At 33.2% G+C, this 57,671-nt stretch carries 47 protein-coding genes (2 of these 47 cut by a window edge); 34 read left to right on the forward strand and 13 right to left on the reverse strand.

The features are described 5' to 3' along the window. The 6 genes from JOOMADRAFT_RS05415 to JOOMADRAFT_RS05440 form a co-directional block, all read left to right on the forward strand. On the forward strand, positions 1–1,264 hold the 3' portion of the coding sequence (locus JOOMADRAFT_RS05415) for a DUF4301 family protein (RefSeq protein ID WP_008611848.1). 299 nt of this gene lie to the left of the window's left edge; only the last 1,264 of its 1,563 coding nucleotides appear in the window; its start codon lies off the left edge, out of view; it ends in the stop codon at positions 1,262–1,264. Between the two features lie 26 nt (positions 1,265–1,290). Further along, positions 1,291–2,013: a hypothetical protein gene (locus tag JOOMADRAFT_RS05420; protein WP_008611849.1), complete on the forward strand. Its 723-nt coding sequence runs from the start codon at positions 1,291–1,293 to the stop codon at positions 2,011–2,013. 445 nt (positions 2,014–2,458) lie between these two features. Further along, entirely contained in the window at positions 2,459–2,761 is a 303-nt protein-coding gene (locus JOOMADRAFT_RS05425) for a hypothetical protein (protein ID WP_008611850.1), read from the forward strand. 382 nt (positions 2,762–3,143) lie between these two features. Further along, positions 3,144–3,437 carry a hypothetical protein gene (locus JOOMADRAFT_RS05430; protein ID WP_008611853.1) on the forward strand — a complete coding sequence of 98 codons (294 nt, stop codon included), beginning with the start codon at positions 3,144–3,146 and terminating at the stop codon, positions 3,435–3,437. Positions 3,438–3,764: 327 nt separating this feature from the next. Then, complete coding sequence (locus JOOMADRAFT_RS05435; protein ID WP_008611854.1) at positions 3,765–4,070, forward strand: hypothetical protein; 306 nt, start codon at positions 3,765–3,767, stop codon at positions 4,068–4,070. A gap of 254 nt (positions 4,071–4,324) precedes the next feature. Further along, positions 4,325–5,689, forward strand: coding sequence for a sigma-54-dependent transcriptional regulator (locus JOOMADRAFT_RS05440; protein ID WP_040879937.1), 1,365 nt, complete (start codon positions 4,325–4,327; stop codon positions 5,687–5,689). Positions 5,690–5,705: 16 nt separating this feature from the next. On the opposite strand, the gene JOOMADRAFT_RS05445 is transcribed toward JOOMADRAFT_RS05440, so the two are convergent. Beyond that, entirely contained in the window at positions 5,706–8,171 is a 2,466-nt protein-coding gene (locus tag JOOMADRAFT_RS05445) for a hybrid sensor histidine kinase/response regulator (protein WP_008611859.1), read from the reverse strand. A 364-nt stretch (positions 8,172–8,535) separates the two neighbouring features. Here JOOMADRAFT_RS05445 and JOOMADRAFT_RS05450 point away from each other — a divergent pair, with 364 nt between their 5' ends. The 4 genes from JOOMADRAFT_RS05450 to JOOMADRAFT_RS05465 all read left to right on the forward strand — a co-directional run bounded on the left by JOOMADRAFT_RS05450 (position 8,536) and on the right by JOOMADRAFT_RS05465 (position 13,239). Beyond that, positions 8,536–10,917, forward strand: a complete 2,382-nt coding sequence (locus JOOMADRAFT_RS05450) for a TonB-dependent receptor (RefSeq protein ID WP_008611861.1) — start codon at positions 8,536–8,538, stop codon at positions 10,915–10,917. A 239-nt stretch (positions 10,918–11,156) separates the two neighbouring features. Beyond that, the gene (locus JOOMADRAFT_RS05455) at positions 11,157–11,720 is read left to right on the forward strand and encodes a Crp/Fnr family transcriptional regulator (RefSeq protein WP_008611862.1); all 564 of its coding nucleotides are present in this window, start codon (positions 11,157–11,159) and stop codon (positions 11,718–11,720) included. A gap of 71 nt (positions 11,721–11,791) precedes the next feature. Beyond that, complete coding sequence (locus tag JOOMADRAFT_RS05460; RefSeq protein ID WP_008611863.1) at positions 11,792–12,226, forward strand: carboxymuconolactone decarboxylase family protein; 435 nt, start codon at positions 11,792–11,794, stop codon at positions 12,224–12,226. Positions 12,227–12,483: 257 nt separating this feature from the next. Next, positions 12,484–13,239, forward strand: a complete 756-nt coding sequence (locus JOOMADRAFT_RS05465) for a DJ-1/PfpI family protein (RefSeq protein WP_008611864.1) — start codon at positions 12,484–12,486, stop codon at positions 13,237–13,239. 132 nt (positions 13,240–13,371) lie between these two features. Here the strand turns inward: JOOMADRAFT_RS05465 and JOOMADRAFT_RS05470 are convergent, their stop codons facing one another. Both JOOMADRAFT_RS05470 and JOOMADRAFT_RS05475 read right to left on the reverse strand, forming a co-directional pair. Further along, the gene (locus tag JOOMADRAFT_RS05470) at positions 13,372–13,890 is read right to left on the reverse strand and encodes a 5' nucleotidase, NT5C type (RefSeq protein ID WP_008611865.1); all 519 of its coding nucleotides are present in this window, start codon (positions 13,888–13,890) and stop codon (positions 13,372–13,374) included. A 5-nt stretch (positions 13,891–13,895) separates the two neighbouring features. Then, entirely contained in the window at positions 13,896–14,336 is a 441-nt protein-coding gene (locus JOOMADRAFT_RS05475; RefSeq protein ID WP_008611866.1) for a Rieske (2Fe-2S) protein, read from the reverse strand. 198 nt (positions 14,337–14,534) lie between these two features. Between JOOMADRAFT_RS05475 and greA the strand changes: the two genes are divergently transcribed. The 4 genes from greA to JOOMADRAFT_RS05500 are packed head-to-tail and all read left to right on the forward strand — an operon-like array spanning position 14,535 to position 18,167. Next, positions 14,535–15,011 carry a transcription elongation factor GreA gene (greA, locus tag JOOMADRAFT_RS05485; protein WP_008611867.1) on the forward strand — a complete coding sequence of 159 codons (477 nt, stop codon included), beginning with the start codon at positions 14,535–14,537 and terminating at the stop codon, positions 15,009–15,011. A 60-nt stretch (positions 15,012–15,071) separates the two neighbouring features. Next, positions 15,072–15,998 carry a hydroxypyruvate isomerase family protein gene (locus JOOMADRAFT_RS05490; protein ID WP_008611868.1) on the forward strand — a complete coding sequence of 309 codons (927 nt, stop codon included), beginning with the start codon at positions 15,072–15,074 and terminating at the stop codon, positions 15,996–15,998. 6 nt (positions 15,999–16,004) lie between these two features. Beyond that, positions 16,005–16,871: a polysaccharide deacetylase family protein gene (locus JOOMADRAFT_RS05495; protein WP_008611869.1), complete on the forward strand. Its 867-nt coding sequence runs from the start codon at positions 16,005–16,007 to the stop codon at positions 16,869–16,871. 12 nt (positions 16,872–16,883) lie between these two features. Beyond that, positions 16,884–18,167, forward strand: coding sequence for an APC family permease (locus tag JOOMADRAFT_RS05500; RefSeq protein WP_008611871.1), 1,284 nt, complete (start codon positions 16,884–16,886; stop codon positions 18,165–18,167). Between the two features lie 46 nt (positions 18,168–18,213). On the opposite strand, the gene JOOMADRAFT_RS05505 is transcribed toward JOOMADRAFT_RS05500, so the two are convergent. Then, on the reverse strand, positions 18,214–18,681 hold the full coding sequence (locus JOOMADRAFT_RS05505) for a CYTH domain-containing protein (protein WP_008611873.1): 468 nt from the start codon (positions 18,679–18,681) through the stop codon (positions 18,214–18,216). After that, on the reverse strand, positions 18,668–19,345 hold the full coding sequence (locus JOOMADRAFT_RS05510) for an NAD(P)H-binding protein (protein WP_008611875.1): 678 nt from the start codon (positions 19,343–19,345) through the stop codon (positions 18,668–18,670). The genes JOOMADRAFT_RS05505 and JOOMADRAFT_RS05510 overlap by 14 nt, the downstream gene beginning before the upstream one ends. A 519-nt stretch (positions 19,346–19,864) precedes the next feature. Between JOOMADRAFT_RS05510 and dinB the strand changes: the two genes are divergently transcribed. The 7 genes from dinB to JOOMADRAFT_RS05545 all read left to right on the forward strand — a co-directional run bounded on the left by dinB (position 19,865) and on the right by JOOMADRAFT_RS05545 (position 33,272). Beyond that, positions 19,865–20,968, forward strand: a complete 1,104-nt coding sequence (gene dinB, locus JOOMADRAFT_RS05515) for a DNA polymerase IV (RefSeq protein WP_008611877.1) — start codon at positions 19,865–19,867, stop codon at positions 20,966–20,968. A gap of 133 nt (positions 20,969–21,101) precedes the next feature. Continuing rightward, positions 21,102–25,757, forward strand: coding sequence for an endonuclease/exonuclease/phosphatase family protein (locus JOOMADRAFT_RS19655; protein WP_008611878.1), 4,656 nt, complete (start codon positions 21,102–21,104; stop codon positions 25,755–25,757). A 138-nt stretch (positions 25,758–25,895) separates the two neighbouring features. After that, positions 25,896–27,281 carry an exonuclease domain-containing protein gene (locus JOOMADRAFT_RS05525; protein WP_008611879.1) on the forward strand — a complete coding sequence of 462 codons (1,386 nt, stop codon included), beginning with the start codon at positions 25,896–25,898 and terminating at the stop codon, positions 27,279–27,281. 207 nt (positions 27,282–27,488) lie between these two features. Then, on the forward strand, positions 27,489–27,902 hold the full coding sequence (locus JOOMADRAFT_RS05530; protein ID WP_008611880.1) for a hypothetical protein: 414 nt from the start codon (positions 27,489–27,491) through the stop codon (positions 27,900–27,902). Between the two features lie 171 nt (positions 27,903–28,073). Beyond that, positions 28,074–29,894 carry a family 43 glycosylhydrolase gene (locus JOOMADRAFT_RS05535; RefSeq protein ID WP_008611881.1) on the forward strand — a complete coding sequence of 607 codons (1,821 nt, stop codon included), beginning with the start codon at positions 28,074–28,076 and terminating at the stop codon, positions 29,892–29,894. Positions 29,895–30,567: 673 nt separating this feature from the next. After that, positions 30,568–31,080: a hypothetical protein gene (locus JOOMADRAFT_RS05540; protein WP_008611882.1), complete on the forward strand. Its 513-nt coding sequence runs from the start codon at positions 30,568–30,570 to the stop codon at positions 31,078–31,080. 116 nt (positions 31,081–31,196) lie between these two features. After that, the gene (locus JOOMADRAFT_RS05545) at positions 31,197–33,272 is read left to right on the forward strand and encodes a M13 family metallopeptidase (protein WP_008611883.1); all 2,076 of its coding nucleotides are present in this window, start codon (positions 31,197–31,199) and stop codon (positions 33,270–33,272) included. A gap of 210 nt (positions 33,273–33,482) precedes the next feature. On the opposite strand, the gene JOOMADRAFT_RS05550 is transcribed toward JOOMADRAFT_RS05545, so the two are convergent. Next, positions 33,483–35,234 (reverse strand): M61 family metallopeptidase, encoded by a 1,752-nt coding sequence (locus tag JOOMADRAFT_RS05550; protein ID WP_008611884.1) that lies wholly within the window; start codon positions 35,232–35,234, stop codon positions 33,483–33,485. A 333-nt stretch (positions 35,235–35,567) separates the two neighbouring features. On the opposite strand from JOOMADRAFT_RS05550, the gene JOOMADRAFT_RS05555 reads away from it, so the two are divergent. The 6 genes from JOOMADRAFT_RS05555 to JOOMADRAFT_RS05580 all read left to right on the forward strand — a co-directional run bounded on the left by JOOMADRAFT_RS05555 (position 35,568) and on the right by JOOMADRAFT_RS05580 (position 40,659). Continuing rightward, positions 35,568–36,746 carry an aminotransferase class I/II-fold pyridoxal phosphate-dependent enzyme gene (locus JOOMADRAFT_RS05555; RefSeq protein WP_008611885.1) on the forward strand — a complete coding sequence of 393 codons (1,179 nt, stop codon included), beginning with the start codon at positions 35,568–35,570 and terminating at the stop codon, positions 36,744–36,746. 42 nt (positions 36,747–36,788) lie between these two features. Beyond that, positions 36,789–37,409: a dethiobiotin synthase gene (gene bioD / locus JOOMADRAFT_RS05560; RefSeq protein WP_008611886.1), complete on the forward strand. Its 621-nt coding sequence runs from the start codon at positions 36,789–36,791 to the stop codon at positions 37,407–37,409. Between the two features lie 148 nt (positions 37,410–37,557). Continuing rightward, positions 37,558–37,950, forward strand: a complete 393-nt coding sequence (locus JOOMADRAFT_RS05565) for a DUF1398 domain-containing protein (protein WP_008611887.1) — start codon at positions 37,558–37,560, stop codon at positions 37,948–37,950. Between the two features lie 311 nt (positions 37,951–38,261). Then, positions 38,262–39,530 carry an adenosylmethionine--8-amino-7-oxononanoate transaminase gene (bioA, locus tag JOOMADRAFT_RS05570; RefSeq protein WP_008611889.1) on the forward strand — a complete coding sequence of 423 codons (1,269 nt, stop codon included), beginning with the start codon at positions 38,262–38,264 and terminating at the stop codon, positions 39,528–39,530. A gap of 39 nt (positions 39,531–39,569) precedes the next feature. Further along, entirely contained in the window at positions 39,570–40,157 is a 588-nt protein-coding gene (locus JOOMADRAFT_RS05575; protein WP_008611890.1) for an SET domain-containing protein, read from the forward strand. A gap of 256 nt (positions 40,158–40,413) precedes the next feature. Further along, positions 40,414–40,659: a VF530 family protein gene (locus tag JOOMADRAFT_RS05580; protein ID WP_008611891.1), complete on the forward strand. Its 246-nt coding sequence runs from the start codon at positions 40,414–40,416 to the stop codon at positions 40,657–40,659. A 316-nt stretch (positions 40,660–40,975) separates the two neighbouring features. Here the strand turns inward: JOOMADRAFT_RS05580 and JOOMADRAFT_RS05585 are convergent, their stop codons facing one another. From JOOMADRAFT_RS05585 to JOOMADRAFT_RS05595, 3 genes are read right to left on the reverse strand one after another with little or no spacing between them, the layout of a single operon-like run. After that, positions 40,976–44,365 carry a glycoside hydrolase family 2 TIM barrel-domain containing protein gene (locus tag JOOMADRAFT_RS05585; protein WP_008611892.1) on the reverse strand — a complete coding sequence of 1,130 codons (3,390 nt, stop codon included), beginning with the start codon at positions 44,363–44,365 and terminating at the stop codon, positions 40,976–40,978. Between the two features lie 41 nt (positions 44,366–44,406). Next, positions 44,407–45,846 carry an arylsulfatase gene (locus JOOMADRAFT_RS05590; protein WP_008611893.1) on the reverse strand — a complete coding sequence of 480 codons (1,440 nt, stop codon included), beginning with the start codon at positions 45,844–45,846 and terminating at the stop codon, positions 44,407–44,409. 48 nt (positions 45,847–45,894) lie between these two features. Then, entirely contained in the window at positions 45,895–46,152 is a 258-nt protein-coding gene (locus JOOMADRAFT_RS05595; RefSeq protein WP_008611894.1) for a carboxypeptidase-like regulatory domain-containing protein, read from the reverse strand. A 509-nt stretch (positions 46,153–46,661) separates the two neighbouring features. On the opposite strand from JOOMADRAFT_RS05595, the gene JOOMADRAFT_RS05600 reads away from it, so the two are divergent. From JOOMADRAFT_RS05600 to JOOMADRAFT_RS05615, 4 genes are all read left to right on the forward strand, one after another. Further along, positions 46,662–47,819 carry a beta-ketoacyl synthase N-terminal-like domain-containing protein gene (locus tag JOOMADRAFT_RS05600; protein ID WP_008611895.1) on the forward strand — a complete coding sequence of 386 codons (1,158 nt, stop codon included), beginning with the start codon at positions 46,662–46,664 and terminating at the stop codon, positions 47,817–47,819. A 217-nt stretch (positions 47,820–48,036) separates the two neighbouring features. Beyond that, positions 48,037–49,137: a biotin synthase BioB gene (gene bioB / locus JOOMADRAFT_RS05605; protein WP_008611896.1), complete on the forward strand. Its 1,101-nt coding sequence runs from the start codon at positions 48,037–48,039 to the stop codon at positions 49,135–49,137. Positions 49,138–49,264: 127 nt separating this feature from the next. Beyond that, positions 49,265–50,131: a cupin-like domain-containing protein gene (locus JOOMADRAFT_RS05610; protein WP_008611897.1), complete on the forward strand. Its 867-nt coding sequence runs from the start codon at positions 49,265–49,267 to the stop codon at positions 50,129–50,131. A 97-nt stretch (positions 50,132–50,228) separates the two neighbouring features. Continuing rightward, positions 50,229–50,516 carry a YciI-like protein gene (locus JOOMADRAFT_RS05615; RefSeq protein WP_008611898.1) on the forward strand — a complete coding sequence of 96 codons (288 nt, stop codon included), beginning with the start codon at positions 50,229–50,231 and terminating at the stop codon, positions 50,514–50,516. Positions 50,517–50,534: 18 nt separating this feature from the next. On the opposite strand, the gene JOOMADRAFT_RS05620 is transcribed toward JOOMADRAFT_RS05615, so the two are convergent. Then, complete coding sequence (locus tag JOOMADRAFT_RS05620; RefSeq protein WP_008611899.1) at positions 50,535–51,008, reverse strand: regulatory protein RecX; 474 nt, start codon at positions 51,006–51,008, stop codon at positions 50,535–50,537. A gap of 76 nt (positions 51,009–51,084) precedes the next feature. Between JOOMADRAFT_RS05620 and JOOMADRAFT_RS05625 the strand changes: the two genes are divergently transcribed. Together JOOMADRAFT_RS05625 and JOOMADRAFT_RS05630 are read left to right on the forward strand one after the other, a co-directional pair. Beyond that, the gene (locus tag JOOMADRAFT_RS05625; protein WP_008611900.1) at positions 51,085–51,378 is read left to right on the forward strand and encodes a hypothetical protein; all 294 of its coding nucleotides are present in this window, start codon (positions 51,085–51,087) and stop codon (positions 51,376–51,378) included. Positions 51,379–51,945: 567 nt separating this feature from the next. Continuing rightward, positions 51,946–53,046 carry an acyltransferase family protein gene (locus tag JOOMADRAFT_RS05630; protein ID WP_008611901.1) on the forward strand — a complete coding sequence of 367 codons (1,101 nt, stop codon included), beginning with the start codon at positions 51,946–51,948 and terminating at the stop codon, positions 53,044–53,046. 591 nt (positions 53,047–53,637) lie between these two features. Here JOOMADRAFT_RS05630 and creD read toward each other — a convergent pair. The 3 genes from creD to JOOMADRAFT_RS05645 are packed head-to-tail and all read right to left on the reverse strand — an operon-like array spanning position 53,638 to position 55,935. After that, positions 53,638–54,984 (reverse strand): cell envelope integrity protein CreD, encoded by a 1,347-nt coding sequence (gene creD, locus JOOMADRAFT_RS05635; protein WP_008611902.1) that lies wholly within the window; start codon positions 54,982–54,984, stop codon positions 53,638–53,640. Positions 54,985–55,036: 52 nt separating this feature from the next. Further along, the gene (locus tag JOOMADRAFT_RS05640; RefSeq protein ID WP_008611903.1) at positions 55,037–55,324 is read right to left on the reverse strand and encodes a winged helix-turn-helix domain-containing protein; all 288 of its coding nucleotides are present in this window, start codon (positions 55,322–55,324) and stop codon (positions 55,037–55,039) included. Then, a complete protein-coding gene (locus tag JOOMADRAFT_RS05645; protein WP_008611904.1) occupies positions 55,312–55,935 on the reverse strand; it encodes a hypothetical protein in 624 nt (207 codons plus the stop codon). Before JOOMADRAFT_RS05645 ends, JOOMADRAFT_RS05640 begins: the two co-directional genes overlap by 13 nt. A 497-nt stretch (positions 55,936–56,432) precedes the next feature. On the opposite strand from JOOMADRAFT_RS05645, the gene JOOMADRAFT_RS05650 reads away from it, so the two are divergent. Further along, a protein-coding gene (locus JOOMADRAFT_RS05650) for a gluconate:H+ symporter (RefSeq protein WP_008611905.1) crosses the window boundary here: on the forward strand, positions 56,433–57,671 show its 5' portion. 84 nt of this gene lie beyond the right edge of the window; only the first 1,239 of its 1,323 coding nucleotides appear in the window; it begins with the start codon at positions 56,433–56,435; the stop codon falls past the right edge of the window.

Consider the following 57,671-nt stretch of genomic DNA (forward strand, 5'->3'; position numbering starts at 1 on the left):
AGAAACTATTAATGCATATATAAACAGAGAAAAGGCAGAGATTATTAGAACCTTTTTTATTGGGATAGAAAAGTTTCCGTTTTATGAAGAGGTAATAAAAAGATTTGTTGAAAAGCATCCCGATTTTTTAAATCTTCCAGACCATTTTCAGAAGTATTATGTGGTTAAAATATTACTAGATAAAGATGAGTTTGATTATGGATCGAGTCCTAAAGGCTTACTTCCTTTTCATAAATATAAAACGCATCCTGCAACTGCTTTTGAAGAGCATATGTATGAAGCCGCTCTGTACGATGAGTCTAACGGGGTAGCCAAACTTCATTTTACAATATCAAAAGAACATAATAATGACTTTGATGAGGAAATGGATAAAATCGAGAGTCGTGTTACAGAAAAAACAGGGGTTTCTTTTGAGACTTCTTTTTCATATCAAAAGGAATCTACCGATACATTGGCAGTTTCTATGGAAAACGAGCCTTTTCGTTTAGAAACAGGAGAAATATTATTTAGACCTGGAGGGCACGGAGCTTTAATAGAAAATCTAAATGACCAAGATGCAGATATTATCTTTATTAAAAATATTGATAATGTAGTGGTATATAAATATAAACATGAGTTGGCTCAGTTTAAAAAAATACTTGCTGGAAAGTTAATTGAAGTTCAGAATAGGGCATATAAATATGCCAAACTGCTAGATGAAACTACTCCAAATGAGAAAATGATAAACGAAATAAAAGATTTTCTGAGAACAGAATTAAATGTTCATGTAAAATCTGATGTAGATAAGTATAAGGAGGTTTATCAAATTGAATTTTTGAAGGAAAAACTAAATGCACCAATCCGAATTTGTGGAATGGTAAAAAATGAGGGAGAACCTGGGGGAGGACCCTTTTGGATAAAAGATGAAGATGGGAATATTTCTCTGCAAATAGTAGAGTCGCCACAAATAGATTCTAAGAATAAATTTCAGGAAGATATTTTAAAAGCAGCTACCCATTTTAATCCTGTGGATATTGTTTGTAGCACTAAAAATTACAAAGGAGAAAAATATAATCTTTTGGATTATGTTAATAAACAACAAGCTTTTATAACCAATAAAACCAAAGAAGGAAAAGAATTAAAAGCATTAGAATTACCAGGGCTTTGGAATGGAGGAATGGCATTTTGGAATACCATATTTGTAGAAGTTCCGTTAACTACCTTTAATCCTGTAAAAACCGTTGTAGATTTATTAAAACCTGCACACCAAGTAAAGGATAAGTAGTAAATTGTATAGTTTGAAATAGATATATGATGAAATTTTTTAACATATTAATTTTTATTTCAATTGTCCATTTTAGTTGTGAACAGGAAAAAATACCGACAAACTTAGAATTTGAGCAAAAAGTATTCTATAACATATTCCCTAAGCTGGTAGATTTAACTTATTATGATTTAAGGTTAATTCCGCCACCCCCACCCCCTTCAGATTATCTTGAAGAAAAAGGGTATGATGTAAAAAAAGATTATAAGAAAGCGTATGATGATTGGAAAAAATCAGATGATTATCTGCAAAGGTATAAAGCGTGGGAAAGGGAAAGAGACTCAATTGTAAACGATAACGCATTAATATATATTGCTTTTTCGGACTCAATAGCTGGATTTGACAAAGAAGATATGTTTGAGCTTCTAAATCATTTCAAAAATGAAAAACTTATAATAGATTCAAAAAATTTAGATTTTAACACTGGGTTTAAAGTAGACTTTAATAAATTAAAATCTAATAATAAGAAATTAAGATTCAAGCCTGTTTCAAGCTTTCCTGAGGGTTCCGAAATATGGAATGATAAATATGATTTAGCTGGAGTATTGTCGTTTTCTAGAATACTATTTGATAAAACCAAATCTTATGGTGTTTTGAATGCAGGATTTATGAAAGGGAGGCTTAATGGTGGGGGATTACGAATTTTTATAAAAAAAGATAAGAAAGGAACTTGGATAATAGATGAAATTAAAGAGACATGGATTTCATAAAATAAACTGTTTTAAGCATTCTTTTTTATTCATGTAAACCCTTTATGGGGGATTAAAAATAGAAAGGGAGTGGTATTGAAAAGGGTTTCTACACGTATCAGCCCCAAAAAAAAGTGGCTGTGTAAATAGTAATTCATAGTTGTCAAACTTCTTGAACGGAGCTTGTCGAAGTTTCACAACTAACTCTCAAAAAAATCCTTCAACAAGTGCTGGAAGACATTTAGAGTTTGGATTTTTTTGTTCCAACCACTAAAACTGTATCTTTTTTACCCGTCTTTTTAAAATAAATACACTTTTTTACTCACTTATATTTTTCATATTTGGAATAGATTACTTATTAATCATCTGATTATCATTTAGTTAAATATTTATTGACTTCACATATTATAATTGGTATAAAATTGGCTTTATACTAATTAGAAAAAAATTAAATAAAATATATAGTATGAGAAAGTTAGCATTAGCATCAGCATTAGCACTAGGTAGTTTTGCATCGTTTGCAGCAACACCAGTAATTTTTCACGATGGAATTGCAGAAGAAATTTATGCAACGCAAGATGAATATGAAGAAATACAAGTAGCTGAAGTTCCTCAAGCTGTTTCAGGTGCACTGGCAGCAGATTTTCCAGGAGCTGAAATCTCGAAAGCATATAAAAATGAAGCCTCTGATTATAAATTAGAGGTTGCCGTTGGAGAAGAAATAGCAACTCTTTACGCTAATGAAAGTGGAGAGTGGATTCAAAAATAGAATGACATAAGCTTCGTTTATTTTAATTACGTTTGAAAAGGACTTGCCTTCGGGTGAGTCTTTTTTATGTTATAAAGTTACAGTAGTGTAATTTAGATTTACTCTGTACTCTTTTTCCTTGCAGTGAAGCAGTGATGATTCTTAATCTTGATACTTTTTTTTATAATTATTTCTGTGTAAAACAGTGTATTTTTTACTCAGGAAACGGGGTGCTTACACATTGTTTACACACTTTATATTTTATTTGCATTCGCAATATCACATTTAACAACCTGATTTTCAATTATTTAAATATTAACTTATCTAAGTTCATTTTTTTGGAACGAAGATGGTACTATACTAATCAGAAATAAATTAGTATTAATCATAAAAACATATAATCATGAAAAAGGTATTTTTAGTAGCAGCATTAGCATTAGGTAGTTTCGCAACATTTGCAGCAACACCAATAGTTTCTAATACAAACGGAATCTATATGATTCAAGATGAATATCAAGAAATTGATGTGGCAGAAGTACCACAAGCAATTACAGATGCACTTGCAGCAGATTTCCCTGGAGCAACAATTTCTAAAGCATATAAAAATGATGCTTCAGAATATAAAATTGATGTAGCTGTTGGCGAAGAAACGACAACACTTTACGCAAACGAAAATGGAGAGTGGATACAGAAATAGTAGCAAGTAAACTCCGTTTATTTTAATTACATTTGAGAGAAAGACTGTCTTTAAAGGCAGTCTTTTTTTATGGGGTTTTTTAAAGGGATGGAATCTTATTTTATACCTAAAATAAAACATACATACTCTTAAAGAAAAGTGTACTTCTTACCCATTATTGTGTGCATATTACACACATTTTCACAGATAATAGGTATTTGTTTTTTTATGAAAAGAACCATAATAACTGATAGTTAGGTGGTTATGTATGTGTTCTTGTTTTTGGTATAGAATTGGCTTTTAATAAAGTAAGTATTTAAAAGAAGTTTAATATAAAATAAAGAAGATATGAAAAAGTTAATTTTAGCATCAGTTATAGCATTAGGAAGTTTTACAACATTTGCAGCAGTTCCAGTAATTTCTAATAATGATTTTGTAGAAACAGTATATGTAGATCAGGATGATTATACTCCTATAGACGCTACAGAATTACCTGACGCAATTACAAATGCATTGGAGACAGATTTTCCAGGAGTTCAAGTTTCAAAGGCTTTTAAAAATGAAGCGGATGAATATAAAATTCAAGTATTGGTAGGAGATAAAACAACCAATTTGTATGCTACTAAAGATGGGGAGTGGATTCAGAATAAATAATAATTAGTAGTATTGAGAACAAACAATACACTCAAGTTTACTCTATAATTGAGATTAGAACATTTTGAATTTAAATCCCTCCTAATTTTTCTTGAGGTTACTAAAAAATGAGTGATAGTAATACAAAAATCAACACTTAGCGTGTAAAACAAAGTCATATTTTGTTTAAGGATGGTGAAAGCCATCCTTTTTTTATGATTTTTTTAAATTGTTACACCTATTTACTTCCTATTTTTGTAGAAACCCACTTGAGAATGCCAAATATCCTATTGATAGAAGATGATGTTACTTTTTCGGCGATGCTGGAACGTTTTTTAAAGAAAAACGGTTTTTCAGTAGAAGCTAGTTATTCGTCGGAAGAAGCGCAAAAAAAACTTTCCAATACTAAATACGATTTGGTATTTACCGATTTGAGATTGCCAGACGATGATGGAATTTCTATTTTGACAAAAGTTAAAGAAAAACATCCTGAAACTCCTGTTATTTTAATGACTGGATATGCAGAGGTTTCTACCGCTGTAAAAGCTATGAAAAAGGGCGCTTTTGATTATATTTCAAAACCTTTTAATCAAGATGAAGTACTTATTGTAATTCAAAATGCTTTAAAAGGAGATAATCAGCAAAAACAAAAATCTACTGAAGCTGGAGCTACTCCACAAGCAAAGGCTGAAAAAAAGAAAGAAGCTTTTCCTAAAAAAGCAGTTACAGGAATTAGTAGTGCCTCAACAAAACTTAATGAGTATATAAAACTAGTGGCTCCTACCGATATGTCTGTTTTAATTATGGGAGATAGCGGAACGGGGAAAGAAGTGGTAGCAAAAAGAATTCACGACAATAGTAGTCGAAAAGATTTTAGCTTTATTGCGGTAGATTGCGGAGCTATTCCAAAGGAAATTGCGGCAAGCGAATTTTTTGGTCATGTAAAAGGCTCTTTTACTGGTGCTGTAAACAATAAGATTGGACATTTTGAGGCTGCAAATGGAGGAACTATTTTTTTAGATGAAGTGGGGAATTTATCTTATGAAAATCAAATTCAGTTATTAAGAGCTCTTCAAGAGCGAAAAATCAAACCGATAGGAAGTAATCAAGAGATTGAGGTTGATATTAGATTGATTACAGCTACTAATGAAGATTTATTACAAGCTGTTGAAAAAGGACAATTTAGAGAAGATCTTTATCACCGATTGAACGAATTTACCATTAAAGTGCCTAATTTATACGAGCGAAAAGAAGATTTGCTCATTTTTGCAGACCATTTTTTGAATATGGCAAATGAGCAGCTTAATAAAAATGTATTAGGATTTTCTGATGAAGTGATTACAATTTTTCAGCAATATAAATGGCCAGGAAATTTACGAGAAATGTCCAATGTAATAAAAAGATCGGCATTACTTACGCAAGGAGATTTGATTGAAAAATCGGTTTTGCCAATGGAACTTACAAATCCACCAAAAGAAAATCAGCATATAAAATCTTTTTCTACAAAAGATAATGAGCGCGACTTAATTATAAATGCGTTAAATGAAGTAGGAAATAATAAATCTAAAGCCGCAAGATTACTTAATATTACTCGCAAAACACTTTATAATAAAATTAAAGAGTACGAAATAGAAGCATAGTTTCTAAGAAAGATAATTACTTGTTGTTTTTAAGATGCTTATCGATAGCCGAAAAAGTTAGTTTTATATTCTTTTTTAAAGCTTTGTAATTAGAGGGTAATTGCTTTTTCTCTTCATCTTTGAAATGCTCTAAAAAATTAAGGATAGGCACCACTGTTTGTGCATCTATTTGCTTAAACATAGTTTGCATTTTGTGAGCTATTTTTCGGATTTCCTCTAAATTTTCTTTCGCTATATACGTTTTTAAATCTTTTAGGTCTTTAGAAGTATTCTCTTTAAACACCTCTAAGATGTCTAACATGGCTTCGTCATCACTCAAAAAAGAACTTAAAGAGGAAAGATCAAAAAGGGTATTTTTTTTGATAGTTGTCTCCGTTTCTTCTTCATTTTCAGCAGTTTCTTGCGTGTTATCTAAAACTTTAGAAATTTTGTGTAGTAAAGATTTTGGCTCATAAGGCTTGAATAAAAATTCGGCAAATCCAGCTTCTAGATAACTTTTTTTATTAAGATCTTTTCTTCCTGTAACAGCAATAATTGGTTGGTTGTTATATCCGTATTGTTTATCAGAACGTAAGGTTTCAGCAAAATAAAATCCGTTAAAAGATGGTAATTGAATATCGGTTACAATAAAATCATATTCAATACTTTTAATCTTATCAAGCGCTTTTTTACCACTATCAAAAGCAAATACTTTAAAATTATTTTTTTCTAGAATTTCTTTATTTAGTTTCAGGAGCGTTTCATCATCATCTATAACAATAGCAGTGTATTTTTTATTGAGAATAGTAAAATCGGGATTTTCAACATTTTTTATAATCACATCTTTACTGCTAAATTTTGCAGGAAAAACAAATGAAAAAGTACTACCTTTTCCTTCTTTACTTTCTAAATATAAACTTCCGCCCAATAACGAAGCAAGCTTTCTAGAAATAGTTAACCCTAGTCCGCTTCCTCCATATTTTTTTTCGGTGTTACCGTCGGCTTGTGTAAACTCTTCAAAAATAATATGTTGCTTTTCTTTTTTAATTCCTATCCCAGTATCAATAACAGAAATAGAAATTAACTGTTCATTTTCGCTTGTAGTTTTTAATCTTACTTTAACGGTTATACTCCCTTCTTCTGTAAATTTATAGGCATTCCCTATGAGGTTTGATAAAATTTGTTTTACTCGGAAGGGATCTCCTATTAAATGTTTATTTATTGATTTGTCGATGTCAATTATCAGATTTATATTTTTTGCACTATAGATAGATTGTACACCTTCTGCAGTTTCCGTAATTAGGGTATTCAGATTAAAAGCTACGTGTTCAATATTAATTTTTCCAGCTTCTAGTTTTGTAAAATCTAGTAAATCATCAACCAATTGTGTAACATAGCTAGAAGCATTTTTTATACGGTCAGTATAATGAGATTCTTTTTCGTTCAAATTGGCATCTTTAAGAAGTTCGGTATACCCCAAAATTGTACTTAAAGGAGTTCTTAAGTCGTGACTAACCATAGAAATAAGCTGTTCCCTGCTTTTTACTAAAAGTTTATTATGCTCATTAGAATCTTCAATTTGCCTTTTGTATTGCTGACTTCGCCAGGAATCTCTTAAAATAATAATTGAAAAAACAATCACTAAAATCGCACCAATAATGGCTGCAATTGTAATAACCTTAATGCTTCGCTGAAGTACACGCTCTCTTTCAACATTTAATATACGGGCATTATTTACAAATTCGTTTTCAAAAGCCGTTAGTATTTGACGTAATTGTTGAGAAGTAGTGAGGTCGTTTCTTAGTAATTGGCGCTCTTTAATTGCCAAAGAAAGCTTTTGTGTTGAGGCTTTTTCTTTTACATTTTGAAGCATTTCTCTAGAAGCAGTAACAATAGAATCTAGGGTTCGTTCATCAACAGAATTACTGGAGTCTCTAGGAATATATCTATTATTAATAGCAATAAATTCTAATAGCTTTTTCTTTGTTTCAAGATCTAAACTATCGGGGTTTGCTACAAAATCTTTTAAGGAAAGTCGCCCTAGTTGATCTTCTATATTTGAAAGTTTTTCAATAGCACTTTCAATTGTTTTTTCAGAGGTGTCGTTAATCCTAAGCTCTCTAAGTTCGTTGATGTTCTTTATTTTCTGCTGAAGTAAAAAATTAACACTATCTAGTAATTTGGATTGATATGGCTGATTTATAATTTGTTTTAAGGAATCTATTTGTATGGAAATAGAGTCATTCTTCCGAAGAAAACTTACATAAGGTTGTTGAGAATTTGATTGAATAGCCGAACGCGCAAAGCTTTCACTTTCGTACATAAGAGTAAGGAGTTTACCTATACGAAGGATCTTATTTTTCTCAATAGTTTCATCTTTTTGCGCTTGGGTAAAAGAACTTATCTCTTGATATACCAACCAACCAACAATTACAACTAGAGAAACCAAAGCTAAATAGCTCAGCAATACTTTTAAAGGGATTCTGCTCTTCGAATTTTCCATTTTTTAAAGATAAATAAAGGACTTCAAACCGATGTGAAATTTTTGTCAAAATATTTTCCGAAACCAGCATTCGTTTTGTAATTTTGCGGCATCTCATAAGGGGTGCTTTTTAGGGGTTAAATTTTATATTTTTCAACTAAAAAAAGGCTGAGATTATACCCATGGAACCTAGAACAGGTAATGCTGTTTAGGGATGGCCGAGTTTAAAAGCGGTTTTAAATATAAATTCGAAAAGAAGTTAATAAACAACTGTCTTTTTGAGTGGAGTTGGGAAGAAATATTTTCCCGAAGCTTTATAGGCAACAAATTAATTTTAATCAAACTAAAGAATAATAACCCCTTTTATTCGTAAAAACAATTACGAATGAAGTTTTTATTCACATTTTTAAGTCTTTTATTTCTAGGAGTCGAATTGAGTTCTGCCCAAGAATTTAAAGTATCAGGAACCTTTACCGATCAAGAGAATGTTGGTGTTCCAGGAGCTACGGTAATTTTAGAAAATACCAATAATGGTACGCAGACGGATGCAGATGGATATTATGAATTAGCTGTTCCACAAGGAAAGCAAGTTTTAGTTTTTACATTTTCAGCGCAAAATCCAATTACAAAAACAATTAATGTTACAGAAGATATGGTACTTAATGTGCAAATTTCTGAAGACGATGTTATGTTGGATGAGGTTTTGGTTTCTGCAATTAGGGTAACTAGTGATACTCCAGTAACTTTTTCAAATCTTTCTGCGGAAGATATTGCACCTAGAAATTTAGGACAAGATATCCCTGTTTTAATGGGGTATTTACCGTCGGTGGTAACCACTTCCGATGCTGGAGCTGGTGTTGGATACACTGGAATTCGTGTGCGTGGGAGTGATGCTACCCGTGTCAATGTAACCATCAATGGAATCCCATATAACGATTCGGAATCTCATGGTAGTTTTTGGGTGAATATGCCCGATTTTGCATCTTCTGTTGAGAATTTACAATTGCAACGTGGAGTTGGAACTTCTACTAATGGTGCTGGAGCTTTTGGAGCGAGTTTAAATTTATTAACGGATGCTGTAAATAAAGATCCTTATGCCGAGATTTCTGGTTCTGTTGGGAGTTTTGATACCCGAAAAGCAAATATAAAATTTAGCAGTGGCCTGCTTAATAACCATATAGAAGTTTCTGGGCGTTTGTCTCGAATAAAATCTGATGGATATATAGATAGAGCTGCCTCCGATTTGGAATCATACTTTTTACAAGGGGCTTATGTGGACGATAATACCTTGATTAAAGCGCTCGTTTTTGGCGGACATGAAATTACGTACCAGTCGTGGAACGGAGTTGAAGACTGGCAAATAGAGCAATATGGAAGGACTTTTAATAGTGCTGGAGCTATTTATGATGAAGATGAAAATGTGGTGGATTATTATGATAATGAAGTAGACGATTATAAACAAGACCATTTTCAATTGCATTGGAATGAACAAGTTTCTGCAAATTGGAATACAAATCTAGCGATTCACTACACCCGTGGACGCGGATTTTTTGAGCAATACCGCCAAGATGATGATTTTGCAACCTACGGATTTGAGCCAGTTACCATAGATGGGGATTTGGTAAATACTACAGATTTAATTCGCCGTAGATGGCTTAGTAATCATTTTTATGGGACTACCTTTTCTGTAACTTACGAAAATGAAACGATGGAATTTATAGCTGGTGGCGCTTGGAATAAATATGAAGGCGACCATTTCGGGGAAATTATTTGGGCACGTTATGCTGGCGATAGTGAAATTAGAGATCGCTATTATGATGATAACTCAACAAAAACCGACTTTAATAGTTTTGCAAAGTTAAATTATAAATTGACTGATAATTTAAGTCTTTATGGAGATTTGCAATACCGCCGTGTAACTTACCAAGCTAATGGAGATGATACAGGTTTGGTAGACGATGAATTTGACTTTTTTAATCCGAAAGCAGGACTTACGTACAGTCTTAATGAAGCCAATAATTTATATTTTTCTTATGCCCGTGCTAATAGAGAGCCTAATCGTAACGATTACGAAAGTGGAAGTCCAGAGCCAGAAACTTTAAATGATTTTGAATTAGGATGGCGCTATGCTTCGCCAACAATTAAAGTAAACGCAAATACGTACTATATGCGTTATAAAAACCAGTTGGTGTTAACAGGGGAGTTAAACGATGTTGGAGCGCCATTACGTAAAAATGTGGGCGATAGCTACCGATTAGGACTTGAAGTAGATGCTACTTTTTTCTTTGCTGATAAGTTTTTGCTTAAACCTAATTTAGCATTAAGTACTAATAAGAATCTAGATTTTTATTCTCAAATAGATGGAGAAGTGCAAGATTTAGGACATACCAATATATCGTATTCTCCTAATTTTGTTGCAGGAAATAACTTTACTTATTTACCCATTAGAAATTTACAATTGTCTTTCCTTTCTAAATATGTTTCTGAGCAATATTTAGGGAATACCGATGCCGAAAGTTCAAAATTGGATAGTTATTTTGTAAACGATTTTAATGTGCAATACACCATTGAGACGGAAAGTTTTTTTAAATCCATTGTACTAAGTGGCTTGGTAAACAATATTTTTGATGCTAAATACATCTCTAATGGATATTATTATACGTATGATGTTGGTAATGACGATGGTTCTACCACTACTTTTGATGGAGCTGGGTATTATCCGCAAGCTGGAATTAACTTTCTAGTTGGTGCTACAATTACTTTTTAATCTTCATAGAGGGTTTTTATTACAAGGAAATAATTAATAGTAGGCTGTCAAAAAGTAATTCATAGTTGTCAAACTGAGCTTGTCAAAGGAGCTTGTCGAAGTTTTAAACAACTAACACTTAAAAAATCCTTCGGCAAGCTCCGGATAACATTTAGAGTTTAATTACTTTTTAGACAGCCTCTTTTTTGATGCTCATAATTACCTTAACTTTGAATGATCTCATAAAAAGCACCTCTAAGATGAATCATTTTTTTCAGCATTTAAACAAATTTGTATCGGTAACAGACCAAGAATTTCAAGAGATTAGTACGTATTTTGAGGTATTGAGTTTGGACAAAAAAGAGTGTGTTATGTTAGCAGGAAATCACTGCGATACAAACTATTTTGTTTTAAGTGGTTGTCTTCATATGTTTTTTACTGATGAAAGAGGAGTAGACCGAACCGTTCAATTTGCTATTGAAAACTGGTGGCTCACAGATGCACAAGCGCTTTATCATCAAAAGGTAACAGATTTTAATATTCAAGCTGTAGAAAATTCAGAAATATTAGTTATTAAATCTGATAAAGAAAGAGCGTTATTAGCACGTTTTCCGAAGCTGGAAATATATTTTAGAAGCATTTATCAAATTGCATACGGGGCTGCTTTAAAAAGAATGCAATATATTTTTAGCTATTCAAAAGAAGAGATTTTCTTTAGGTTTCGAGAAGAATTTCCTGAATTTGTAAATCGTGTTCCTCAATATTTAATTGCTACTTTTTTAGGATTAACTCCAGAATACCTCAGTAAAATTCGAGCCAAATGATTTTCTTAAACTAGATTAATTTTTTTGAGATTTATAGATTCTATTTTTGAGGATAATTAAAACAATTACTCATGGAAAAGAGAATTCAAATAGATGTTTTAGAGCCTGAGGCTTATAAAGCCATGTACGCATTAGAAAAATATTTGGCAGCAAGTAAGCTTAGTAATACGCATAAAGAACTTGTTAAAATCCGTGCTTCTCAAATTAATGGTTGTGCTTTTTGTATTGATATGCATACCAAAGATGCTTTAAAAAACGGCGAAACACAGCAACGTATTTTTTTGATCAGTGCATGGCGAGAAACCGATTTATTTTCTGAGGAAGAAAAAGTAGTGTTACAGCTTACCGAAGAGGTTACATTAATCCATAAACAGGGATTAACATCTGAAACTTATAATAAAGCGCTTGATTTTTTTGATGAAAATTATTTAGCACAAATTATAATGGCTATTACAACAATTAACGCTTGGAATAGAATTGCGGTAAGTACGCATAAACCTTTTTAATATTCTATGAGGATTTAAAACTAGAAAAGGAAAGCGAGATTTTAAAAAGGATTCTCTATAAATTAAAGATTTTAGGGGATTAAAATATAGTCTTTGTTCTTTTTCCTGATAGGGAGGCGGTCTTGTATTTTTACTCGGACATTAATACATTAAAATAATAAAAATAAACACATTAAATTCGCTATACTAATTTTGGAATCTAACCAAGATGTTGATTTGTGAATTTTATCAGATAAATAAAAAATAAATATTAACAGATGAAAACCATTATTAAAGTTTTAGTTTTAGCGCTATTTGTTTTTGCGAGTTGTACTGTAAAAAACTCAAAAGAGGATGCTAAAAAAGTTACAGAAACAGTAGAAGTAGAGAGTACGCAAAAGAGCACAAAAGAAATTGATGAAAGTCTTCCTACCATCGGACTTTTAATGTACGACCGTGTTTTAATGACCGAAGTAACAGCTCCTATGGATGTGTTTTCTAAGCATACCGAAGCAGGAGACACATTATTTAACGTAATTACCATTGCAGAAACGTTGGATCCGGTAGAAACCGAAGAAGGGCTAGTTGTAGTTCCAGATTTTACATTTGATACCGCACCAAAACTCGACGTTTTATTTGTGCCAAGTGCTTATGATATGTGGACTGCCGTAAGGAATGAAAAATTGGTGAATTTTATTATTGAAAAAAATAAAGAAACCACATATACGGTTAGTAATTGTGGTGGGGCACAACTTATTGGGAAATCTGGAATTGCTAGTGGAAAGAAAATTGTTACGTGGATTGGTGGGGGAGAACAACTGCAAAAGGATTATCCAGATTTATTAGTGCAAAACGATGCTGAGGTTAGCTTTGTAACCGATGGAAAATTCTATTCTTCTAACGGAAATTTAGCTAGTTATATTTCTTCTTTAGAGCTTTTAGAAAAAATGACTAGCAAAGAACAACGATTGTTTGTAGAATCGTATTTGTATTTAGATAGATTGAAAGATTGGGATTTTAACGAGCAGAAATAGCGAGAAAGCTTTTAATCCCCCAAAGACTAAAACCAAAAAACTATTTGTAGTCTATAACCGAGCTTTTAGAAGTTTATATAGGTGTAAAAGAATGCAATTTCCATTCTCAAAATCAGTATAGATAACCTTTAGTTACAATAAAATGCTTTCAATTTCTTTCCAGTTGTTAACTCGTTGATGTCCTTTATCGCGACCCATATTATGGGGTTGAGTATATAAAAGAGTTGTTTTTTTAAAGTAATCGAGGTTTTTGAAATGGTCGTCAATTAAAATATCCCCTTGAACAGGAATTTTAGATCCGCAAAGAATTATTTGCTTCCAGTGTAAAAAAGGGAAATGTTCTTGTAGCCAATCGTATTTTTCGCGTAAGCTGTTTGGAAATTCCATTGCCGATGAGACAATAAAAATATCGTATACGTTATTAAGCTTTTTCATTACTTCAATAGCGTTTTCAATTACAGGAGCATCCCGAAAGAAACCAGCCTTATGAACATAACTGAGATAGTTTGGAAAAGCATCTGCTTCAGAAACTCCAATTACATCTTCTCTTTGTATTTTTTTACCTGTAATATTAGATTCTAACCGGAAAAACTGCTGATAGGTATCGGCTAACACCCCATCCATATCAACTAGAAGTCTTTTTTGTGCCATAATAATTAATTATATATCCGAACGTTGCTACCTTCTGCTGAAACACTATATTCTTGTAGTGGGTATGCTTTACCTTCACCAGAAAATTCAGAAACAAGGCTTCCACCAGCTAGTTCATATTCATAATCTTCACAACTACATTTACAAGTTACCCCACTCAGCGTCATTGTAGAACAATTATTTGGTGGATGATTTGGGCAACTAGCTTCCCAAGCTCTATAACTTCCGAAAAGATTAATAACAAAAATTCCTCGAATCCCAACATTAGAATTGTTTACATAGACTGCCGTTCCAGGAGTTGCTAAATTAGCGTATTGAGGAAGGTTTAAGTTTATGTTATAGCTAAAACCAGGTTCTATTAAATTTGGATTATCAAAGGAAGAATCGTCACTGCTACATGCAGTAACAATAAATAGAATTGATAAAATGTAAAAAAGATGTCTCATTAATAAATGTTATAAAGTGCGCAAGTTACAATAAATTCAATCTGAAAAATATTGAACGTAAAACGAATCAATATATTATTTGATAGTATATGATATTTTCTACAATAATTTTCGTCGTTTGCGTTGACTAAAATTTTGTATATTTGTTTAAATCCTCTTTGGAAAAGGGGATTTTTTGTATTTATAAAAGATGAAGTCATGAGTAACGTATCTTATTACACAGAAGAGGGAATAAAAAAATTAAGAGCAGAATTAGAGCAACTAAAAAGTATTGAACGCCCAAAGGCATCACAAGCAATAGCAGAAGCAAGAGATAAAGGAGATTTATCTGAAAATGCAGAATATGATGCGGCAAAAGAGGCGCAAGGGTTATTGGAAATGCGGATTTCTAAAATGGAAGCAACATTGGCAAATGCCCGTGTTATTGATGAATCTCAATTGGATACATCAAAAGTTTTAGCACTTTCTAATGTTAAAATAAAAAACCATGCCAATGGGATGGAAATGACCTATAAATTGGTAGCAGAAAGTGAAGCCGATCTAAAAACAGGAAAAATATCTGTAAATTCTCCTATCGGAAAAGGTCTTTTAGGGAAGTCTGTTGGAGAAATAGCAGAGGTTAAAGTGCCAAATGGAACTTTACAATTTGAAATATTAGAAATAACAAGAGGATAAAATTCATTTGCAGTTTTTGGTTTTTTGTATATTTAACTTTCATTATAAAAACCAGAACTAATGCACAGAAGAAAATTTCTTCATAATACAATAGCAACAAGTGTTGGGGCTTCAGTATTTACTACTGGAGCCTTTGCTTTTTCTAAGTCTATACAAACACCACCACATCAATTTAATTTAAAGTATGCTCCACATATTGGAATGTTTAAAAATCATGCTGGAGAGGATGTTATCGACCAATTAAATTTTATGGCAGATCAAGGCTTTACAGCCTTTGAAGATAATAATATGCGTACCCGCCCCATTGCCGAGCAAGAAGCCATGGCTAAAACTATGGAGAAAAGAGGAATAACCATGGGCGTTTTTGTAGCTCATGAAATTTATTGGAGTGAACCAAACCTTACAAATGGAGACGAAAACCTGCGCAAAGAATTTTTAAAGTATATCCAAGATTCTGTGGCAGTTGCTAAGCGTGTAAATGCCAAATGGGTTACAGTAGTTCCTGGGTATGTAGACTTAAGATTAGAACATGGCTATCAAACTGCTAATGTTGTGGAATCGCTTAAACAAGCATCGGCAATTTTAGAGCCTCATGGTATAACAATGGTATTAGAGCCACTAAATTATATGAATCATCCTGGGTTATTCTTAAAAAAATCTGCTCAGGCATATGAAATTTGTAAAGCCGTTGATTCGCCTTCGTGTAAGATTCTTTTTGATGTGTATCATCAGCAAATAACTGAAGGGAATTTGATTCCGAATATAGAAGCTTCTTGGGATGAAATTGCTTATTTCCAAATGGGTGATAACCCAGGAAGGAATGAGCCTACCACTGGAGAAATTAACTACAAAAATATTTTTAAATATATTCATGAGAAAGGATTTAAGGGTGTTTTAGGGATGGAACATGGAAACTCAAAAGCGGGTAAAGAAGGAGAGCTTGCAGTAATTGAAGCTTATAAAGAAATGGATAATTTTTTAGGGTAATTTCTGATGAAAGATATAGTTGAAAAATTAGGCTACTTACCAACCGATAAACTTTTAATAATTCATGCGGATGATGCTGGTTTGTGTTTTGCAGAAAACGAAGCAACTAAAAAAGCATTAGAGAAAGGAATTGTTAATTCTACAAGCATTATGATGCCTTGCTCATGGGCGTATGAAATGGCAGTTTATGCCAAAGAAAATCCGCAGTTTGATTATGGAATTCATTTAACATTGACTTGCGAATGGAAGAATTATAAGTTTGGTCCTGTGCTTTCAGCAGCAGAAGTACCTAGTTTAGTGGATAAAAATGGGCATTTTTATCCGAAGCGTGCCATGGTAAAACAAAATGTAAATCCTTCTGAAGTAAAAAAAGAATTAAAAGCTCAAATAGAATTGGCTATTGCTTGGGGGGTAAAACCAACACACTTGGATTCTCACATGTTTTGTTTAGGCTTAACCAAGGAAATTATAAATGTATACAGGGAGTTAGGGAAAGAATATAACCTAGCTATTTTTCTGAGCAAACAGTTGTTGGGCGATTTTAATATGGAAACTGAAAAATATATTTTGGATACAGATTTTACTATTGAAAGTGTTTTTACAGGTGAGTGGAAATGGTTTGATGGTGCTGGTCTTGATGCTTATTATAAACATGCTATTGAAAGTTTGCAAAATGGAATAAATATTATTTTAATTCACCCTGCTTTTAATAACGAAGAAATGCAATGGGTTGCTATCGATCATCCAAATTTTGGGGCTGAATGGCGACAAGTAGATTTTGATTTTTTTACTGATAAAAGCACTCAGAAGTTGTTAAAAGAAAAAGAGGTAAAACTGATTACGTGGCGAGATATTAAAAAAGTTTTATCATAAGGAACTGTATTTATGGGCAATAAAATAGGGTTAAAAGAAGCAGTTTCTATAGGAATTGGCGGGATGGTAGGTGGAGGAATTTTCGCCGTACTTGGGTTGGCAGTTTCTTTAGCAAAAGGCGGAACCCCTATTGCTTTTTTAATAGCTGGTATTATTGCATTGGTAACCTCTTATAGTTACGTAAAATTATCATTGGCATATCCAGATCGTGGTGGAACTGTTAAGTTTATAAACGTAGGTTTTGGAAAGTCTATTTTTAGCGGAGGGATTAACAACCTGCTTTGGATAAGTTATATTATTATGTTGGCTTTGTACGCTTCTGCATTTGGCTCCTACGCTCCAAATTTATGGGAGATTACAACTAATAATGCTATAGATACTCATATTTATTCTAGTGCCATTGTAATTTTTGCAACTGCTATTAATTATTACAGCATAAAAATTGTAGGTAAAATAGAGGATTATGCTGTAGTTATTAAATTAATCATTCTTATAGGTTTTGTAATAATAGGTTTATATGGATTGAAAGATAGTTCTAATTTAGAGCAATTAGCATTTTCAAATTGGGAAGCTCCTATTCAATTACTTACTGGCGGAATGGTTATTTTTGTTGCCTATGAAGGTTTTGAGTTGATAGCAAATTCAGTTTCAGATCTAGAAAATCCAGAGAAAAACGTACCGAAAGCCTATTTTTATGCTGTACTTTTTGTTATTTTCTTATACATTGTTATAGCAATAGTAACTGTTGGTTCTTTACCCTTTTCTAAGATTGCAGAAGCAGAAGATTATGTGCTTGCCGAAGCGGCAAAACCGATGTTAGGGCAGGTAGGGTTTACAATTATTACTGTTGCGGCACTTATTTCTACTTTTTCTGCTATTAATGCTACCCTTTATGGAGGAAGTAGGGTGAGTTATGAAATTGCAGAAGACGATGAATTGCCACACGAATTAACAAGTACTTTTTGGAATCAACCTATTGGATTGTTAATTACAGCTATCTTAACAATTGTTCTAGTTAATTTACTAGAATTGGAAAGTATTTCTACCGCTGGCAGTGTTGGTTTTCTACTTATTTTTGCTACCGTAAATTTTGTGGGCTATAAAAAAGCTACTAAAGTAAAAGCCAAAAAAGCAATCCCTTTTATTGGGTTTCTATTATGTGTTATTGCTTCACTAGCACTTATAATTCAGCAATATAGCTCCAATCCCCTAGGAATAAGTATTTCATTGGGGATTGTAATAATCTGTTTTATAATTGAGTTTGTCTATAAACGTTACTTTAAAAAATCATCGTAGCGGAAAGCCTTTTGCAGCCCACCAAGGATGGATTTCTATTTTAATTCTACCAATTTTTAAACGGATTTTCACTGAGTTGTGAGTTGTAATAAGCAACATTTCCAGTAACCTCTTTTCCAAGCCAATAAGGTTTTTCAAAGCCTTCTTTTTCTGATGCTAATTCAACTTCGGCAACAATCAAACCTTTATTATCTCCTAAGAATTCATCAACTTCAAAAGTGTGTTTACCTATCAATACTTCATATCGGTATTTGTCGATAACACCTTTTTTGCAAATGTTTAATAATGATTTCGCTTCCGAAACAGATATTTCTTTTTCCCATTCAAATCTACTAGTTCCAGATGCGTTTGAAATTCCTTTTACAGTAATAAATCCCTTTTCTCCTTTAATTCGAATTCTCACGGTTCGTTCTGGATCTTTATTTAAAAAACCTTGAACAATATGTTCTCTTTTTGAAGCTGCTTTTTTGAAATCATCAGAAACTACCAAAAACTTACGCTCAATCTCTATCATTTGTTTCTGCAATTTGTTTGATTTTATCATTTTTAATTCTCCCAGAAGGGAAGTTATTATTCGCCAAATATACCATAGTTGTAGCTATTTTTTCTGGAGCAACCGATTGATATTTTTTTAATGGTCCCACCATAATGTAGTTTAAAGCTTTCATGAGTTGTTTAAAAAACCATTCTCCTGCTCTTTTTTCTTCTCGTTTTCCACTAATTAAAGAGGGCTGTAAAATATAAGTGTTGGGAATATTTATTTTTAAAACATCTTTTTCCATTTTACCTTTTATACGGTTGTAAAATAATTTGCTTTTTGGATTGGCGCCTAAGGCAGAAATAACTATAAAAGTGTTAATGTTATTAGCTTTGCTTAACGTGGCGGCTGCCATGGGAATTCCGTAATCAATAGCTTTATAAGTGCTTTTGTTGGGAGTTTTTGATTTGGTAGTTCCAATACAGCAATACACCTCATCTGCAGTAAAATCTGTATTGGAAAGCTCAAGATTTAATAAATCTACAATGTGTTCCTCAATTTTTGGGTCGGAAATAGTTGTAGCGCTCCTAGAAAATAGTTTTATGGTTTTATAACGATCGTCTTTTATGAGTTTTTTTAATAATAGAGAGCCAGTAAGACCAGTTGCACCAAGTATAATTGCTATTTTTTCTGTAGCCATAATCTAATAACTTTTCAGTTTTATAAAGTTAGGTATTATTTTTTGGGAATTTAAGAGCGAAGATTTTTTTGCTTATTAAGTAAGATTTTAATATCCTCCTGTTGTCGTACAAATCCATTCGAGTGGGAATTCTCCTTCATCTAGAGTGTTCATGTTTTGTATGGTTTCTATTTTATTACTATCCTTATACAAAGCGGTGCAATTGCGAATAAGTGGAGTAGTCTTAAATCTCCCCTTTGCTTAGAGAAATTTAGTTATAAGTGTGCATTTTTACATCCCCCTAGCTCCCTTCTAAGGGGGAATTGATTCGGGCTTCGTATTCAATATCCCCTTGAGGGGATTATAGGGGTGTTTGTTTGGTTGTTTTTGCTTCTTACTCATAATCGGCACGAGCATGATGCTCGCGCTAGCGGGGGGATGTTATCGTTTTATGCAATTTCTTAAAATGATATTGATTGAAATTCTTTTAATTTTAATAATTCCTGGTTCGCTCTAAAGTTGTTTAGTTTAAATTTGCATATGCAAAATTCAGTCCTTTTACGAAAGATAATCCATGTGGATATGGATGCATTTTATGCATCTGTTGAGCAAATGGATAATCCAGAATTAAAAGGAAAACCATTGGCAGTAGGAGGTAATGAAAAGCGTGGAGTGGTATCGGCAGCTAGTTATGAGGCACGTAAATTTGGAGTTCGAAGTGCAATGAGTGGCTATCAAGCCAAGAAAAATTGTCCAGAACTTATTTTTGTTCGTCCCCGCTTTGACCGCTATAAAGAGATTTCAACTAAAATTAGAACTATTTTTTTAGAGTATACCGATTTAGTTGAACCTCTTTCTTTGGACGAAGCTTATTTAGACGTTACCGAAAACAAAAAAGGGAATCCATCGGCTAGTAATATAGCTAAAGAAATTCGAGATCGTATTTTTGAGGAGGTGGGATTAACAGCTTCAGCAGGAATATCAATTAATAAATTTGTAGCTAAAATTGCGAGCGACTATAATAAACCAAACGGACAAAAAACAGTAGAACCCGATGAGGTAATTCCTTTCTTGGAGGATTTAGAGATTCGTAAATTTTATGGAGTAGGAAAAGTAACCACCCAGAAAATGTATTCCCTTGGAATTTTTACAGGAAAGGATTTAAAAGAAAAATCAGTTGAGTTTTTAACCGAGAATTTCGGAAAAAGCGGTGCTTTTTATTATAATGTCGTTCGTGGAATTCATTTAAGTGAAGTCAAACCAAATAGAATTCCGAAATCGGTTGGTGCAGAACGTACTTTTAGTGAGAATCTAAGTAGCGAAGTGTTTATGTTGGAACGCTTAGAAAGTATTGCAAACGAATTGGAACGCCGATTAAAAAAGAGTAAGATAGCTGGGAAAACAATTACTTTAAAAATTAAGTATAGCGACTTCAAGCTGCAAACACGAAGCAAAACCCTTGATTATTTTATTGCTGATAAAAGCCTTATTCTAGAAACAGCAAAAGAATTATTATATCAAGAGAAATTAGAAAACTCCGTCCGTCTTCTAGGAATTTCGTTGGCTAATTTAAACACAGAAAAAAAGAAAAAAGAGACGCCAATTCAAAAGGAAGTTTCTGTACAGTTAAAGTTCGATTTTTAAGGGTAAGAAAATCACTTTTTTCGAATATTTCCTATTTGTTTAGTTTTAGCTAACAATTACATAATATTGATATTCAGCATCTAAAAATTAAATAATGTTATTTTTGTAGTAATCAACCTATTAAAAATAATATATGAAAAGATTTTTACTTTCTTTATTTACTGCATTTTTATCAATATATAGCTTTTCACAAAGTGTATTTATTAATGAAATTCATTACGATAATGCAGGAACAGATGTAGGCGAAAGCATCGAAATTGCTGCGCCAGCTGGAACCGACCTTTCTCTCTATAGTTTGGTTTTGTATAACGGCTCAAATGGCACAGCGTATAACACATTAAATATCAATACTGTAGTTGCCAATTTAAGTAATGGATATGGGGTGGCTCATATTGCATTGCCGTCAAATGGTTTACAAAATGGAAGTCCTGATGGAATTGCCCTAATTGATGGGAGTAATTCTGTAGTACAGTTTTTAAGTTATGAGGGAACTTTTACTGCAGTAGGAGGTCCTGCCGATGGAATGCTAAGTGAAGATATTGGTGTAGCGGAAAGTAGTACAACTCCAGAAGGTGTTTCATTAGCACTTGTAGGGCAAGGAACAGACTATTCAGAATTTTCTTGGGAAGTACAAAACCCTTCAACTTTTGGAGGTATAAATGCCAATCAGACTTTCGGATCAATAGAAATTACTCCTGTAATTAATGAGTTTGTTTTTAACCATATTGGGGGTGATACAAACGAATTTGTAGAGGTTTTTGGTAAGTCAGGTGCCGATTTATCATCTTATTGGATTCTAGAAATTGAAGGAGATGTTTCTTCCGCAGGCACTATAGACGGTGTCTACCAATTAGGAAGTACGAATGCCGATGGGTTCTATACTACAGCTTTTTTAGCTAATGAGTTTGAAAATGGTACGGTAAGTTTGCTTTTGGTTGAAAACTTTACTGGAAGCATAGGGGAGGTAGTAGATACGAATGCTGATGGAACTTTAGATAATACACCTTGGGAAAAAATAGTAGATGGTATTGCAGTTTTAGATGGAGATGCTGGAGATTTAACCTATGCTGATGTTGTTCTAGCACCTACTTTTGATGGGGCTACTTTTACCGTAGGAGGCGCTTCTAGAATTCCTAATGACAATGTTATCAATTCTACATCCAACTGGGTTCGAAATAATTTTAATGGAGCAGGATTATCCGATTTTCCTGATATTACTGCTGAAGAAGGAGATGCTTTGAATACGCCAAATACTGTTAATAAAATCTATGAAGGAGATGGAAGCGGAACAGATGCAGTGGTGCTAATTAATGAAATTGATGCAGATACTGAAGGAACAGATATTGCTGAATTTGTTGAATTGTATGATGGAGGTGTTGGAAATTCTTCTTTGGATGGACTTACACTTGTGTTTTATAATGGTTCTAATAATTTGAGTTATCAAGCCTATAGTTTGGATGGTTATACAACCGATGCTAATGGATATTTTGTATTAGGAAATGATGGGGTGCCAAACGTTTCTCTTGTTTTTGGGAGTAACGGTCTCCAAAATGGAGCAGATGCTGTAGCATTATATCAAGCAGATTCTAACGATTTTCCTAACGGAACTGAAGTTACTACCACCAATTTAATAGACGCTGTTGTTTATGATACTAATGATAGTGATGATGTTGAGTTACTTGTACTATTAAATGAAAATCAGCCACAAATAAATGAGGATTTTAATGGTAATAAAGATTTCCATTCGCTTCAACGCTATGAAAATGGAAGTGGAGGATTAAAAAATACGGAGTCGTATGTTGCAGCTATTCCAACTCCAGGAGCTAGAAATACCAATGCAACTGAGCAAATTAATCTATTGATAAACGAAATTGATGCCGATACTCCAGGAACCGATGTTGCCGAATTTATTGAATTGTATGATGGAGGAAAAGGGAACACTTCGCTAGATGGTTTTGTAATGGTTTTATACAACGGAAATGGAGATACTGTTTGTAATGCCTTCGATTTAAGTGGCTTTACCACAAATGCTGAAGGATATTTTGTGTTAGGAAATGAAGGAGTTGCTAATGTTTCTCTTGTTTTTGGGAGTAATGGTCTCCAAAATGGAGCAGATGCTGTAGCATTATATCAAGGAACTATAAATGATTTTCAAAATGGGACATCAATTACAACAAATGGATTGATTGATGCGGTAGTGTATGATACAGATGACGACGACGATGTGGAACTACTAGCGTTGTTAAACCCTGGCGAACCACAGTTAAATGAAAATGAATTAGCAGATAAAGACAATCATTCCTTACAGCGAATTCCAAATGGAAGTGGAGGTGCGCGGAATACAAGCGCTTATAAAACTGAAATACCAACTCCAGGAACCAAAAACGGAGATACAGTTGTAGTACCTACCGAGCCTATTCCAATTGCCGAGGCTAGAGCGCTTCCAGACGGAACTACCGTAACTATTAGTGGAGTTTTAACAGTAGCCGATAATTTTGCTGGTCCCGCATATCTTCAAGATAAAACTGGTGGAATTGCTATTTTTGATGAACAAATACATGGCGGGAGTTTTGCTATAGGAGACTCGTTAACCGTTACTGCTAGTCGCTCTTCCTTTAATAGTCAAATTCAGTTAGGGAGTGTTTCTTCCGTAGAAAATAACGGACTGCCTAATGAGCCTATAGAACCAAAAGAGATTACACTTGCAGAATTGGTCAACCATAGAGGAGAACTCGTTAAGGTGGTAGCTATTAGTTTTCCAACACCAGGGAATTTACTTTTTGGAGATTCTAATGTGTTAATTACAGATGCATCTGGAACTGGAGAACTTAGAATAGATAATGATGTAGCGGGTTTATCAGGCTTAGCTCAGCCTGAAAGTTGTGATGAAGCTATCGGAGTGATTGGTACATTTAATGAAATAGCACAATTGTTACCAAGGATGAAAACCGATTTAGCCTGTGCAGAGCCGTTTGATCCTAACAATGGAATTGATATTCCTAAAAATGAAACTTTAGATCTTGTAACATGGAATATTGAGTGGTTTGGAGATGAAGGAAATTCTCCAGCAGCTGGAAACCCAAATTCAGATGCCATCCAAAAAGACAGCGTTGTAACTATTATGAAGAAACTTGATGCCGATATTTATACGGTAGTTGAAATTTCTGATGATGCTCTTTTCGCACAAGCAGTAAGCGAGTTAGAGGGATACGATTTTGTATTGTCTGATGCTACTTCCTATCCTAACGATTCGGGTACTAAACAAAAAATAGGGTTTGTGTATAAAACTGCTACCGTTACACCCAAAAAAACAAAGGCATTATTAAAAACTATTCATCCGTATTACAATGGAGGGGATACTTCTTATTTAACCGATTATCCTGCTGAAGCAGATCGTTTTTATGCGAGTGGGCGACTCCCATTTTTGATGACTGCCGATGTAACGGTTAACGGTGCTTCCGAAGAAATAAATATTATAGCTTTACACGCTCGCGCTAACAGTAGTAATGGTCCGCAGTTGCGTTACGATATGCGTAAGTATGATATGGAGGTGCTTAAAGATTCGTTGGATGTTATGTTTCCAGATACAAATCTTATTTTAGCGGGCGATTATAATGACGATTTAGATGAAACAGTAGCAGATGGAATTAATACAACGGTTTCTTCTTTTGAAGCCTTTATTAATGATCCTGATGAATATTTTTTAGCTACCTTATCTCTCAGCGAAGCAGGCTACAGGTCGTATGCATTTAGAGAAAATATGATAGATCATATTTCGCTTTCTAATGAGCTCCAAGATAATTTTATTGAAAATTCAGCAGCCGTACATTATGAATTTTACGATAGTGATTATACAAATACCGTTTCCGATCATTTTCCTGTTTCAGTAAGATTAATGCTCGAAGAAGTGGCTCCACTTGTTGTTGAGGAACTTGTAACAACTAATATTACGTGTGCCGAAGCAGATAATGGAACTGCCGTTGTTACGGTAAGTGGTGGAGTAGCGCCCTATGAATATTTGTGGAGTAATGGAGAGATTTCCGAAAGTGTATCAAATTTAATTCCTGGAGATTATAATGTTATTGTTTATGATGCTAATGAGAATTCAATAACCGAATATTTTACAATATTAGAACCAGAAGCTATCGAAATAACAATGCCAGAGCTTGATAAAATGTATGTAGGTTATGGAGAAAGTAACTGTATTACTATTGCTCCTGAAATGATTTCGGGAGGAACAGGTAATTATTTATATGAATGGAATACAGGAGAAATATCAGAATCTATTTCTGTATGTCCCGAAGAAACTACTACCTATACATTAACAGTAACAGATGTTAACGGTTGTACTCAAACTGAAACCATTACTGTAACTGTAGAAGATGTAAATTGTGGGAATAATCCATGGATTGAGAAAGTTGCTGTATGCTATAAAGGGCGCTCATTATGCGTGTCTAAATATGCGGTTCCAAATTTATTAAGGTTAGGAGCTGTTTTAGGAAGCTGTTCTGATGAACCTGATGAGATTTCAATTGCCAGTGTTTATTTAGTGCCAAATCCTGTTCGTTATGCTGCGGCTTTGGTGGTTAATAGTAATAAAAAAACTAAATTGGAACTACATGTCTACAATTTAAACGGACAGTTAAAACAACACGTTAAGAATGTTAAAGTTAATGTGGGATACAATTTAAAAACTATTAATTTTTCTAGACTTTCTAGAGGAATTTATATACTGAAAGTTTTAGAAAACGGACAAGAAGTAAAAGATATCCGAATGCTTAAAAAGTAATATTTTTATAATTTTAATAAGAGAGCTCCTTGATATTTCAAGGAGCTTTTTTTTGATACTTTTGTTAGATGATAGATGTTTTTGCGTCAAAAAAATATCGATAGATTTAATTTTTTAAAAGAATTCCAAAACTTATAAATGAAGTACGCAATAATAGATGTGGAGACCACTGGTTTGAGTGGCAGTGGAAATAAGATTACCGAAATTGCCATTGCTGTGTTTGATGGGGAAAGAGTAGTGGACGAATTTCACTCTTTAGTAAATCCACAGGCATTAATTTCTAGTCATGTTATTGGATTAACAGGAATTGATAATGCTATGGTTGCTAATGCACCAACCTTTAGTGAGATTGCTCCAGAGGTACTTAGCTATACAGAAGATAAGGTTTTTGTAGCGCACAATGTTAACTTTGATTATAATGTTATAAGAAATGAGTTTAAAGAACTCGGAATTGATTTTAGTAGAAAAAAATTATGTACTGTCCGACTTTCAAAAAAAATATTTCCTGGGTTGCGCTCCTATAGTTTAGGGAAATTATGCAGTTCTTTAGAAATTCCTTTAATAAATCGTCACCGAGCAAAGGGAGATACAGATGCCACTGTTATTCTTTTTGAAAAGCTTTTAGCAAATGACAAAAATGAAGAACTTAAAAAACAATTAAATCCTAAAAATGGAGAGGTAGCACTTCCTGCTTTATTGGCAAAAGAAACCTATGATAGTCTCCCGCATACACCCGGGATTTATTACTTTAGAGATAAGGACGGGAAGATTATTTATGTAGGAAAAGCTATCAATATAAAAAAACGCGTTTTAGGTCATTTTTACGATAAAAAAGCAAAGGAAATTGCGTTGTGTAGAGAAACTTCGCATATAGATTTTGAAGAATCGGGTTCGGAATTAGTGGCTCTTTTAATGGAATCTGAGGCTATAAAACATTATTATCCTAAATATAATCGTGCCCAAAAACGTACCAATAAGGGGTATGGAATCTTAGCATACACAAACAGAAAAGGGATAATGCAATTGGGATATAATAAAACAAATTTGGTGCCCAATCCTATTAGCGTGTTTTATACTGTTAATGAGTGTATTCAGTTTTTAGAATCATTAACAGAGACTTTTCAATTGTGTCCAAAATATACACAGTTAATTCCAAGTGGGAGTGTTGTAGGGAAGTGTAATCACTATAAATTATCAAATTGTAAGGGAGTTTGTGTACAAGAAGAAAGTGCTTCAGATTATAATAAAAGAGTTCTTAAAGCTATAAATTCAGTAAAAATAACTTCAAAAAGTTTTGCCGTTATTACTGCTGGAAAAACTTCAGAAGAAAAAGGAATTGTTTTAGTTGAGGATGGTATTTACAAGGGATATGGATTTTTAGATGAAAGTACTACCATTGAAGATTTTGATACTTTTAAAAATTACATTCAATTACAAAACAGCAACAGTGATGTTATGAGAATAATACAAAACCATATACTTCAACATGAAAATGCAACCATTGTTAATAAACCTGAAGTTTAAATGTTTTAGTGTTTTTAAAGATAGGTTTAGATTAAAAACTTATAAGTAAAAATAGCCTGTTTTAATCTGTTTTTTTCTTATCTTTAGAGGAATAAAACAGATCTCCTTCACTTACAGTATTAACAGTTAATGTGTTGATATATAATAAGTTTGTAATTTTTATTTCTTCCCTTCCTACAATACAAAACTCATTTAAAATTTTTAGTTATGAAAAAAAGTATTGTACTCTCAGTTGCATTTTTACTAGTTACTTTTATTGGTTCTGCTCAAATAAGAAATAAGAATATAAGGGATAATGTAGGTTGGCAAAAAATAGGCGAAGTAAAAGCCAATTATGGAAACGACCATGATGCCATAAATGTTGATGGTTCTTTTAACGATTTTAGAACTTTAAAATTTAATGTGGGCAATGCCGATGTTAATATGGATCGAATGGAGATTACTTATGATAGTGGTGCAAAAGAAAGAGTTCCATTGCGTTTGGAGATTAGAAAAGGAGATGATAGTAGAAATATTAACTTACCCGGAGGGAAAAGGCGAGTTCATAAAATAGAGTTTTGGTACAATACTAAAGGAATGTTTAGTGGGAAAGCCCGTATTACTGTATACGGAAAACGATAAGGGAGTTATGTTTTTAAAATTTACAATTTTTACTTTCCTTATTTTGTTGTAGTTAAGAGAATGTTTAAAAGTTAAATATTTATTTGATGTATTATTGATGTAGCGTATTCTTTGGTTATAGCTATAGCTTTTCTGTAGTTTCGAATTTCATAAAATAAATACTTCCAGATTATGATTTTCAGTAAAATAGAAAAATTGTTTTTTTCTGTATTAAGCTTAGGGATTTTTTTTAATCTTCAAGCGCAACAAACCTTATCCAAAGAAGAATATAAAACTTATTGCAATCCTATAGACATAGATTATACTTACATGTCGCATTACCGAGGTAGGAGCGATGTTTCTTACCGTTCTGGTGCAGATCCTGCAATTGTAAATTTTAAAGGGAAATATTATCTTTTTGTAACTCGTTCTCATGGTTATTGGACTTCTGATGATATGAGTAACTGGAAATTCATCAAACCTCAAGGATGGTATTTTAATGGAAGTAATGCTCCAGCTGCAGCCGTTAGAAACGGAAAGATTTTGGTGCTAGGAGATCCATCTGGAAGAGGTGCCGTTATAGAAACCGATAATCCAGATTTAGGAAATTGGCAAACAAACTATGCGGTAATAAATGTTCCAAACGGAGTACAAGATCCTAATATTTTTGTAGACGACGATAATAGCGTGTATTTGTACGAAGAGTCTTCTAATAAATGGCCAATTCATGGAGTAGAACTAGATACTGCCAATTATTATATTCCGAAAGGGGAGCAAAAAGATCTTTTTAATTTACAACCAGAACAGCATGGTTGGGAGCGTTTTGGTCAAGACCATAAGTCTGATATAAAACCTTTTATAGAAGGGCCTTGGATGGTAAAACATAACGATACTTATTATTTAGAATATGGGGCGCCAGGAACACAATGGAATGTTTATGCCGACGGGGTTTATACCAGTAAAAATCCGTTAGGACCTTTTACTTATGCACCATACAATCCAATTTCTTATAAACCAGGTGGTTTTTTAAAAGGTTCTGGGCATGGAAGTACCGTACAAGATAATAACGGAAACTATTGGCATTATTCCACCATGGCGATTTCTGTGAATTTTAAATTTGAAAGACGATTGGGAATGTATCCTGCTGGCTTTGAAGACAACGGACAAATGTACGTAAATACTGCCTATGGAGACTATCCACATTATCTTCCCGGAACAGAAGTTAAAAATCATAAAGAGCGTTTTACAGGGTGGATGTTACTTTCTTATAATAAACCAGTTACTACAAATTCTCCTTTAGTTGAGGGAGAAAATAAAGTAGTTGATGAAAGTGATAAAGGGTATATGCAAGAGCAGATACATGGTTTTGAAATCGATAAAATTAATGATGAAGAAATTCGTTCTTATTGGGTTTCAGCAAAAAATAACGATTCTATTTATGTGCAAGTAGATCTGCAAAAACCAATGGATGTAAAAGCCATACAAATTAATTTTCAAGATTATAAAAGTACAGTTTTTGGCCGCCCAGATACATTAAGGCAACAATTTACAATTGAAGGATCTTTAGATGGGAAAAATTGGAAAACAATAGCAGATTATAGTAAAAATAAAAAAGACATACCGCATGCATATATTGAGTTGGCAAAAGATGCCGAAGCGAGATATATTAGATATAACCACGTGTATTGTACCAATAAATATTTGGCAATTTCTGAGTTTAGAGTTTTTGGAAAAGGTAAGGAGAAAGCTCCAAAAACACCAAATCATTTCAAAGCAGAAAGGCAAGACGATAGAAGAAACACCATGTTAACTTGGGATGCAGTAAAAGACGCAACGGGGTATGTAGTTTATTGGGGAATTGAAAAGGATAAATTAAACCTTTCCGCTCTAATGTACGATAAACCTAATTATGAGTTAAGAGCTTTAAATACAGACCAAGCTTATTATTATCAAGTTGAAGCGTTTAATGAAAACGGAATTTCTAAAAAAAGTAAAATTTTATATACTGAATAAATACAAGACCGCTTTGCTGTAAGAAAACAGAACAAAGATAAAAGTTTATAAAGTAAAAAGTTTATAAAGATAAAAGTTAATGAGCAAATAAGTTAAAGAAGAGGAAGCATGTACACAAAAAACAGTGTTAATGGCTAGCGTAGCTAAAACCCTTATCCGTAGAATAGTGACCGAAAGCTCTGATATCAGGAGTGTAGCGACGCAGAGTTTCGGTTACGGTTTTTCGACCCCGTTGTCGAAAAAATTCATTGGATAAGGCGCCTTTTTCTTTGTTTCGTTTCTTTTGGGCGAGCAAAAGAAATGAAAAGCATGAAGTCACTGGTGTTTGGATTGGTATCAGAGCTAAAAAATAATCAACGCAATTCTAAACTAGAGCCTTTATATCTACTGTTTTTATATGGAAAAACCAATTCGTTTTTTTAGTTTTAAGAATGTTTTGGATTTTTACTGAATTTTATTTTGTTTACTTTCTAAAATAATGAGGAGGTCTATTTTAAAAAACTTCGCTTAGCTCTTGAAATGGATGAAGTGTAATAAATTCTATCTACTTTTATTAGACAACAATAAAATAGAAAAAGAGATAGCGAAAGGGGATTGTAAAGTTACTAATACCTTTTCGCTATTTTCTTTTCACTAATTCTAGTATCTTTGATCCTTAATAAAAGTTTATTCCTTGAAAAATACTGCATACATACTTTTACTCGGGTTGTGTTTTATTATAACGAGTTGTGGAGACAAAGAAAATAAAGAAGACAATTCTGCTTCTCAAGATACAGCAGTTGCTTCTTATAAGCAGTTGCCAGAAATAAAACCCATCAGTAACGAAAAGTTGACTGAAATAAATAAATGGAAAAAATTTAAAGAGTTAAGCAACTTGATGGAGAAATTTCAAGATCAAAATAGTGGGGATCTTACCTATTTTGCTGAAGAGTTTATCCGTTTAGATACTGAAATTGAAAAAGATTCTTTATTTCCTGAAAAATTCAATGTTCCAGATGTAAAAAGTAGATTGGTTGTTTTCAAAACTTTCAGTAACCAATTCAAAACACGTTTAGATGAAAATGCTCCTATAGATTCCATAAATGTATCTAGAGAGAAGCTTTTAGTAACCTATAATGCCATCCGTCAGCAGTTATCAGAGACTTTGAAAAGTAAGATTTATCAAGATTTTATTAAAGAAAAGTAGGTCTCGTTATCAAAATAGAATTTTTTTCTTAAAGAATTGTTAATTAAAATCTAATAACTTATTAAGAATCACAATTTATTATAAATTGCAACGATTCATAACAAAACTAATTAGATATGAAATTTACTTTTAATCAGCCTGTTATCTACGGGCTTGCTTCAGTTGTATTGCTGGCTTCATGCAAAACTGAAGAAAAAAAGGAGGTTGCAACGGTAGAAAAAATACCTGGAATTAACCTTCAATATATGGACACTACTGCGAGTCCGAATAACAATTTCTTTAGATTCGTAAACGGTAAATGGTTGGATGAAACTGAGATTCCTGCGGACAAAACAACCTGGGGGAGCTTCAATGAGTTGAGAGAAAACACTGACGACGATGCGCTTTCGATATTAAATGCTGCAAAAGATAACCCTAACTTAGATAAAAACTCAGATCAGGCAAAAGCTGTTCGTATGTTTGAATCTATTATGGATACTGCTTCTAGAGATGAGCAAGGGGTAACGCCTTTAAAGCCTTATTTAGAAAAAATTGATGCAATTTCTAATAAAACAGACCTTCAAACATATCTTACTGAAATGACTCCATCTACAGGAGCTACATTTTTTAGATTTGGAGTGGGTGCAGATGCAAAAGATAGTAACAAAAACGTTGCTTCTTTAGGTTCTGGAAGATTAGGATTGCCAGATAGAGATTATTACTTGGATCAAGACGATGAGTCTAAAGAAATCCGAGAAAAATATATAGCTCATATTACACGGATGCTTCAGTTTGTAGGTTATGATGAGGCTGCTGCCGCAAAACAAGCAGATCAAATTTTAGCACTTGAAACTAAGTTGGCTGAAAAAATGCTTGACAAAGTGGAAAGACGTGACCCTAAAACTACATACAATCCAACTGCGGTTGCCGATTTACAGAAAATGGTTCCTTCTTTTGATTGGAAAGCTTATTTAGATGCAATTGGTGCTTCAAGTGTAGATACTATAGATGTTAGTCAGGTTGCATACACAAAATCTTTAGAAACAGTTTTTAGTTCTGGAGATGTAGAGGCTTGGAAATCATATTTGCGTTGGTCTTTGGTTAATAGTGCAGCCAATAGATTAACACAAGAAATGGATAAAGCAGATTGGGAGTTTTACAGTAAAGAGCTTAGAGGAGCAAAAGAGCAAGAGCCTTTAGAAAAAAGAGCTTTACAAACTGTAAATTGGTCTGTTGGAGAAGCATTAGGAAAACTATATGTTGATGAAAAGTTCCCACCAGAAGCAAAAGCACAAGCTAAAGAAATGATAGCTAATGTAATTAAAGCATACGAAGTACGTATAAATGCTTTGCCATGGATGGATGCTGAAACAAAGAAAAAAGCTGTTGAGAAATTGGAGAAAACAACTATTAAAGTTGGATATCCAGACGAATGGAAAGATTACAGTTCATTAGCTATTAAAACAGCTGCAGATGGAGGGTCTTATTTTCAAAACTCTTTAAATGTTTCTCAATGGGATTTTGCTGAAACTATTGATAAATTAGGAAAGCCAGTAGATAAATCAGAATGGTATATGTCGCCTCAAACTGTAAATGCTTATTACAACCCTTCTTATAATGAGATTGTATTTCCAGCAGCAATTTTACAGCCACCTTTCTTTAATTTCACAGCAGATGCTGCAGTAAATTACGGTGGGATTGGAGCAGTAATTGGACATGAAATTTCTCATGGTTTTGATGATAGCGGTGCAGATTTTGATGCCGACGGGAATTTAGTAAACTGGTGGACAGAAAAAGATTTAACACAGTTTAATGCACTTGGAGATTCTTTGGCTGCTCAATATAGCAGAATTGAAGTTTTACCAGAAGTGTTTATAAACGGGAAGTTTACTTTAGGTGAGAATATTGGTGACTTAGGGGGTGTAAATGCTGCTTATGATGGTTTACAAATGCATTTAAAAGAGCATGGTAACCCAGGAGAAATAGATGGATTTACTCCAGAACAACGCTTCTTTATGTCGTGGGCAACTGTTTGGAGAACTAAAATGCGTGATGAAGCACTTAAAAACAGAATTAAAACCGATCCACATTCGCCGGGAATGTATAGAGCTACACAGCCACTTTTAAATATTGATGCTTTTTACAAAGCGTTTGATATTAAAGAAGGAGATGGAATGTATCTTGCACCAGAAGAGCGAATCAAAATTTGGTAATTTTATAATGATAATACAATAAAGAAGAGGCTGTCTAAAAAGTATCTAAACTCTAAATGTCATCCAGAGCTTGTCGAAGGATTTTATTGAGGGTTAGTTGTTTGAAACTTCGACAAGCTCAGTTTGACAACTATTCGACGAAATCAGTTTGACAACTACATATCTTTTTAGACAGCCTTCTTTTATTATAATAATTTAAATGCAACTAATTTACTGCTTCAGCCAAGCTTCGCGGTGTTTTTCTACTCTTCTTTTTGCTTTTTCATTTAAAGAAATGGTGTAAGTTGGGTCGCTAGTTAATGTTAGCTTCGTTTCTTTTTCTACACCAAATCTGCTGTAGGTAACAGTAATAACATCGCCTACTTTTTTATCAGCAAGAACTTTTTCAACTGTATTATCATTGTTTAATTTTTTAGCGTCGATTGCTAAAATAATATCTCCAGCATCCAATCCTGCTTTATACGCTGGACTTCCTTTTTTTACATTTCGGGTAATTTCATTATTAGAGTTGGTATTAAAACCAGTATAAATTTTTTCTTCATCTTGAGAATAATCAAAACCTACACTTTCAAAAAGGGTTGCGTAATCTGGCATTTCGCTTTTATAGATATATTTATTAAAGAAATTATCGGCAAATGGCTTTCCAGCATATAAACTTAAAGTAAAATGTAAATCGTCTATTGTATATGGATTTTCTTTTTTGCCTTGTTCCTGCCAAAGTTTCTTCATATAATCGTCTAGATTGAGTCCGTTTTGACGCAGCGATAAGTCTAATGCTAATCCGAGTACACTTCCGTAGGAATAATAAGAAATAAAAGTATTTTCTCTATTTACAGGGTCTACAGAGGTTGCAGCATCTACAAAAGGCGCTTGATAGCTCATTTCAATCGGGTTAAAATAGTTGCGTGCTGGAGAGTTCCAAACATAATTAAAAGTGCCATTTATACTTTTAGCATATTCTTCTGGAGTAATAACACCTGCTCTGCATAAAATAAGGTTGGTATAATAGCTTGTAAAACCTTCTGCAAACCATAAGCAACCACTCATGTTAGCTCTAGAAAAATCAAAAGGCTCTAAAGATTTTGGTCGCAAGCGCTCTACATTCCAAGAGTGAAAATATTCATGAGAAACAGTTCCGATATTATTTTTCATACCTCCATTTTCCAAGCCTTCAGAGTCGGTTAGAATTGTGGAGTTTCGGTGTTCCATTCCATCACCGCTAGCATTTTCAACATAGCATGCCAAGAAGGTATATTTACCATAATCATAGTCTGGAAGTTCACCAAAAACATCTTTTTCAGCCAAAACAATACGCTTAACTTTTTCAAAATACTGATCTAATAATTCATCCGAAGCCGTGTCGTGCAATACAAATTCTATGGTATAATCTTTTCCGTTAGAATTTACTGTAAAAGAGCGGATTTTATAATCGCTAATTTCTGTAGGACTATCAAAAAAATATTGAAAATTAGGAGCAGAATACGTATTGTCATTTTCTTTTTTGAGCTGTGTAGCTACTTTCCAGTTGAGGTCTTTTCTTACGTCAAAAGTAATTTTTACAGGAGATTCCAGCATTTGAGTGGCATACATAAAAGTAGCTGGCATATTTAAATGCGCATGAGACTCGTCAATCTGACTATAAGTTCCATCTCCACGATTTCCAAACAAGGTGTAATATACAGTAGTTGCTCCTTTTGGATTTGCAATAATCCATTCATATGGGTTATTGCGAATAATCTTTAAGGTATCCCCCTCATCATTTACAGCGCTTACACCATAAACATTTTTTGCAAATTCATGCAGTGCATACCTGCCAGGAGAGCTCCTGCTCATCCTAATATGTAGAGAATCGTTAGTTGTATTTGGAAATACAGCTGTAATTTGAGCCTCATGGTGTACGGCATTCTCAAATGAAATTGTATAATTTACGGGAGTTTGAGCTTTCATTAATAAGGAAAGCATCAAAAAACTTGTGAAACAAAATGCTCTTTTCAAAGTATTTAGGTTTAATGTTAGTTTTATTGAAAGGACAAGATACCAATTTTTAATTTTTGAGCTAAAAAAGTAATCGCATTTTCTTTTGTAGGGTTTGCGGTAACTTGAACGTTTATGTACTTTTACTCACTAAATGAGTTTTTATAGCTTTAAAGTCTGTTCTGAGTTGCCACAGGGCTTATGTTGAATTGTTTTTATAGAGTTTTCCCTAACGCCTTACGGACTTAACCAACTTGTAAGATGTAGACATTTAGATGTTAATTTTACTTGTTCCTAAATATAACTTAAAGTAGCATTGGAATGACCAATTTTCCTAAGAAATTATCTAAAAAGCTAGCGACAAGAAAGCTTGAAAATGCATTTAGAGTTTTACCTGAAGCATCTAATTTAATAGATTTTTCATCTAATGATTATTTAGGGTTTTCTAATGCTGAGCTAATTTTTTCTGAGACACAAAACATTCTGAAAGAACGTAGCATTTATTCAAATGGAGCTACTGGATCTAGGTTAATAAGTGGAAATTCTTTGTTTTATACTGAAGTTGAAAAAGAAATTAGCACTTTTCATAATAGTGAAGAAGCGCTTGTTTTTAACTCGGGTTATGATGCCAATCTAGGGTTCTTTTCTTCTGTGCCACAGCGAGGGGATATTGTTTTGTTTGATGAGTACATTCATGCCAGTATTCGAGATGGAATTAGGTTGAGTACTGCTAAGGCTTTTAAGTTTAAGCATAACGATTTAAAAAATTTAAAAGAGCAGCTTTTGAAGTTTTCTTCGGAAGATAATGAAGTTTTTGTGGTTACTGAAGCTGTGTTTTCTATGGATGGCGATAGTCCTAATTTAGTATTGCTATCCGATATATGTGAAGCCTATCAAGCTCATTTAATTGTAGATGAAGCGCATGCCGTTGGAGTTTTTGGAACAAATGGAGAAGGATTGGTACAAAGTTTAGGGTTAGAAAATAAAGTTTTTGCTCGGATAATTACTTTTGGGAAGGCTTTTGGATGCCATGGAGCAGCTATAATAGGAGCTTCAGAATTAGTTAGTTATTTAGTCAATTTTGCAAGAAGTTTTATTTATACTACAGGTTTACCTCCGCATTCTTTAGCGACTATAATGAGCGTTTACAAGCAATTAAAGGAAAATAATAAGCAATCTCTTTTCAGAAGTAATTCAGAAAAGCTTAAAAATAATATTGATTATTTTAAAACTACTTTTAAAGCGAATAAGAGTGCGTGTAATTTGTCTTTAAAATATATTGAAAGTGATTCTCCAATTCAATGTTTTATAATTCAGGGAAATGAAACTGTAAAATTAATTGCAGAAAAAATAAAGGGAAAAGGTTATAATGTAAAACCTATACTGTCTCCTACAGTTCCAAAAGGGGAAGAGCGATTACGGTTTTGTATTCATAGCTTTAATTCTTTTAACGAAATTTCTGAAGTTTTAAGCTTATTTTTCGCTCAATATAAAAACTGATTTTGTAATTTTAGCTATTATACTAATAATAAATACTACCCTATGAAGTCTTGTTATTTTGTAACAGGTATTTCCACAGAAGTTGGAAAGACTATTGCTTCGGCAATTATTGTAGAGGCCTTGCAAGCAGATTATTGGAAACCTATTCAATCTGGAGATTTAGACAATTCGGACACTAGAAAAGTTCATACTTTAATCTCTAATACAGAAACTAAATTTCATCCTAATAGCTATTCCTTAAAAGTGCCTATTAGTCCGCATGCTGCTGCAGCTATTGATAACGTAGAAATAGATATTACTAAAATTAAAGTGCCAGAAACCAATAACAAGCTTGTTATTGAAGGAGCAGGAGGAATCTTGGTGCCTTTAAATAATAAGCATACTATTATGGATATTATCAGTCCTAAATATAAAATTATTGTAGTTTCTCGGCATTATTTAGGAAGTATAAATCATACATTACTTACCGTAAATCTTCTTAAAGAGCATGGTTTTGACGTGTCTATTTTGTTTAGTGGGAAGGAACATCCTACTACAGAAGAAATTATTCATAAAATGACTAATGTGCCTGTAATTGGACGAATTGATGAGGAAAAAGAATTTACCAAAGAGGTGATTCTAAAGTATGCCAAAAAATTTAAACCTGTATTAGAAAAACTATAGTATTTATGCTGTACATTTACTCGCTAAATGAAATTTAAATACTGAGGTCTTGGTGTTGATTGCTTTTTAGAGCAACCTTCTTATGTCTTGCGGTTTTGCCCTGAACTAGTATTATTTCAAGCAATAAACAAATTATAAAGCGAAAAGGATGTTTACAGTTCTACAAATTCAAGACGCACACTCAAAGGTAGAGAGTGGAGCAGATTTTCCAAAGTATATTCAGGATATTAAAGCGCTTGGAGTAGAGGCGTTTGAAACCTTTGTAGCAGATAGTCATACCGATTATTTTGGTAAAAACAATTATAAAACTAGTTCTTTAGCTGTTTATGATACTCTAAATATTTCAGAAGAAAGTAATAAAGAACGCTTTATTGCATGTATAAAAGCGCATCAAAAAGGAGCAACAGATTATGTTACTTTTTGTAAAGATTGTGCTGAAAATGGTATTGAAAAATGGATTGTGGACCTCGGGAAAATGACTTGTATTTACTACGATAAAAAAGGAAATGAAATTCTTGTTGAAAATATTCCGAGTGTCTAAAAAGTGTATTCTTTTCATTTTAAAATATTGTTGTCCGATAAAAGTTAACGGAATTTATTGGACTCCACTTATATCAAGGTTTAAATGAGGTATTCAAAATAAGATCCCTTGCTATTAATAAAATGAATGAAAAGAATATTTTAGTAATGTTATTTCTTTAAACTACTTATTTTATGATAGTTAATATTTAGTCTTTGCTCTTTTTTCTTATAGCGAAGCGGTCTTATATTTTTTCTCGGACAACAATATTTTAAAATATAAAAGAATCCGCATCTTTGTAGTGTAATTGTTGATATACAAAAACACTATTTATGACACTTTCAGAAAGAGATAAAAAGCATCTTTGGCATCCTTTAACCCAACATAAATTACACCCAGAATCTATTGCGATTACGCATGCAAAAGGAGCTGTTTTGTATAGTGAAGAGGGAAAAGAATATATAGACGGAATAGCTTCTTGGTACACCTCTGCATATGGACATTGCCATCCATATATTGTTGAGCGAGTAAAAAAGCAAGTGGAAACACTAGATCAAGTTGTTTTTGCAGGACTTACACATGAGCCTGCAGTTAAGCTTTCTGAGGAATTAATAAAGATACTTCCAGGTAACCAAAATAAATTATTTTTTTCTGATAGTGGTTCTACCTCTGTAGAAGTAGCTATAAAAATGTCATTGCAATATCATTTTAATAGAGGGGAGAAACGCAATGTATTAATAGCCTTTGAAGAAGGTTTTCATGGAGATACTTTCGGCGCTATGTCGGTTTCTGGTTTATCGGTTTATAATGGTCCGTTTGAAGAATTTTTTCTTTCCGTAGAGAGGATTCCAGTACCAAATGGACAGAATAATCAAGAGGTATTAAAGCAATTACAAACTATTATTGCTGAAAATAAGGTGGCTAGTTTTATATACGAACCTTTAGTACAAGGAGCTGCAGCTATGAAAATGCACGATGCAGAAGGGTTAGAACTACTAATAAAAGAATGTAAAAATAGTGAGGTTATTACTATTGCCGACGAAGTGATGACTGGTTTTGGGAAAACTGGAAAAAACTTTGCCTCACTTCATTTAGAAACATATCCAGATATTATTTGCATGAGTAAAGCGCTTACGGCTGGAATGGTGCCAATGGCTATTACAAGTTGTACCGAAGAAGTGTATCAGGCATTTTATAGTGACGATATTGGGAAAGGCCTATTTCACGGACATACCTATAGTGCCAATCCAATTGCGTGTGCTGCAGCACTTGCAGGAATAGAATTACTCCAAACCGAAGAGATGCAAGCTAACATTCAAAGAGTTATAAAACTGCACGAAAATTTTGATAAGCACATTAAAAATCATCCTAAAATAGCGAGCACTAGACAGTGTGGGATTATTTATGCAATAGATTTGAATGTAGAAATGGAGCGTTATGGAAATCTGCGAGATAAATTGTTAAATTTCTTTTTAGATAACGAATTGTTTATGAGGCCTTTGGGTTCTACGCTCTATATTTCTGCGGCTTATGTAATTACCGATAAACAATTGCAGAAAATTTATGATAAGATTGAGTTTTTGATTGAAAAAATACTATAAATTAGCATTAGAAACATAAACTTATTAGCGTATCATTCAATGATTCATCCGCATACCGAGCTGCGATTTATTTCTGATGAAATAGGTCATGGCGTTGTGGCTACAAAATTGATTCCAAAAGGAACAATTACATGGGTTCAAGACCAATTAGATTTGGTGCTTACTCCAGACCAAGTTGCTAACATGAGCAACGATTATCAACAAATTATTGATTATTTTACCTTTAGAAACAATAAAGGAGAGTATGTACTTTGCTGGGATATGGCAAAATATGTAAATCACAGTTTTAAAAGTAATTGCTTAACTACCCCTTATGATTTTGAAATAGCAATCCGAGATATTTATCCTGGAGAAGAGCTAACAGACGATTATGGGTATTTAAATATAGCAAAACCTTTTAAGGCTAAAGACGAGGGAACCCGCCGTAAAACTGTATATCCCGACGATTTACTTAAATATCATTCGGTTTGGGATAAACATTTAAAAGAAGCTTTTCAGGATATTAGTTCGGTAAATCAACCGCTAAAAACATTTTTAAATCCTAAAATGAAGCGTAAAGTAGAAAAAATAGATAAGGGAGAAGCTGTGTTAGATTCTATCCTTACTTGTTATTACGCAGATAAATAGTATTAACATTAAGGAGAGGTCTAAAAAGTAATTCATAGTAGTCAAATTGATTTCGTCGAATAGTTGTCAAACTGAGCTTGTCGAAGTTTCAAACAACTAACCCTCAGTAAAATCCTTCGACAAGCTCAGTTTGACATTTAGAGTTTAGATACTTTTTAGACCTCTTTATTATGTTTTATACTTTGTAAGGAGCGCAACCTTTTTCTTATCACTATCTTTGTTGTCTTTATATAGTATACATTAAAATTTAGCTATAATGAGTGATAAAGCTCCTTCAAAACAAGAGCAACCGAACAATCCATTACATGGAGTTAAGTTGGTAGATATTCTGGAAGAATTAGTAGCTACCTATGGCTGGAAGGAAATGTCTGAGCGCGTAAATATTAATTGCTTTAAAAGTGATCCTTCCATAAAATCAAGTCTTAAATTTTTACGAAGAACGCCATGGGCCAGAGAAAAAGTAGAACAAATGTATTTGTATATGAATGGAAGGAAAAAGTAGGTTACTCGAGAATCGAGATTTGAAGGCTCCAAAGCTAACTCTGAGTTAAGCGAAGGGTCCTTACTGAAATATTTTTAGTTTTTCCTTCTAGTACCCCGTAAGCATGCTCCGAGGGAGTTTGCTTTTATAAATTATTAAGAAGTAAAAGTCAATTTCTATGTAAACTTTAGCTTAATTTACCCTGAAATTAAGGTTTTATTCAGAGTTTATTCTCTCCATCTGATTTAAATAAAAAGCCAAGGATTCTATATAAAGTCCTCGGCTTTTAGCAACGGCAAAAATATGATGGATTATTTTATTACATGCGGTTTCTCATTCATTTAGTTTTTTCTAGTGGCTCGTCCTGTTTTACAGGATAGAAAGTTTTAAATTGACTGATGTATTGTTTTTCAGATCCCTTTGTAAATGGAATCATGTAAAAACTGTAGGTGTGTGTTTTATCACCTTTTATTAAATATTCATCTTGTGGTTTAGCGCCCCAAGAATCATCTCCTGCCACCCCACGTTGTGCCATATCTATATTTAATTGAACAAGGTCTTTTTCTACAATGTCAGTGGTGTGTTTACTGATATTTACTTGTGGCATTCCATCACTATAAGTGTCATCATTTACAAAGTGTTCTTCAGAGTTCTTTTTTTCTTGATTGTATGAGATTCCTGAAGTAGCATCAAAATCTTTATTTAGCATATGTAAAGCGCTTATCCCAATATTTTTTTCATTTTCTTCAGAAGAAACAATTAGTAATCCTTCCTGACTTTCAGCAGTCAGAGCTACCCAACGAATCTCTGTTTTATAACCGTTTTCTTGCGGACGGATATAAGGTACATATTGAGCTTTTACAGTTGATTTGTACAGATCTACAAAAGCTGAGGCATTTCTATCTTGATAATTTTCCCACGGACCACGTCCAAAATAAGTCAATTGTTCATACTTTTTTGGGAGCTGCATCTGCATTCCAACTCTTGGAATATCTGCACTATAAGTCGTTTTATTTAACTTGTTATCTATCTTTACTACACCGTTTCCATATATTGTATAGGTAGTTTCAAGTGTAGTATTTACGCCAGGTAATGCGTATACAACCATTACTTTATAAGAGTTATCTTCAATCTTTTTTTCTTTAAAAGAACTCACATTTGCATGAAGTGAAGCGCGTTTCCACTCTATATTTTTTTCGTGCATCCTATTTCCAAAGTCATTATCGGTAGGAGCTCTCCAAAAGTTTGGTTTTGGTCCATTTCCATCTTTTATCAGTTCATTGCCTTTGTATATATACGAAGAAATAATTCCATCTTTTTTGTTGAATTTTAATTCAAAATCATCATTATAAAGGGAGAGTATCTCTTTGGTGTCATTTTTATTTATTGCTTTATTATTTTTAAAAGCGGTAGAATTCCATTTAATTTTATTGTCTAATCTTATCTGTTCATGTGCAACTTCATGCCCTTTTTTTAGTATGCCGTTGTCCCAATTCAGTTTTGCTGAAACTTCAACAAAATATTCAGTATTTGGTTGGAATTGAATTCCGTCTAAAGGAATACGTATTAATTTTCCAGTATGTGGAGCTATGTTTAACTGATCCATAGAAATTGTTTTCAGAATTTCCCCATCAGCTTTGACATTTGCTGTAATAGCAAACCAATCGAGGCCTATAAAATCATACAAGTTCTCCACCAAAATTCTAACAGCATTATCTCTATTAATCCCCTTGTATTTAAAATTGATAAATTCGTGTGCTTTTTTAACTTCATGTAGGGCAGGTTGCGGAGTTCTATCAGGAAAAATAATTCCGTTATTTAAAAAGCTGTTATCTGTAGGCATATTTTCACCAAAGTCTCCTCCATATGCATAAAATTTCTGTCCTCCTTCATTAACTTTCCAAATAGACTGATCTACCCAATCCCATATAAAACCTCCTTGGAGATTATCGTGTTGTTCAATAACGTCCCAATAATCTTGAAAATTTCCGGTACTATTGCCCATGGAATGTGCGTATTCGCTAGGTATAAAAGGCCTATCGGTTAATGAAGTTCCAACTGCTTCAAAAGTTGCAGGAGAGGGGTATTGAGGAACAATAATATCTGTATTGGTATCCATATCAAATAAATTACCGTCTTCAGGTTTATAAGCTCTTTCGTATTGCACGGGACGCTTCTGCGGATCGAGATTTTTAATCTCCTCATAAGCTTTGAAAAAATTAACTCCATTCCCAGCTTCATTTCCCATTGACCAAATGATAACCGAAGGATGGTTTTTATCACGAGCAACCATTCTTAACATTCTGTCTATATGTGCTTTTTCCCATTCAGGTTTTTTTGCAAGCGAATGCTCTCCGTAATACATTCCATGAGATTCTATATTAGCCTCATCAACCACATAAATTCCATAGCGATCGCACAGCTCATAAAACTTTTCTGATTGTGGATAATGGCTTAGACGCACTGCATTAATATTATTTTCTTTCCAAAGTTTAATATCTTTTAGAATTTGTTCTTCACTCACTACATGTCCAGTTTCTGGGTTATGTTCTTGTGTGTTTACTCCTTTTAAGGTAATTGTTTGTCCATTCAGTTTTAATAATCCACCAGATATTTCAACAGTTCTGAAGCCAACATCATTAGAAATTACTTCAAGAAGATCGCCTCTTTTTTCTTTAGTAGAAACAATCACTTTGTATAGATTTGGAGTCTCTGCAGTCCAAAGCATTGCTCCTATTACATAAGCCGAAAAATCTACTGCGACATCTTTTTGAGGTTCAAGAGTGAACTCTTGTATATCATTAGCTACCAAAACATCATTTTGGTCAAATATTTTATAGGCTATTTCTAGTTTTTTTCTCTTGGTCGCTTTATTTTCTATTGCTACAGTTAAATCAAGAACACCATCGCTGTAACTTTGATCTGTAGTAGCCGTTATTTCAACATCTTTAATACGAGTTTTAGGCTGTGCATAGAGATATACACTTCTTTCAATTCCGCTTATTCTCCAAAAATCCTGACATTCTAGATAAGAACCGTCCGTCCATCTAAATATTTGCAGAGCAATAGTGTTTTTGCCAGAATGTAGGTATTTAGAAATATTAAATTCGGCTGGTAATTTACTTCCTTGAGAATAACCTACGTATTTGCCGTTTATCCAAACAAAACCACCAGATTTCATGGCTCCAATATGAAGGAATACTTCTTTATTGCTCCAATTTTGGTCGATTACAAATTCTCTTCTATAGGATCCTACGGGATTGTAATCATGAGGAACTTTCCCTGGGTTAGCAGGGTAGACCCCGTCTATAAATGTTATTTCTTTAGAAATTGGAGCTTTATAGTCTGCAAATTCGTATTGGTGATTTACATAGATAGGTGTTCCAAATCCTTCGATTTCCCAATTAGCGGGCACTTTTATGTTAGCCCAGTTATCTACACTAGTTGTTGGATCTATAAAATTTTGTGGTCTGTCTGTAGGTTTTTTTACCCATTTAAATTTCCATGTACCATCTAAAGAAAGATAATTTTTAGAAGTTTTCCAGTTGTTATTCTTTGCATTTTCTTCTGAAGAAAAAGAATAAAAAGTTGCATGCGCATCTTCTTTATTTTCTGAAATAACCTTAGGGTTCTCTATATAATATTCCAGACTGTTAGGAATTTCCTGAGAAAAAGAAAAAGTATAGTTTAGCAGGAATATAATTCCTATGAATTTTAATTGCTTCATTTATAATTTGTTTTAGTATTATATCTTTTCCTGAAAAAAAATCATTCAAAAGAAAAAATAGGATTTGGGGTATGTGCTATTTTCATGATGGAGTCCATTTGTTTTACAATCTCTGGATGTTGATCGGCAATATTTTTAGACTCCGAAGGATCTTTAGCTAAATTATATAATTCAATAGGCTCCTCTCTGTTTTTATTTACTTCCAAACGTATAGCTTTCCATTGATTTTTACGCACTGCTTGCTTTCCTCCGCCTTCAAAAAACTCCCAATAGAGATATTTATGGGTTTTTTGTGTTCCTTTACCAAATAACTCATTCACAAATGAAATTCCATTACTTTTTGCAGATGGAGCTTTCACTCCAGATAACTCTGTAAGTGTTGGCGTAATATCCCAAAAAGCTGCTATATGGTTACTGGTCTGTCCTGCTTTAATTTTTTCTGGCCAACTAGCTATAAAAGGTTCGCGGATACCGCCTTCATAGAGGTCTCTCTTTACACCTTTATATATACTACTGCTTTTAAAAAATTCCACATCTTCTATAGTTCTGCCCCCTTCTATATGAGTGCCGTTATCACTGGTGAAAACCACTAAAGTATTCTCATCAAAACCTTTGCTTTTTATTACTTCCATTACACGACCTATATATGCGTCCATACTGGTTACTAAAGCAGCATAGGCAGCTTTAGGGTATTTTTGCTTTCCGTAATGTCTTCCAGATGGCCATGCCTTCTCTGGCATAAATATACTTTGCCCTTGATCGTTTTTGTATAATTTTAAATACTTATTGGGTACAACCAATTCTGCATGAGGAACCGTAAAAGAGAGGTATAGGAAAAAGGGATTTTCTTTTGTTTGATTTTCAATGAAACCTACAGCTTTATCAGTAAAAATTTCATTTGCGTAACTATTTGGTGGGGTAGCAATCTGTGCCATCTCTCCTTTTTTAATAGTCCATAATGAATCAGGTTGTTGAAAATGAGCATCTACATGATGTAAATGTCCTGTGAAATAATCCCAGCCTTTTTTCTCCGGAGACCCCTCTGTTGTTTCTGTACCTAATCCCCATTTCCCAAACATAGCTGTAGTATAGCCTCTTTTTTTGAGTATTTGAGAAATTATAGTGTCTTTAGTTCTTAGTGGGAACTCTCCATTTCCGCGTATGTAGCTTATTCCAGTATGTTGCCCTGTCATTAAACTAGCCCTAGAAGGAGCACAAACAGTGCTTCCAGCATAGAAATTGGTAAACTTCATTCCTGTAGAAGCTAATTTATCTATGTTTGGAGTTTGAATATACTGTTGTCCATAACATCCTAAATCTCCAATTCCCATATCATCAGCAATAATAAAAACAATATTTGGTTTTTGAGAATGATTAGATATTGTTACTGTTTCATTTTTCTTATTGTCTTTTCCTTTACATGAAGCAGAAAATAATAATCCTGTAAAAACCAATATTAGAAAGTAATATCGTAATTCCATTATTTGTATTTGATTCTTATACTGTTTAAAAACTTTATTTAACCCATATTAAATGAGGTTTAATGTCTGAAAAAATCTTAAGCTACTATGTAATAAAACTTTAAGCTTGATAAGTAGGCTTCCGTACCTGTTAAATTTTCCGTCAAAATCTGTTACAACTCCTTTAGTTGTTCCATGCACCGATACATTTGCTCCGGGGATCGGTACTCCGGTTTCAAAATCAGTTACTGTTCCATTTAGTTGCTTTTCCTGACCATAAGAAAACCAAGTAAAAAAAGTAACTAATACAATTAGAATGTTCTTCATAATTACAAATTAGTTTTGATGATTTTAGTTAGATTTGTATAAAAATCTTTGTTGTTATTTGATAAAAGTATAAAATACTTTCATTATCGCAAAATAAATAAGTATTTTTTATTTCAAAACCTTTCTTTTTGTAATTTATTTTTATTATTATTTTCGTTTTATTCAATCTTTCTCATTTGTAAGTAGTTATATACAATTATTACGCAAAAAGAATTTTTTTAAAGTATAAAAGAAAGTAAACGAATTTATTTAGTTTCGAATAGAGTAAATGAAATAGGGTGTTGGATGCTATAAAAACAAATAGCTCAAGCAACGTTATTTATAAAGAATAATTTTAGTCTCTTACAGAGAGATTAATCAATTTGGAACTATTTATTCAGGCAATAGTGCGTTATATTTTCGATATTAACTAAATATACTCAGCAGTTAATTTTTTATAACTCATTGCATTTTCTCATTTTTCAGTATTAAATAGTAGCTTTGCATTTGATAATGTAGATGAATTACCAATGGATAAAAAAATTGCAATTACTGCACTTTCTTCAATTTCTGCACTTGGAAGTGTTACTCAAGAAATTTGGAACAATTACCTTAATAAAAATCATTTTTTAAAAGAACACGACTTTAATTCTCAAAAGGCTTTAGTAGCTTCTTTGTCGGACGAAAGTAAAGACAAAATAGAGGCTTTAAGAGTCTCGGATATTAAATATAAGAGTTTAGATAATTCTGTTTTGTATGCTATGTTAACTGCACGTGATGCGGTAAAGCAAGCAGGATGGGAAACTGGAGATGACTTCGGAATTAATATTGGTTCCTCACGTGGAGCAACTGCTTTATTTGAAAAATACCATGAGGAATATTTAAAAGAAGGGAAATCTAGTACGCTTGCTTCTCCTACAACTACTTTAGGTAATATATCTTCTTGGTTGGCGCACGACTTACAATCTGAGGGGCCAGAACTTTCGCATTCTATTACTTGTTCTACTGCTTTGCATGCGCTTGTAAATGGTGTGGCATGGTTAAAAAGTGGGATGAGTACTAAGTTTTTGGTAGGCGGGAGTGAAGCGAGTTTAACCCCTTTTACTATTGCTCAAATGAAGGCTTTAAAGATTTATGCTGAAAACAATGGAGATACGTATCCATGTAAGGCATTAGATTTTAATAAAAATCGAAATACAATGGCTTTAGGAGAAGGTGCTTCGGTTATTTGTATGGAAACAGATACTAGTAAAAAGGTCTTGGCTTATGTTGAAGGAGTAGGATATGCTACGGAAGTACTTAAACACAATATTTCTATTTCTGATGATGCTGAGTGTTTTCAGAAATCGATGAAAATGGCATTAAAAAATACTAATTTAGAGGAAGTAGATGTTGTAGTGATGCATGCGCCAGGAACTATTAAAGGAGATAGTACCGAGGTAAAAGCAATAGAAAAAGTGTTTGGAAACGTAATGCCTGCTTTAACAACCAATAAATGGAAAATAGGCCATACCTTTGGAGCTTCTGGTTTATTGAGCTTAGAGCTAGGTGTTTTAATGATGCAACATCAAAAATTTATTGAAGTTCCATATATTGAACATACAGTAAAACCAAAACAAATAAAAAAAGTTTTAGTTAATGCCGTTGGTTTTGGAGGCAATGCAGTAAGTGTATTGTTGTCTCTTTAACTATGTTTTTAAAAGAAATTGAAATTTTTTTATACAAGAGAAAATTGTGTTTGAAGGGAAGTTAACCAAATGGAATTACTATTTTTGAATTTTAAAATGAAGTTGGCTTAGGGATTGAGAGGTATGTTTGAGCTCTTCCTGATTTTTTATCAGGGAAGCGAGTAACGAAAGCCCGACCAGACTTTTTTGTCTGGGAAGCCCCGAAATATTAGTTTTTATGAGCGAAATAAGACATAATTGGACGCAAGAAGAGATTTTAGAAATTTATAATAAGCCTTTGATGGAGCTGCTTTATGAGGCGGCAACCATCCATAGGTTGCACCACGACCCGAATACGGTGCAGGTGTCTACGTTACTTTCTATTAAAACAGGGGGGTGTCCAGAAGATTGCGGGTATTGTCCACAAGCAGCACGTTATCATACCGATATTGAGGGGAACGATTTAATGACGGTGCCACATGTAAAAGCGCAGGCATTGCGTGCAAAAGCGGCAGGAAGTTCTCGTGTTTGTATGGGAGCAGCGTGGAGAAATGTAAAAGATGGTCCAGAATTTGACCAAGTTTTAGAGATGGTTCGTACCATTAATAAATTGGAAATGGAGGTTTGCTGTACGCTCGGAATGATTACAGAAAACCAAGCACAACGTTTGGCAGAAGCAGGTTTATATGCTTATAATCATAATTTAGATACTTCTGAAGAATATTATAAAGAGGTAATTTCTACCCGTGGTTTTGAAGACCGATTAGAAACCATTGATAATGTTAGAAAAACTAATGTTACTGTTTGTAGTGGTGGAATTATTGGAATGGGAGAAAAAGTAGAAGATCGTGCCGGAATGTTGGTGGCACTTTCTACGTTGAGTCCGCAACCAGAATCGGTGCCAATTAATGCGTTGGTAGCTGTAGAAGGGACACCAATGGCTGAGGAAAAACCAGTAGAAATTTGGGACATGATTCGTATGGTGGCAACTACACGTATTGTAATGCCACAAACGCAAGTACGTTTATCGGCAGGAAGAACTCAAATGAGTAGAGAAGGACAAGCCATGTGTTTCTTTGCTGGTGCAAATTCTATTTTTGCAGGAGATAAATTATTAACAACTCCAAATCCAGATGTAAATGAGGATATGGAAATGTTTAAAATGTTGGGGTTAAATGCGCAGAAGCCTTTTGTTAAAAAAGCACAACCAGAATCTGTTGACGCAGAAAAATCTCAGTACAAGCCCTTAGGAGAAAAGCCAAAATGGACGCGTCCAGGACATTCTATAGAAAGAAACGAATTGGCAAAAGAACAAGGAAAAACAGCCAAAATAGTATAGTCTAATTTATATAAAAGAACACCGTTTTTAAGGTTTAAACCATCACAATTGTTTGTAATTATAGTAGTTTATAGCCTATAATTGCAAACAATTTGTACTTTTATATAGTTTATTACAAGTTATTTTTATGAACTTAAGAGAGATTCCTCGTTTAAAAACGATTTCTAAGGACGACTTTATTAAGCAGTATGTAAAACCTCAAAAGCCTGTTGTAATAGAGCAATTAACTCAAGATTGGCCAGCGTATAAAAAGTGGCATCTTAACTATATAAATGAGGTTGCAGGCGATAAAATTGTTCCTTTGTATGATGACAGACCTGTAACGCATGAAGATGGTTTTAATGAGCCTCATGCAAAAATGAAAATGAGTGAGTATATTAACTTACTAGAATCAAAACCTACCAATTACCGTATTTTTCTTTATAATTTAATGAAAGAAGTACCATCATTGCAAACCGATTTTAAGTGGCCAGCTATTGGTTTGAAGTTATTTAAACAACTGCCAATGCTTTTCTTTGGAGGGGAAAATAGTAAGGTGTTTATGCATTTTGATATAGATTACTCTAATATTCTTCATTTTCATTTTCATGGGAAAAAGCAGTGTATTATTTTCCCACCTAGCCAGTCAAAATATATGTATAAAGTACCGCATTCTTTGATTTCTCGAGAGGATATTGATTTTGATAATCCAGATTACAAAAAATGGCCAGCTTTAAAAAATGCAGAGGGGTATATAACTCATTTAAACCATGGAGAGATGTTGTATATGCCAGAAGGATATTGGCATTATATGAAATATGAGACGCCTGGTTTTTCTATGAGTTTACGGTCATACCCTAGAAAAGTAACGAGTCTTTTTAAAGCTACCTACAATGTGTTTGTTATGAGAAATTATGATAATTTAATGCGTAAATGGAAAGGACAAGCTTGGATTGATAAAAAAAATGAACGTGCTATTATAGATACTCATAAAGAACTTGGAATAGAATCATAGAAACGGTTTAAGCTTTTTCTGCTTCCTGAAAAGAGCTCTATTTAATCAATCTCACTTTATCTCTTTTAAACAAAATAAATTCAAATAAGTTCTTGATATGAATTATTACGCCTTAACATATAAAACCGCTGATAACTATTTAGAAGAGCGACCAAAATACAGAGCTGAACATTTAAAATTAGCTACTGAATTTGTGGAAAAAGGATATTTAGTTTTAGGAGGTGCTATGGAGAACCCTGCCGATGAGGCTTTGTTAATTTTTAAGGCTGAAAGTGATAAAATAGCCATCTCTTTTGCTGAAAACGACCCATATGTTAAAAACGGACTTGTAAAATTGTGGAGCGTTAGAAAATGGAATGTGGTTGTAAATAGTTTTGAGAAATAGGGGGTAGGTCTAAACTTATTAATCAATAAGCTCATTTACTTTATCGTATACTAAATGCGATTCCCAGCCACGGTATAATAAGTAATCTGCTATTTTTTTCTTTTTTTTAAAACGGTCCTTTTCTGTAATTTGATTAGCCCTTTTTTCTGCTAAGGCATGTAAAGTTTTATAGTAATCTTCTTCTGAAATTTCCTTCAAAGCTGTTTGAATATTGAATCTCGAAATTTCTCGAAACTTAAGCTCGCGAACAATTCTGTTTTTTCCCCATTTTTTTATGTTGAATTTTCCCCGAGCAAAACTTTTGGCAAAGCGTTCTTCATTTAAAAAATTATGCGCTATGAGGTGTGCAATAATAGTGTCTATTGCTAAGGGAATCATTTTCATATCTCTTAACTTATTTACTACTTCTTTATGACAACGGTCTTGGTAGGCGCAGTAACTCTCTAGTTTGCGTTTGGCTTCTTCAACGGTATACGACTTGACGTTATTCATGGTGTAAAGGAACAAAAAAACATAAACTTACTTCTAGAAAAATTAGGATATTGAAGCAACAATTAACTCACAAGTGATGATTAGTTACAATAAATCACAATTAAACACATCGAGACCAGAGTATAAAGCAATGATAATAGGCTTTTGTTTGTTTTTATTTATTCCTATTATATTTTTTTCATTTTTGATTATTAATATGGAGTTTGAAGAACATATAATTTATGGGGAAATAGCTGATTTTAAAATTATAAGTGATAGTCTAGTAGATACAAGTACTCATGGAGGTGATAATAGTGTCACTCATTTATGTAATATAGAAGGATTAGATAAAATATTTTTGAAATCTGAAATAGTATTAATAGCTATTTAGATGAAAAGAATGAATTAAATTTTGTGAGCAATGTAAAAGGAGATACTGTAACTGTTAAAAGTATAGGTGAGGAGTCGGCCAAAATATTACAATGGAAAGATATAGAATTGAGTACTCCTTTAAATTTTTGGGGTAAGTTTTGGCTGTTTATTTTAATACTCCTAAGGCTCTCTTTTTTCTTATGTAAAACCATTTATTTAACAATAAAAATCTAATTACCCTTTTGAGTGCCAGCTTTAAAGCTCGTGCCAAGTATGAGTAAGAAGCAAGAAAAAGTAAAAAACACTCCCTATAATCCCCTCAAGGGGTAGTTATGCGGAGCAGAGCATGGTGTAAAAAAGGAGTCCGAATTAATCCCCCCTTGGAAGGGGGCTAGGGGGATGTAAAACCCACGATGGTGCGCAATTGTATCGCATTCCAAAGGGGATTACCACACGAAAGGATTTGTGCGGCTAGGGTATTTGGGAATTATGTAATGGGCACGAGCGACACTTGAGCTACCATGGGGGAGGTAGATAACTAAAAGAATTTACTTATATTTAGTTTTACTAATTTAACTAACCAATTTTGAAACAACTTAAAGAACGCTATTTATCGTTAGACGTATTTAGAGGACTTACTCTTTTTTTAATGATAATTGTTAATACTCCTGGCTCTTGGAGTTTTATTTATAAACCATTACACCATGCACCTTGGAACGGATTTACGCTAACCGATTTAGTTTTTCCTACCTTTTTATTTGTCGTAGGAAATGCAATGAGTTTTAGTCTTAAAAAGTTTGAAGAAATAGGAAATACAGCATTTCTTAAAAAAGTTTTTAAGCGTACTTTCCTTATCTTTTTAATAGGATTTCTATTGTATTGGTTTCCATTTTTTAAAGATGGAGCATTAAAACCAATCTCCGAAACTAGAATATTTGGGGTATTACAACGCATAGCATTATGTTATTGTTTTGCAGCGCTTATACTTCATTATTGGAAACCAAAAGGAGCATTAATATTTAGTGTAATTGCCTTAGTTGGATACCATATAATTTTATTATTATTTGGAGATCTTACTATGCAAGGAAATGCTGCTATAAAAGCAGATTTATGGCTAATAGGCTCTTCTCATATGTATAAAGGCGAAGGTTTTCCGTTTGATCCCGAAGGAGTTTTAAGCACATTACCTGCTATTGTAAATGTAATTGCTGGATATTTTGCTGGTGTTTTTCTTCAGCAAAAAGGAAAAACATATGAAGCTATTGCAAAACTAACTATGGTAGGTGGGGTATTAATTTTTCTTGCCCTAGGGTGGGATTTGTTATTGCCTATCAATAAAAAGCTCTGGACAAGTTCTTATGTTTTATTAACTGTGGGAATTGATGTTATGGTGCTCTCTATTTTAGTGTTTGTTATTGAAATTTTGAAGAAGCGGAGTTGGACCTATTTTTTTGAGGTATTCGGTAAAAATCCTTTGTTTATTTATATTCTTTCAGGGGTATTTGCAACCTTATTATTCACTTTTTCTATAGGAGAAAGTTCGGCTTATGGATGGATTGCTGAGAACGTATTTATGTCGTGGATGGGCAATCTATTTGGCTCTTTAATGTTTGCATTGGTTTTTACAATGATCCTTTGGTTAATTGCTTATTATATGGATAAGAAGAAAATTTATATTAAGGTTTAAGTAAATGTAGCTGTTTAAAAAGCAATTAAACGGTATGTGTTATTCTAAACTTGATGAAAGGTAGGGTTTGAGGGATTTTTAGAAGTTTGATATCTATAGTTTACTTTTTAGACAGCCATACATTATTCTTCCCGCTGGTGCGCGATTGTATCGCGTTCCACGAGGTATTATGACAAATTACATGCATTTTTTTAGGAGCAATAAAGGATAACTACCACGCGAAAGGATTTGTGCGGAAACGGAGGTATTACTCGTAATAGAAGAAACGGTGGCTGAAATGAGGAAAAAGTGAAATAAACACCCTTACACCCCTATAATCCCCTCAAGGGGATAGTTATGCGGAGCACGAGTAAATTCCCCTTTGAAGAGGTTAGTAGATGCGGAAACCCAAATCAAATTCCCCCTTTAAAGTGGGCTAGGGGGATGTCAGAATACACAAATAGTAAACAAGACTAGGGAAATACTATAACAATATAACACCTCCGCTGGTGCGCGATTGTATCGCGTTCCACAAAATAATAATAGTAGTAATAAATATAAAACTACCGCATTTGGATATATTTATTAAATTCCAAATGCGGTAGTTTTATATTACTTATTCTCCCAATCTATTTTTTTAGAGAAATACATAATGGCAGCTAGAATTACAAATAATCCAATGCTTCCTACTAACAGTGCATAATCTTCTAATTGAATAATTACATATATAAATCCATATAAAGCAAATAGGGATATTCCGATTAAGGCCGCAAACTTGTTGCTTTTTAAGATGGATTTAGAATATAATGAAACCAAGGCCAATACAGCAAGTGTTGCAATAACATACGCTTTTAAAAAGGAGCTATGTTCAGAAATAGATATCAGCAGGGTGTAATACATAACCAGTGCCAGTCCAATCATTACATATTGAAAAGGATGGATGTATACTTTACTAACTAATTGAATGAGTAGAAATACTAGAAATGTGAGTCCAATTACCAAGAATCCATATTTTGAGGCACGTTCACTTTTAGCATATTCATTTACAGGTATAATAAGGTTTGCTCCAAATGCAAAGGGAGTTAAATCTGGCAGCGAGTTGTAAAAAGTTTGCTCAAATTGCCTGTTTATTTGCAACACTTTCCATGAAGCTTTAAATCCATCTTTTGAGATTTCTCTAGAACCATCTTCGGGTAAAAACATTCCGTCAAAGCTTGGAGATGCCCAGTTGGACGCTATGGAGGCTTTGGTTGTTTTCCCTATTGGAATAAACTTTACTGCCTCACTTCCATTAATTTTAAGTTCGAATTTAAAATTTATTGCTTTCTGGTTCATCATAGAAAAATTATCAATAGAACTACTTTCAATAGTGTTTAGTGCCGAATTGTTGTAAATTGGAGCCATAGAAAACTTCTCATTTCCTAACTCTGTCTCTACGGTATTTCGGATTCCTTTTAAATTTGATGTCTGAATAATAACAGTAGCTTTATTCCAAAGAATGTTCTCTGGTTGAAGAGCTTCCAATTCAAAATTAATAATAGGGAATTTTCCTTCCACAGTTATATCTGAGGTAAAAACAACCGACTTATAGATGCTTCTATTAAGAGGCTTAGTTTTTACTTTGGAATCTATATTTAACGTTTCCGGAAAAAAATAAGCGTAGTGAGTATATTCTTCCTTTTTAATATCATACAAATTGGTTTCGCTGTTTAAAGATTTAACTTCTTTTATTTCTTTATAAGGAACCTTTAGAATAGGTCCAGATATTATAATTTCATTTCCCCATTTATTGTTAATCTCACTTACTACTTCTTCTTGCCTATGTTTGCGTTCTTTGATGAGGTCTTGTACAAATGCTAGCGGAATAAGTAAAATTAGAATTAACATCCCTACCGTAAACATTTTTGCAGTTATGGATTCTTGTATCCAGGTGACTAATTTGCTTCTTTTTTGTTCCATTTTTGTTGTATTTAAAGTACTTTGAATTTCAAAGTATATGATTAAAAAAATATTAATTGATTAATTTTTCTAGCGCTTCTATATGTTTTTTAAATTCTAGTTTTCCAATTTTAGTGGCTTTATAATTGGTATGAGGTTTCCTGCCAATAAAAGTTTTTTCTACGGAAATATATTCGGCTTTTTCAAGTGCTTTTAAATGACTCGCTAGGTTTCCGTCTGTTACATTTAAGAGTTCTTTTAAACGATTAAAATCGGCTGCTTCATTTACTGCTAAAACAGACATGATCCCTAAACGTACCCGATGGTCAAATAATTTATTTATGTTATCTATGATTCCCAATGTGATGCTTTTTTTTCTTCAACAAACATAATACTTCCGTAAATGATATGAAAAAGCCCAAATCCAATCATCCAAAACCAAAAACCATAACCAGGAAATGCAGCGCAAATAAGTCCTAAAATAATTTCAGCAATTCCTAAGTATTTTATATTTCCAATAGTATATTTTGATGCGTTAACAAGCGCCAGTCCATAAAAAATAAGCATAAGAGATGCTGTGAGACCGTAATGTTGACTATTTAATTTTAAAATGATATAAATACCACCAGTTACTAGTGGTATTAAAAAGTTTATAACTAATCTATAAGTAGTAATATCCCAAATTTTTGCATTGTGCTTTTTGGCTTTTCTAGAAGTTAAAAAAATAGCAGTAGCAATACTCAACACTAATACTAGTAACGCTATTAAAACTATTTCAAAAAACTTTGTGCTCCCATAATTCAATTGCTCGTGTGGTTTTGGAAAAAGATAGTAATAGGTAAATAGTCCGCCAATAATAGCGTAACAACCTGCAAAAATTCCTGAAACACCACTAAGAGAGATAAATCTTGATGAGCGATTCATCATATCTTTAATGTGTCCTATATCTTTTAAATAATTATCGTTTGTCACTTTAAAGTACTTTGAAAAACAAAGTAAATGTAAATTTTTATATTTTCAAAATACTAATCTTAAAAAAAATGATTTTTAAATCCCTCATTGAGGGTTTTATTCCCCGAAGTTCTATGTCGAAATGGATTAAATTATTTTCCTTTAAATATCTCGTAGGCTTGCTTCAAGGTAGTTGATTTATTGTTGTCCGATAAAAGTTAACGGAGTTTATTGGACTTCACTTGTATCAAGGTTCAAAATGAGGTTTTCAAAATAGCTCCCTTCCTATTAATAAAATGAATAAAAAGAGGGTTTTAGCAATATTATTTTTTTAAAATACTTATTTTGTGGTAGTTAAGATTTATTTTTTGTTCTTTTTTCTTGTAGCTAAGCGGTCTTGTATTTTTATTCAGGCATTAATGTTATCAAATCTTAAACTAAGGCTTCAATATTTTTATTATATTCGGAAGGTTTAATTTTTATAAACCAATTATCAACCACAAAATTACCGCCAACTAATGCCTTTATTAATTGTTCTTTTAGGAATACTTCTGCTCTTTTTATTAATAGCCAAGTTTAAACTCAACGCTTTCTTATCATTTATAATTGTCTCTTTATTTGTAGGAATAGCTGGGGGAATGGATATATTAGTTGTTGTAGATTCTATTCAAAAAGGGATAGGAAATACCCTTGGTTTTTTAGTACTTATTTTAGGGCTCGGAGCCATGCTCGGAAAATTAGTTGCAGATAGTGGAGCAGCACAGCAAATAACAGCCAAACTCATAGATAAATTCGGAAAGAAAAACATTCAATGGGCAGTTGTACTTACAGGATTTATTGTGGGAATACCAATGTTTTATTCTGTTGGCTTCGTTATTTTAATTCCGCTAGTTTTTACGGTGGCTATAGCTACGCAGATGCCACTTTTATATGTAGGTTTACCCATGTTAGCATCTTTATCGGTTACTCACGGGTATTTACCGCCGCATCCTGCACCAACAGCCATTGCCGATCAATTTAATGCAGATATTGGAAAAACATTAATCTACGGAATAATAGTTGCAATTCCTGCTATTATTGTAGCTGGTCCATTACTTTCTAGAACTAAACTCATCAAAAAAATAAATGCAACTCCATTAAAAGAGTTCTATAATCCAGTTGTTTTAGAGGAAAATCAGATGCCGAGTATGAGTATCAGTATTTTTACGGCATTACTCCCTGTAATTTTAATTGGGATTTCAACAATTGCAAATCATTTTTTAACGGAAGACTTGTTGGTCGCTAAAATTTTCAGCTTTATAGGAAACCCAGTTATAGCAATGCTTATAGCAGTTTTAACAGCTATTTATACGCTGGGACTTTCTAGAGGGAAAAAAATGCCTGAAGTAATGGATTCACTTACCGCTTCTATTTCTAGTATTACAATGGTACTTTTAATAATTGCGGGTGCTGGGGCTTTAAAACAAATTTTAGTAGATAGTGGTGTGAGCGATTATATTGCCGATTTAATAAAGGATTCTAGTTTGTCACCTTTACTTTTGGCATGGCTTATTGCAACTGTAATTCGTGTTTGTGTAGGTTCTGCAACCGTAGCAGGACTCACAACAGCTGGGATTGTGTCTACTTTAGCACAAGCAGATGGCGTGAATGCAGAATTAATGGTGTTGGCTATTGGATCGGGGAGTTTAATGCTCTCCCATGTTAACGATAGTGGTTTTTGGCTCTTCAAAGAATATTTTAATTTATCTGTAAAAGAA

Origin of the sequence: Galbibacter orientalis DSM 19592, assembly GCF_000260115.1 — a bacterium.
GTDB lineage: Bacteria > Bacteroidota > Bacteroidia > Flavobacteriales > Flavobacteriaceae > Galbibacter > Galbibacter orientalis.

Bases quoted from the DNA above. Each gene is read 5' to 3' on its own strand.
- JOOMADRAFT_RS05450 (WP_008611861.1), top strand. From the start codon at position 8,536: ATGAAGTTTTTATTCACATTTTTAAGTCTTTTATTTCTAGGAGTCGAA.
- JOOMADRAFT_RS05610 (WP_008611897.1), top strand. From the start codon at position 49,265: ATGAACTTAAGAGAGATTCCTCGTTTAAAAACGATTTCTAAGGACGAC.
- JOOMADRAFT_RS05470 (WP_008611865.1), bottom strand. From the start codon at position 13,890: ATGGCACAAAAAAGACTTCTAGTTGATATGGATGGGGTGTTAGCCGAT.
- creD (WP_008611902.1), bottom strand. From the start codon at position 54,984: ATGGAACAAAAAAGAAGCAAATTAGTCACCTGGATACAAGAATCCATA.
- JOOMADRAFT_RS05575 (WP_008611890.1), top strand. From the start codon at position 39,570: ATGATTCATCCGCATACCGAGCTGCGATTTATTTCTGATGAAATAGGT.
- JOOMADRAFT_RS05440 (WP_040879937.1), top strand. From the start codon at position 4,325: ATGCCAAATATCCTATTGATAGAAGATGATGTTACTTTTTCGGCGATG.
- JOOMADRAFT_RS05565 (WP_008611887.1), top strand. From the start codon at position 37,558: ATGTTTACAGTTCTACAAATTCAAGACGCACACTCAAAGGTAGAGAGT.
- JOOMADRAFT_RS05590 (WP_008611893.1), bottom strand. From the start codon at position 45,846: ATGGAATTACGATATTACTTTCTAATATTGGTTTTTACAGGATTATTA.
- bioD (WP_008611886.1), top strand. From the start codon at position 36,789: ATGAAGTCTTGTTATTTTGTAACAGGTATTTCCACAGAAGTTGGAAAG.
- JOOMADRAFT_RS05585 (WP_008611892.1), bottom strand. From the start codon at position 44,365: ATGAAGCAATTAAAATTCATAGGAATTATATTCCTGCTAAACTATACT.
- JOOMADRAFT_RS05550 (WP_008611884.1), bottom strand. From the start codon at position 35,234: ATGCTTTCCTTATTAATGAAAGCTCAAACTCCCGTAAATTATACAATT.
- JOOMADRAFT_RS05625 (WP_008611900.1), top strand. From the start codon at position 51,085: ATGATTAGTTACAATAAATCACAATTAAACACATCGAGACCAGAGTAT.
- JOOMADRAFT_RS05505 (WP_008611873.1), bottom strand. From the start codon at position 18,681: ATGATAGAGATTGAGCGTAAGTTTTTGGTAGTTTCTGATGATTTCAAA.
- JOOMADRAFT_RS05530 (WP_008611880.1), top strand. From the start codon at position 27,489: ATGAAAAAAAGTATTGTACTCTCAGTTGCATTTTTACTAGTTACTTTT.
- JOOMADRAFT_RS05600 (WP_008611895.1), top strand. From the start codon at position 46,662: ATGGATAAAAAAATTGCAATTACTGCACTTTCTTCAATTTCTGCACTT.
- greA (WP_008611867.1), top strand. From the start codon at position 14,535: ATGAGTAACGTATCTTATTACACAGAAGAGGGAATAAAAAAATTAAGA.
- JOOMADRAFT_RS05475 (WP_008611866.1), bottom strand. From the start codon at position 14,336: ATGAGACATCTTTTTTACATTTTATCAATTCTATTTATTGTTACTGCA.
- JOOMADRAFT_RS05455 (WP_008611862.1), top strand. From the start codon at position 11,157: ATGAATCATTTTTTTCAGCATTTAAACAAATTTGTATCGGTAACAGAC.
- JOOMADRAFT_RS05425 (WP_008611850.1), top strand. From the start codon at position 2,459: ATGAGAAAGTTAGCATTAGCATCAGCATTAGCACTAGGTAGTTTTGCA.
- bioA (WP_008611889.1), top strand. From the start codon at position 38,262: ATGACACTTTCAGAAAGAGATAAAAAGCATCTTTGGCATCCTTTAACC.
- JOOMADRAFT_RS05510 (WP_008611875.1), bottom strand. From the start codon at position 19,345: ATGGCTACAGAAAAAATAGCAATTATACTTGGTGCAACTGGTCTTACT.
- JOOMADRAFT_RS05495 (WP_008611869.1), top strand. From the start codon at position 16,005: ATGAAAGATATAGTTGAAAAATTAGGCTACTTACCAACCGATAAACTT.
- JOOMADRAFT_RS05615 (WP_008611898.1), top strand. From the start codon at position 50,229: ATGAATTATTACGCCTTAACATATAAAACCGCTGATAACTATTTAGAA.
- JOOMADRAFT_RS05545 (WP_008611883.1), top strand. From the start codon at position 31,197: ATGAAATTTACTTTTAATCAGCCTGTTATCTACGGGCTTGCTTCAGTT.
- JOOMADRAFT_RS05445 (WP_008611859.1), bottom strand. From the start codon at position 8,171: ATGGAAAATTCGAAGAGCAGAATCCCTTTAAAAGTATTGCTGAGCTAT.
- JOOMADRAFT_RS05430 (WP_008611853.1), top strand. From the start codon at position 3,144: ATGAAAAAGGTATTTTTAGTAGCAGCATTAGCATTAGGTAGTTTCGCA.
- bioB (WP_008611896.1), top strand. From the start codon at position 48,037: ATGAGCGAAATAAGACATAATTGGACGCAAGAAGAGATTTTAGAAATT.
- JOOMADRAFT_RS05420 (WP_008611849.1), top strand. From the start codon at position 1,291: ATGATGAAATTTTTTAACATATTAATTTTTATTTCAATTGTCCATTTT.
- JOOMADRAFT_RS05555 (WP_008611885.1), top strand. From the start codon at position 35,568: ATGACCAATTTTCCTAAGAAATTATCTAAAAAGCTAGCGACAAGAAAG.
- JOOMADRAFT_RS05435 (WP_008611854.1), top strand. From the start codon at position 3,765: ATGAAAAAGTTAATTTTAGCATCAGTTATAGCATTAGGAAGTTTTACA.
- JOOMADRAFT_RS05460 (WP_008611863.1), top strand. From the start codon at position 11,792: ATGGAAAAGAGAATTCAAATAGATGTTTTAGAGCCTGAGGCTTATAAA.
- JOOMADRAFT_RS05535 (WP_008611881.1), top strand. From the start codon at position 28,074: ATGATTTTCAGTAAAATAGAAAAATTGTTTTTTTCTGTATTAAGCTTA.
- JOOMADRAFT_RS05490 (WP_008611868.1), top strand. From the start codon at position 15,072: ATGCACAGAAGAAAATTTCTTCATAATACAATAGCAACAAGTGTTGGG.
- JOOMADRAFT_RS05525 (WP_008611879.1), top strand. From the start codon at position 25,896: ATGAAGTACGCAATAATAGATGTGGAGACCACTGGTTTGAGTGGCAGT.
- JOOMADRAFT_RS05500 (WP_008611871.1), top strand. From the start codon at position 16,884: ATGGGCAATAAAATAGGGTTAAAAGAAGCAGTTTCTATAGGAATTGGC.
- JOOMADRAFT_RS05595 (WP_008611894.1), bottom strand. From the start codon at position 46,152: ATGAAGAACATTCTAATTGTATTAGTTACTTTTTTTACTTGGTTTTCT.
- JOOMADRAFT_RS05580 (WP_008611891.1), top strand. From the start codon at position 40,414: ATGAGTGATAAAGCTCCTTCAAAACAAGAGCAACCGAACAATCCATTA.
- JOOMADRAFT_RS05465 (WP_008611864.1), top strand. From the start codon at position 12,484: ATGAAAACCATTATTAAAGTTTTAGTTTTAGCGCTATTTGTTTTTGCG.
- dinB (WP_008611877.1), top strand. From the start codon at position 19,865: ATGCAAAATTCAGTCCTTTTACGAAAGATAATCCATGTGGATATGGAT.
- JOOMADRAFT_RS05620 (WP_008611899.1), bottom strand. From the start codon at position 51,008: ATGAATAACGTCAAGTCGTATACCGTTGAAGAAGCCAAACGCAAACTA.
- JOOMADRAFT_RS19655 (WP_008611878.1), top strand. From the start codon at position 21,102: ATGAAAAGATTTTTACTTTCTTTATTTACTGCATTTTTATCAATATAT.